General features: G+C 65.2%; 33 protein-coding genes and 1 pseudogene (1 of these 34 only partly in view). 6 read left to right on the top strand and 28 right to left on the bottom strand.

What is annotated here, in order from left to right; genetic code table 11:
- Both J6595_RS12825 and J6595_RS12830 read right to left on the bottom strand, forming a co-directional pair.
- Nucleotides 1-570 carry the 5' portion of a PRC-barrel domain-containing protein gene (locus J6595_RS12825; protein WP_245198267.1) on the bottom strand. 345 nt of this gene lie to the left of the window's left edge, so only the first 570 of its 915 coding nucleotides appear in the window; its start codon is at nucleotides 568-570; the stop codon falls past the left edge of the window.
- Nucleotides 571-970: 400 nt separating this feature from the next.
- A complete protein-coding gene (locus J6595_RS12830; protein WP_209594952.1) occupies nucleotides 971-1,786 on the bottom strand; it encodes an MBL fold metallo-hydrolase in 816 nt (271 codons plus the stop codon).
- Nucleotides 1,787-1,864: 78 nt separating this feature from the next.
- Here J6595_RS12830 and J6595_RS12835 point away from each other — a divergent pair, with 78 nt between their 5' ends.
- Together J6595_RS12835 and J6595_RS12840 are read left to right on the top strand one after the other, a co-directional pair.
- Nucleotides 1,865-2,260: a DUF2946 family protein gene (locus J6595_RS12835; protein ID WP_209594953.1), complete on the top strand. Its 396-nt coding sequence runs from the start codon at nucleotides 1,865-1,867 to the stop codon at nucleotides 2,258-2,260.
- 63 nt (nucleotides 2,261-2,323) lie between these two features.
- The gene (locus J6595_RS12840; RefSeq protein WP_209594954.1) at nucleotides 2,324-3,712 is read left to right on the top strand and encodes a PepSY-associated TM helix domain-containing protein; all 1,389 of its coding nucleotides are present in this window, start codon (nucleotides 2,324-2,326) and stop codon (nucleotides 3,710-3,712) included.
- A gap of 471 nt (nucleotides 3,713-4,183) precedes the next feature.
- Here the strand turns inward: J6595_RS12840 and J6595_RS12845 are convergent, their stop codons facing one another.
- The 9 genes from J6595_RS12845 to J6595_RS12885 form a co-directional block, all read right to left on the bottom strand.
- Nucleotides 4,184-4,792 (bottom strand): malonic semialdehyde reductase, encoded by a 609-nt coding sequence (locus J6595_RS12845; RefSeq protein ID WP_209594955.1) that lies wholly within the window; start codon nucleotides 4,790-4,792, stop codon nucleotides 4,184-4,186.
- 295 nt (nucleotides 4,793-5,087) lie between these two features.
- Nucleotides 5,088-6,095: a 3'-5' exonuclease gene (locus tag J6595_RS12850; RefSeq protein ID WP_209594956.1), complete on the bottom strand. Its 1,008-nt coding sequence runs from the start codon at nucleotides 6,093-6,095 to the stop codon at nucleotides 5,088-5,090.
- An 84-nt stretch (nucleotides 6,096-6,179) separates the two neighbouring features.
- Complete coding sequence (locus J6595_RS12855) at nucleotides 6,180-7,262, bottom strand: ABC transporter ATP-binding protein (protein WP_209594957.1); 1,083 nt, start codon at nucleotides 7,260-7,262, stop codon at nucleotides 6,180-6,182.
- Entirely contained in the window at nucleotides 7,262-8,053 is a 792-nt protein-coding gene (locus tag J6595_RS12860; protein ID WP_209594958.1) for an ABC transporter permease, read from the bottom strand. Before J6595_RS12860 ends, J6595_RS12855 begins: the two co-directional genes overlap by 1 nt.
- Nucleotides 8,050-8,916: an ABC transporter permease gene (locus tag J6595_RS12865; protein ID WP_209594959.1), complete on the bottom strand. Its 867-nt coding sequence runs from the start codon at nucleotides 8,914-8,916 to the stop codon at nucleotides 8,050-8,052. Before J6595_RS12865 ends, J6595_RS12860 begins: the two co-directional genes overlap by 4 nt.
- Nucleotides 8,917-9,002: 86 nt before the next feature.
- The gene (locus tag J6595_RS12870) at nucleotides 9,003-10,052 is read right to left on the bottom strand and encodes an ABC transporter substrate-binding protein (protein ID WP_209594960.1); all 1,050 of its coding nucleotides are present in this window, start codon (nucleotides 10,050-10,052) and stop codon (nucleotides 9,003-9,005) included.
- A gap of 32 nt (nucleotides 10,053-10,084) precedes the next feature.
- Entirely contained in the window at nucleotides 10,085-11,053 is a 969-nt protein-coding gene (locus J6595_RS12875) for a PfkB family carbohydrate kinase (RefSeq protein ID WP_209594961.1), read from the bottom strand.
- 2 nt (nucleotides 11,054-11,055) lie between these two features.
- Nucleotides 11,056-12,090, bottom strand: coding sequence for an ADP-ribosylglycohydrolase family protein (locus J6595_RS12880; protein ID WP_209594962.1), 1,035 nt, complete (start codon nucleotides 12,088-12,090; stop codon nucleotides 11,056-11,058).
- A 4-nt stretch (nucleotides 12,091-12,094) separates the two neighbouring features.
- Nucleotides 12,095-12,820, bottom strand: a complete 726-nt coding sequence (locus J6595_RS12885; RefSeq protein WP_209594963.1) for a GntR family transcriptional regulator — start codon at nucleotides 12,818-12,820, stop codon at nucleotides 12,095-12,097.
- Between the two features lie 343 nt (nucleotides 12,821-13,163).
- Between J6595_RS12885 and J6595_RS12890 the strand changes: the two genes are divergently transcribed.
- A complete protein-coding gene (locus tag J6595_RS12890; RefSeq protein WP_209594964.1) occupies nucleotides 13,164-16,751 on the top strand; it encodes an autotransporter outer membrane beta-barrel domain-containing protein in 3,588 nt (1,195 codons plus the stop codon).
- A gap of 28 nt (nucleotides 16,752-16,779) precedes the next feature.
- On the opposite strand, the pseudogene J6595_RS12895 reads toward J6595_RS12890, so the two are convergent.
- Nucleotides 16,780-18,050 (bottom strand): annotated as a pseudogene (locus J6595_RS12895) (class I SAM-dependent methyltransferase).
- Nucleotides 18,051-18,393: 343 nt separating this feature from the next.
- Here J6595_RS12895 and J6595_RS12900 point away from each other — a divergent pair.
- Nucleotides 18,394-18,963 (top strand): carboxymuconolactone decarboxylase family protein, encoded by a 570-nt coding sequence (locus J6595_RS12900; RefSeq protein ID WP_209594965.1) that lies wholly within the window; start codon nucleotides 18,394-18,396, stop codon nucleotides 18,961-18,963.
- Between the two features lie 304 nt (nucleotides 18,964-19,267).
- Complete coding sequence (locus J6595_RS12905) at nucleotides 19,268-19,648, top strand: response regulator (protein WP_209594966.1); 381 nt, start codon at nucleotides 19,268-19,270, stop codon at nucleotides 19,646-19,648.
- 71 nt (nucleotides 19,649-19,719) lie between these two features.
- Here J6595_RS12905 and galU read toward each other — a convergent pair whose 3' ends face one another.
- From galU to J6595_RS12960, 11 genes are all read right to left on the bottom strand, one after another.
- Nucleotides 19,720-20,607 carry a UTP--glucose-1-phosphate uridylyltransferase GalU gene (gene galU, locus J6595_RS12910; protein WP_209594967.1) on the bottom strand — a complete coding sequence of 296 codons (888 nt, stop codon included), beginning with the start codon at nucleotides 20,605-20,607 and terminating at the stop codon, nucleotides 19,720-19,722.
- Between the two features lie 581 nt (nucleotides 20,608-21,188).
- Complete coding sequence (locus J6595_RS12915; RefSeq protein WP_209594968.1) at nucleotides 21,189-21,950, bottom strand: hypothetical protein; 762 nt, start codon at nucleotides 21,948-21,950, stop codon at nucleotides 21,189-21,191.
- Nucleotides 21,951-22,065: 115 nt separating this feature from the next.
- Nucleotides 22,066-25,329 carry a peptidoglycan-binding domain-containing protein gene (locus tag J6595_RS12920; protein ID WP_209594969.1) on the bottom strand — a complete coding sequence of 1,088 codons (3,264 nt, stop codon included), beginning with the start codon at nucleotides 25,327-25,329 and terminating at the stop codon, nucleotides 22,066-22,068.
- 2 nt (nucleotides 25,330-25,331) lie between these two features.
- Nucleotides 25,332-26,702: a DUF3131 domain-containing protein gene (locus J6595_RS12925; RefSeq protein WP_209594970.1), complete on the bottom strand. Its 1,371-nt coding sequence runs from the start codon at nucleotides 26,700-26,702 to the stop codon at nucleotides 25,332-25,334.
- A 2-nt stretch (nucleotides 26,703-26,704) separates the two neighbouring features.
- Entirely contained in the window at nucleotides 26,705-28,522 is a 1,818-nt protein-coding gene (locus J6595_RS12930; RefSeq protein ID WP_209594971.1) for a glycosyltransferase family 2 protein, read from the bottom strand.
- 15 nt (nucleotides 28,523-28,537) lie between these two features.
- Nucleotides 28,538-29,734, bottom strand: coding sequence for an acyltransferase (locus J6595_RS12935; RefSeq protein ID WP_209594972.1), 1,197 nt, complete (start codon nucleotides 29,732-29,734; stop codon nucleotides 28,538-28,540).
- 365 nt (nucleotides 29,735-30,099) lie between these two features.
- A complete protein-coding gene (locus J6595_RS12940; protein WP_209594973.1) occupies nucleotides 30,100-33,132 on the bottom strand; it encodes an ATP-binding protein in 3,033 nt (1,010 codons plus the stop codon).
- A gap of 19 nt (nucleotides 33,133-33,151) precedes the next feature.
- Entirely contained in the window at nucleotides 33,152-33,646 is a 495-nt protein-coding gene (locus tag J6595_RS12945) for a putative pterin-binding protein (protein ID WP_209594974.1), read from the bottom strand.
- Between the two features lie 209 nt (nucleotides 33,647-33,855).
- Entirely contained in the window at nucleotides 33,856-34,284 is a 429-nt protein-coding gene (locus J6595_RS12950; RefSeq protein ID WP_209594975.1) for an ATP-binding protein, read from the bottom strand.
- Between the two features lie 2 nt (nucleotides 34,285-34,286).
- A complete protein-coding gene (locus J6595_RS12955) occupies nucleotides 34,287-34,631 on the bottom strand; it encodes an STAS domain-containing protein (RefSeq protein ID WP_209594976.1) in 345 nt (114 codons plus the stop codon).
- Complete coding sequence (locus tag J6595_RS12960; protein WP_209594977.1) at nucleotides 34,631-35,878, bottom strand: PP2C family protein-serine/threonine phosphatase; 1,248 nt, start codon at nucleotides 35,876-35,878, stop codon at nucleotides 34,631-34,633. Before J6595_RS12960 ends, J6595_RS12955 begins: the two co-directional genes overlap by 1 nt.
- Nucleotides 35,879-36,339: 461 nt before the next feature.
- On the opposite strand from J6595_RS12960, the gene J6595_RS12965 reads away from it, so the two are divergent.
- A complete protein-coding gene (locus J6595_RS12965) occupies nucleotides 36,340-37,152 on the top strand; it encodes an alpha/beta hydrolase (protein ID WP_209594978.1) in 813 nt (270 codons plus the stop codon).
- A gap of 152 nt (nucleotides 37,153-37,304) precedes the next feature.
- Here J6595_RS12965 and J6595_RS12970 read toward each other — a convergent pair whose 3' ends face one another.
- The 5 genes from J6595_RS12970 to J6595_RS12990 all read right to left on the bottom strand — a co-directional run.
- Nucleotides 37,305-38,039 carry a class II aldolase/adducin family protein gene (locus J6595_RS12970; protein WP_209594998.1) on the bottom strand — a complete coding sequence of 245 codons (735 nt, stop codon included), beginning with the start codon at nucleotides 38,037-38,039 and terminating at the stop codon, nucleotides 37,305-37,307.
- Between the two features lie 316 nt (nucleotides 38,040-38,355).
- Nucleotides 38,356-39,420 carry a 2Fe-2S iron-sulfur cluster-binding protein gene (locus J6595_RS12975; protein WP_209594979.1) on the bottom strand — a complete coding sequence of 355 codons (1,065 nt, stop codon included), beginning with the start codon at nucleotides 39,418-39,420 and terminating at the stop codon, nucleotides 38,356-38,358.
- Between the two features lie 25 nt (nucleotides 39,421-39,445).
- Nucleotides 39,446-40,516, bottom strand: coding sequence for an aromatic ring-hydroxylating dioxygenase subunit alpha (locus J6595_RS12980; protein ID WP_209594980.1), 1,071 nt, complete (start codon nucleotides 40,514-40,516; stop codon nucleotides 39,446-39,448).
- A 230-nt stretch (nucleotides 40,517-40,746) separates the two neighbouring features.
- Nucleotides 40,747-41,349, bottom strand: a complete 603-nt coding sequence (locus J6595_RS22750; protein WP_209594981.1) for a MarR family winged helix-turn-helix transcriptional regulator — start codon at nucleotides 41,347-41,349, stop codon at nucleotides 40,747-40,749.
- 105 nt (nucleotides 41,350-41,454) lie between these two features.
- Nucleotides 41,455-41,773, bottom strand: a 319-nt coding sequence (locus J6595_RS12990) for a hypothetical protein (RefSeq protein ID WP_209594982.1), incomplete at its 5' end; no start/stop codon positions are given.

Below are 41,773 nucleotides of genomic sequence, written 5' to 3' on the forward strand. Positions count from 1 at the left end.
GTTGGCTTCTTCTTCGGTCTTGAGGCCCTCGGTCTTGCCCGGGCCGAACTCGAGCGCGCTCATCGAAACGGCGACGTCCTTCTCGCCGATGCCAAGGAACCCGCCGACGCCGACCAGAACGGCCATCAGCTTGCCGTCTTCCGACACGAGGACGTCGGTGATCTCGCCGATGCTCTCGCCCTGGGTGTCGTAGACGTCCTTGCCTTCGAGGTCGCTGGCGCGCCAGGCGCCGGAGGGCGGCATGGTGACGAACGGCCCGCTATCGGCCGTCTGCGACGACGACGTGTCAGCCGGAGCTGTGCTGTCCGCACTGTCTGATTCCATGGAATCGGCCGAACCGGCATCGGACGATCCGCTCGACGCGCCGGAATCCATCGTGCCGGAATCCGTCGACGTGCCGCTGTCGCCCGAATTGGCAGCGTCCGGCGTGGACGAGCCGGTATCGGTCGAGTCGCTCGCCGCCGGCGGCGTCGAGCCGTCCGTCGGGGCGGTCGAACCCGAATCCTGGGCATATGCGCTGAGCGGCAGCGCGACGCTGGCGAAAAGGGCGATGATCGTTGCTTTACGCATGGTTGGGGTCTCCCGATTGATGTCGGGGACAGAATTGATGGGCGGCTGGGGCGTTCCCTCACGGATTGTCCAACCTGTATTCATCGGTGATCATCAAACGCCCGATTCAATCGCGGCAAGGCCAGTGGCGAAGCCCTTCGCATCTGCGAGAGAGCCCTCAAAACATTGCCGTTTTGTCATGTTGCATGGCAAAGCACCGGGCTCTGCCGGCCGGCCGGCTTCGCCTGTGTCCATCGGTAGAGATAATTAAGTCGTGGCTAACGATATCGACTGACGCAGGTCTGGAACCACCGCCTCGCCTGCAGGGCACAATCCTCTCCATGCGCCGCCAAGGCGCTGACGCCATGTGTCCCGCAGGGTCGCCCGAACGCTCCGATCTCCTATCGACGGGCTCTCTGGCTTACGCTTCCTCGTCGCTGCGCAGGAAGGCCACGTGCCGATCGACGGAGCGCCGGAGCACTGCACGCCCATCCGATGCGATGACGCGGTCCCAGAAGGCGCCGTAGACGGCATCGAAGCCGACACCCTCAAGCGCGGCCGCAATCCGGCCGACGGCCGCTTCGCCGAGCGGAACGAAATTCGGATAGCCGCGCATGAAGCCAAGCCCGTCGCAGCCCGGCGTCACATGAAGAATGTCGCCCGACAGGAGCGCGCCCCTTCCCTCATGGGCCATGGGCAGATGCATCACCGTGCCGCCGGCAAAATGGCCGCCGCAGCGGATCAGCGTGGCACCGGGCAGGAGATCGAAGCGGTCCCCCTCCCAGGTGCGCACGTGCTCGCCCAGGTTCATCACCCAGTCGCGATCGCGCGCATGGACATGGACCGGGACATCGAAGGCCGCCGACCATTCCGCCATGGTCGAGTAAAAATGCGGGTGAGAAATCACGATCGCGGCAAGCCCTCCAAGGCCCCGGACGATCTCGACGAGCGCCCGGTCGATCAGCGGTATCATGTCCCACAGGACGTTGCCTGCAGGCGTTCTGACGAGAAGCGCGCGCTGGCCGATGGCAAAGTGCGGCGTCATGCCGAGGCCGAGAAATTCGCCGTCATAGGCGGCGATCGCCCGGTGCGTCCGCCGCATCGTCTCGAAACTCACCCAGCCCTGGCCCGACGGCGGCACGAACTGGCGCTCGTCCTGACAGATCGGGCAGGCCGCGGGCGGCGTCGGCGAGGACGGAAATTGCGTGCCGCAGGCGGTGCAGAGATAGGAGGTCATGAGGAATGCCCGGCGATTTCTGTGATGCAACGGTTTCGAAGGTGACAGCTCTGCGGCATTCTGGCATCGATCCTCGCCATGCAGAAGCTGCGTGTGATCCTTGCGGACAGATCATCGGCGGCCGCGATCGCACTGATCGCGGCCTGTCTGATGATGTTCCAGACGATCGCCGGCAATGCCGCCGAGATCGCCCGGGCGGGCGGAGGTGGCGGCTTCGTCATCTGTTCGGCCAGCCTCGACGGAGCGCTCGAGGGCGGCAGCCCGGGCCAGCGCTCCCGACAGCTTTGCGCCGAATGCTGCGCCGTCTGCCATCTGTCCCACGCGGTCGCTCTCACTCCCTCCGGCCGTTTCGTTGCTCTGGCGGTTCGCCCCATGGCGAGCCAGCCGGTCTCGTGGCCGTCGTCCCGCGCCCCGCCGCGTCCGGCGCCCCGCGCGCGCAGCACCCTGTCGCGCGGACCGCCCATTCTTTCCTGACGCTTCCCGCCCCCGGCCGCAGCGCCGGCGGGGCATCCCCTCTCTCTCGTCAGGAAATCATACATGTGCGAAACCACCTTCGGGCGGACGAATGACGGCGTTGCCGCGCGTCCTGCCTTCGATCTTTATCGCGCCGTCTGGCGCTGGCACTTTTATGCCGGGCTGCTCGTCCTGCCCTTCATGATCTCGCTCGCCATCACCGGCGGGCTCTACCTTTTCAAGGATACGCTCGATCCGTTGCTCCAGCCGGATCTGAAACAGGTCGAAGTCGTCGCCGGGGCAAAGCCCGTGCCGGTCTCCCAGATGATCACGGCCGCCCTCGAGGCGGTGCCCGGAACGACGGTGAAAGTCACCGACCCCGAAACGCCGGACGCCTCGGCCGAGATCACGGTGGCGACGGCCGATCGCGGCAAGCGCGCCGTCTATGTCGATCCCTATAGCGGCAAAGTGCTCGGCGATCTTCCCGATCGCGGCACCATCATGTGGACGATCCGCACGCTCCACAGCCTCAAATATTTCGGCCCCTATGCCCGCGCCCTGATCGAGATCGCCGGCGGCTGGTCGATCCTGCTCGTGGGAACGGGTATCTATCTGTGGTGGCCACGGGGCCGCACCCGGGGCCAGGCCGGCGGCGTCGTCACCCTGCGCGGCACGCCGAAGAGCCGGATGTTCTGGCGCGACCTCCACGCCGTCACCGGCCTCTTCGTCGGCGGCTTCATCGTCTTTCTGGCGATGACCGGCATGCCCTGGTCGGGCGTGTGGGGCGGCAAGGTCAACGAATGGGCCAACGGCACGAATTTCGGCTATCCCTCCGGCGTGCGCGTCGACGTGCCGATGTCAGACGCCAGGCTCGCCGAGACCGGACCGACGACCTGGTCGCTGGAACAGGCGGAGCTTCCCCTGTCGAGGGCGCCGGACGGCGGCGAGCGAAAGCCGATCGGCGTCGATCGGGCCATCGCGATCGTCGAGGGGCTCGGCCTTCATCGCGGCTATGCGCTCGCTCTGCCGACGACACCGACCGGCGTCTATTCAGCCTCGGTCTATCCGGACGATCTTTCCGAGCAGCGCGTCGTCCATCTCGACCAGTATTCCGGCAAGCCGCTCGTCGACATGAGCTATGGCGACTACGGCCCCGCGGGAAAGGCGCTGGAATGGGGCATCAACACCCATATGGGTCAGGAATACGGCCTCGCGAACAAGCTGATCCTCGCCGCCGCCTGCCTCGCCATCGTGGTGCTGGCGGTCTCGGCCGCCGTAATGTGGTGGAAGCGCCGGCCGAAGGGCTCTCTCGGCGTGCCGCCGCTGCCGGAGGATCGACGGGTGTTTCGCGGGCTGATCGCCATCCTCGCCATCGGCGGCATCGTCTTTCCGCTGGTCGGCCTGTCGCTGATCATCATGCTGGCGCTCGATTTCGCCGGCACGCGGCTGACGCGGAAGATGCGCGCAGCCTGAAACATATCGGCGGACCCGGCCGGCACGAAAGTGTCCGCCGGGACGGGAACGACGGTGACGCCGCGATCGGTGATGGCGGCGTCATTGGCCTTGCAACATCGGCCCGAAGATCGGAATCGATCTTCGGAACGCACGATATGTCGATTCAAACAATCGGCGCGCCCATTCTGCGTCCTGTCAGTGTCCACGACAGTCCCGTCGGACGGCGCATATCGAGTGCCTGACGGTCTGAGATCAGGCGTTTGCTTTTATCGCGCTCGTCATGCTCGGGCCCCGTCCCGAGCATCCAGTGCACCGGTTAAGCTTCTGTTGTGTCGAACGTTTCTGGATTTTCGGGACGGGGCCCGAGAATGACGAAGCGTCGAATGATGCGCCTTCTCGATCAAGTCGTGGCCGGCCCTCGAGGATCGTGTCGTGCTCCGGGGCGTCCTGCAGGACGCAGGGCGCTCTAAGATCGGCCGAAGGCGCGGGTCACACGCGTCTGCATGCCGTCGCGAAATCGAGGCGGGGCGAGCGGTCGAACAGCGCCTCGGGGCGGCCATAGCCGATATTGACGATGAAGTTCGGCTGCCACCCGCTCTCGGCCAGAAACGCCTCGCGCACCGCATCGGGCGTGAAGCCGGACATGGCGCCGACATCGAGACCCATCGCCCGTGCCGCGAGCATCAGATAGGCGCCCTGCAGCGAGCCGTTGCGCAACGCGGTTTCGGCGGCAAATTCCGGGCTGCTGACGAACCAGGACTTGGCGTCGGCATGGGGGAAGAGTTCCGGCAGGTGATCGTGGAACTGGGGGTCGTGGGCGATGATCACCGTCAATGGGGCGGTCCGCGTCTTCTCGCGGTTGCCCGAGGAAAGACAGGGCAAGAGCCGCTCTTTCGCCTCGGGACTTTCGACGAAGACGAAACGGGCCGGCGAGCAATTAGCCGAGGTCGGCCCCATGCGTACGGCCGCATAGAGGCGTTCGACGGTGCCCTCGGGTAGCGGCCGGTCCTGCCATTCGAAATGGGTCCGGGCCTTGGTGAGAATCTGGTCGAGCGACGTCTCGGCCGATGTCTCCGGGAAGTTTCTGTCGACTGTCATTCAGAAAAGTCCTCCGCCGGCGCGAGCATGGCCTGGCCATCTGACCGCATTCATCATCATCTTGCTCTCCATGGGGGAACGACGGGCCATGGCGTCACGCGCCACCGGCCGGTTGCCGGGCGATCTTTATTCGAAGCTTCTCCCATTGCAATATGCAGAGCTGACTAAAAATTAGCCGTCTTACTATCCCAGATTGTGCAAATGCAGGTAAAAGCGGCAGCGGCGAGCGGACGGTATCCTCAATGCTCAACAGGCCAAGGCCCACGGTAACGCCGCCGACGGCCGCCCTGCCGTCTCAGGCCTTGTATCGCTCGGCGGCCGTCAGCCAGCGGGCGAGCGGCTCGACGTCGCGCCGATAGATCTCGTCGCGCAGGAACCGGTGTTCGCTCTCGCAATCGTCTTCGTCGATCTCGATCCACCAGCTCTTCGGGCGCCCGTCATTGCCGTCGTTCCAGCGGTAGCCCCGGGCTTTCAGGACGTCCTTCAGATCGAACGGGCTGTTGATCGCAAAGATCCGGCAGCGGCGGCGTCTGGCCGAGGCGACGAGCCGAGAAAAGGCGTTGCCGTTCGCCTCGCGCTCGAAGGCGAGCACCTCGAGAAGTGCGTGGCAGTCGTCCACCGCCCGGTGGCCGTTGTGGAAGAGACCGCACTGGCCGACGAGATAGGTGAGCTTGGAGCCTTCGAAGCCGAGGGCCGCCCAATCCACCTCGGCGACCGAGCAGGCCCAGTCCTTTTCGGCGAACCCCGCCGCGAAACGCTCGCAAAAGGGTCGATCGAATTTGGCATTGTGGGCGATGACAAGATCGGCCGGCGCGACGAAAGCGGCCACTTCGGCCGGATCGATGGACCGGCCCGCGACCATGTCGTCCGTGATGCCGGTGATGCGGGTGATCTCCGCACGGATCGGTGTCCGCGGTTCGCGCAGCTGGCTGAACACGTCGACGACGTCGCGGATCCCGTTCGCGTCATAGGTGAACATCACCATGCCGAGCTCGATGATCTCGTCGGTGGAATGATCGAGACCGGTGGTCTCGGTGTCGAGGATGACGCCGATGCTCTCGTCCGGGCGCTTCATGGCCGGCGTCCAGCCGGGAAGAACGGGGCGAGGCTCGAGGCGGCGCAGGACCTTGTAGGCGCCGGTGGCCTCCAGATGGCTCGCCATCGTCTCGGGATCGGGCAGGGCCGCCTGGAGAGGCGCGGGCGGCACGGCGCGCAGCCGCGCCCGGCCGCTCCGCCGCACGGGTTTCTCGGGGACCGCCTCCGCCGGAAACAGATCGAATTGTCGCGTATGGGCCGCTTTCATGGTGGACGACCCTAGCCCATGGCCGGCCGCGCCGCGAGCCACAGCAAGGCCTCAGACGGCGACGATCAGCCCGCTATCCACCGCTTAGTCGCGGCCGTCACCTGCCGAAAGCGGGATGAGGTCATCGGCGTTCCAATGGACGCAGACCGGCGAGCCGACGGCCATGTCGGCATCACCGCCACGCTGGACGATGGCCTTCATCTCGCGGCCGGAACAATCGATGAAATACGTGCTTGCACTGCCGGAGAACAGCCGCCGCGTGACGACGCCGCGCATGTGCTCGGGTGGCTCGCCCGCTGCACCTGTGACGGGCATGGATTGCGATATCCGCACGCGTTCGGGACGGATCGCGCATCGCAGCTCGCCCGGCACGTCACCGCTGCCTGCCGGCAGGTCGATCGCGGTGCCGCCATCGAGACGAAGGCTGCCGTCGCGCACGACGCCGGTGAGGATGTTGGCATCGCCGAGGAAAGTGGCGGCGAATTCGCTTGCCGGCCGGTCGTAGATGTCTTCCGGGGCGCCCTCCTGGACGATCCTGCCGTCTTTCAGGATACCGATGCGGTCGGAGATCGAGAGCGCTTCGTCCTGATCGTGGGTGACGAAGATGGTAGTGACGCCGACCTCGCGCTGGATACGCTTCAGCTCCACCTGCATGTCCGTGCGAAGCGCCTTGTCGAGCGCCGACAAAGGCTCGTCGAGGAGGAGGACGCGCGGCTTCGTCACGATGGCTCTGGCGAGGGCGACGCGCTGGCGCTGACCGCCGGAGAGCTGATGGGGACGGCGCTTGGCGAGAGGACCGAGCTGAACGAGTTCGAGCGCTTCGGCGACCGCGCGGCGGACGCTCTCGCCCTTTTCGCCGCGCACCTCGAGCCCGAAGGCGACGTTGCCCTCGACGCTCATGTTCGGAAACAGCGCGTAGTTCTGGAACACCATGCCGATGCGCCGCCTGTTCACCGGCACGTTTTCCACCGCCTCGCCGTCGATGCGGATCGAACCCGCGTCGGGGAATTCGAAGCCGGCGATCATCCGCAGGAGGGTCGTTTTGCCGGAGCCCGAGGGCCCGAGCAGCGCGTAGAAGCCGCCGTCCTCGAAGGCGATCGAGACGTCGTCGACGGCCTTGTGGGCACCGAAAGTGAGGCTGACGTTCTGAACTTCGACACGCGCCATTACTGATCGCCTCCAAAGCGGAAAAATCTCGACACGACGAGCATCAGGCTCATCGAAAACACGATGATGATCGTCGAGACGGCGTTGATTTCGGGGGTGAAGCCCTTGCGGATCGCCGCGTAGATCTCGACCGGCAGTGTCGTCTGGCCGGGCGTCGCCAGGAAGTATGAGACGACGAACTGGTCGAAGGAGACGGCAAAGGCGAAGAGGCCGCCGGCGACGATGCCGGGCGCGATGCAGGGCAGGGTGACCTTGCGGGTCGTCTGCCAGCCCGTCGCGCCGAGCGAGGCGGCGGCGTCTTCGAGATCCTTCGAGAAGGTCGCGAGCCGGGCCGAGACGACGATGATCACATAGGGCAGGGCGAGGGCGACGTGTCCGAGCAGGATCGCGTGCAGGCCACGGCCAATGCCGGTGCCGAAGAAGAAGATCAGCATCGCCGTTCCCGAGATCAGCCAGGGGATCGCGATCGGAGGGAACAACAGCGCCTGCAGGATACGCTTGCCGGCAAAATCGTAGCGGAACAGGGCAAGCGAGGCGGCGGTGCCGAGGGCCGTCGCGATGATCGTCGTCAGGACGGCGATTTCCAGGGAGTTGATGGTGGCGTCGATCAGCCCGTCATTCTGCGCCAACGCCACATACCACTCCGTCGTGCCCTCGAAAGGCAGCTGGTAGAAGGGCGAGACGTTGAAGGACATCGCCGCCATGATGACCAGCGGCAGATAGAGAAAGGCGAGGACGAGGCCGATATAGAAGCGGCCGAGCCCGGACAGGAAGGCGGGAGCGCGGATCATGCGGCTTTCCTCAGGACCGGAGCCGAAACGAGCAGGATGACGAGGACGACCGCGAGCAGGATGAAAGAAAGGGCGGCGCCCAGCGGCCAGTTGTAGACGGCGGTGAACTGGTCCTCGATCACCGTGCCGTAGAGCGTGCCGGTGCGCCCGCCGAGAATGCGCGGCTCCATGAAGGAGCCGACGACGGGAATGAAGATCAGCGCCGAGCCGGCGAGGACGCCGGGCAGGGCGAGGGGCGCGACGACCCGGCGCAGCGTTGTGAAGCGCGTGGCGCCGAGCGAACGGGCCGCCTCGATCAGCGCGTCGTCGATGGCCTGCAGGCTGAGATAGCAGGTCAAGACCATGTAGGGCAGGTACGAGTGAACCAGCCCGATGACGACCGCCGGAAAGGAATACATCAGATCGAAGGTGACGTGGAACGGCAGGATGGCGTTCAGCGCCGTATCGAGGATGCCGCCCTCGCGCAGCACCATCGACCAGGAAAAGACGCGCACCAGCGAGTTGCTCCAGAACGGCAGAATCACCAGAAGAAAGATCGCTTCGCGCGCCCGGCCCTTGAAGATCTTGGCCAGGACATAGGCGGCGGGAAAGCCAATCAGCACGCAGATCAGCGTCACCAGCAGTCCGAGCTTGAGCGAGCGCAGAAGTAGCGTTGCATAGAGCGGGTCGGAGAAGAAGGTCGCGTAGTTGGCAAGGGTCAGCGACGAGGACTGCTCGCTCGGCGACATCGAGGTCAGAAGCGAGAAATAGACCATGGCCGACAGCGGCAGGAAGATCGCCAGTGTCAGCCAGGCATAGGCCGGCAGGAGCAGCGGCAGTGCTTTCCTCAAGCCGTTCTGTTTCATCGCGCCGCTGGCGGCCATGGGTGTCGTCTCTTTCCGGTCGGTGTCGTTGGAAGGGATCGCCCCGGCCGCCATCGGGTCCGCCTGCGCCCGGGGCAAGCCGGCTATCAGTTCGCGCCGACCTTGAGGCTCTGCCAGAGCTTGAGGTATTCTTCGCGCTGCTCGTCGGTGATCGGCTCCTGGAACTGGACCCGCTCGGCGATCTCCGGTGCACCCATGACCTTGCGGTTGAAGCTGTCTGCGGGAAGCGCAGCAACCGCTTTGTTGCTGGCCGAGACCGGCGCGCCGACCGTCTCGTCCCACTCGGTGTAGAATTCCGGCGAGAGCATGTAGTTGATGAACTTCTCCGCGCCCTCGACATTCTTCGAGCCCTTGGGAATGGCGAAGGTGTCGAGCCAGCCGACGGCGCCTTCCTTCGGCACGGCGAGCGAGACCGGCAGCTTGAACTTGACCTTCGCGCGGCCCGCCGAGCCCGACCAGTAGGTGCCGAGATCGATCTGGTTGGAGGCGACCATCTGGTTCCAGTCGTTTTCCGAGGACCAGAAGGTGCGGATATTCGGCAGAAGATCGGCCAGGGACTTCTTGACCGCATCCATATCCTCGATGTCGTTGATGTTCTGGCCGGTAGCCAGCGCACCGAGCTGGACCGCCTCGACGGCGTCGTCGCGGATGGTGACGCGGCCCTTGTGCTCGGGCTTCCACATCTCCTTGATCGAGGTCGGGGGCGTATCGAAGGCCTTGTCGTTGATGGCGATGGTGGTGAGGCCCCAGGTCCAGGGCACGCCATAGGTCTTGCCGTCGACATTCAGCATCTTCGACTTCGCCTTGGCGTCGTCGATGTCGCCGTAGTTCTCGATCGTGGCGGTGTCGATCGGCTGGACCAGCTTCTCGTCGAGCGCCTGCTGCATGAAGGCGGCGTTGATCATCACGACGTCGTAGAGGCCCGGATTGGTCCTCAGCTTCGTCAGCATCTCCTGTTCGGAGTTGAAGAAGTCGTTGACGACCTTGTCGCCGGTCATCTTCTCGAAGGCCTTGGTGGCGAACGGCTCGTCGGCGCCGTAACCCTTCCAGTTGAGGACATGGAGATCCTTGGCCATGGCCGTCGTGGCGCAGAGAGAAAGCCCGAGGGCCGCGAGAATGGCTGTGGTGGTCTTCATCGCATGTTTCCTTTCGGCCGTTTGAGGCCGGTTCAATGACCCAGTTTCAGTCTGCCGGTTCTTTGCCGGTCTTGGTCCGCAAGGGACAGGAAGTGGATGATCTCTTGGTGTGAGGGCCCGGATGCCCCGCCGCGCCGCGTCACCGCTATGGCCGAGGCGGCGTTGGCATAGCGGACCGCATCGAGCGGCGTCAGATCGCGGGCCAGCGCCCCGACAAAGGCGCCGAGATGGGTGTCGCCGGCGCCGTTGGTGTCGATCGCCGCCACCCGAAAGCCCGGCACCGTGGCCGACTCCTGGCCGCTTTCGACGAGATGGGCGCCGTTCTCGCCGTCGCGAAGGACGATACCGCGGCAGGAAGGCATGCGGGTTTTGAGAAGTGCCGCGGCGCCGTCGACACCGGCGGGCCCGCCGGTGATCGTCGCCAGCTCGCGCATGTTGGCGCTCATCCAGCTGGCGCGGGCGAGCATGCGGGTCAGAGCCGCCTGCGGCACATCGGCGATGACCGGCGTCGGATCGAAGATCACCGAAACGCCGGGATCGACATTTTCGACCAGGGCGAGAACGGCCTCGCGGCTGCAGGGATAGGACAGGACATAGCCGCTGACGGCCAGCCAGTCGCCAGGCGAAAGCTGTTTCAGCAAGGCATCGAAGGTCGCGACATGGGCCTCGGCGCCGGGAAAGGAAATGAAGGAGCGTTCGGCGTCCGGGGTGATCAGGACGACGCAATTGCCGCTGTCGATATCGGCTTGCGGCGCCAGAAGGACGTCGATGTCTTCATCGGCGAGAAACGCTCTGAGAGCGTCGCCGTCCGGGCCCGTTCCGAGCGCGCCGCCGCAGGCGGTGGCAAGGCCGGTGCGACGGGCCGCGACCATCATGTTGACGGCGCCGCCGGGCAGGCGCGCGAAGCTCGACGCCATCAGCTCGGCCGCCCGTTCGGGCAGGCCGGACACGTGATAGACATAGTCCATCACCGCGCCGCCGATATGGACGAGCCGCGCCATGGTCAGGCCGCTCCCTTGAGCGCCGGCGTGCCGTTGCGCAAGGCCAGGAGGCCTTTGGCGAGCGACGCGGCCTGGGAGAGGTCGAAGCCCTTCAACTCGGCGATCTTCGCCACCGGCAGGCGCGAGCGGCCGCAGGCAGCCCCGGCCATCGCGCCGGCAATGGCGCCGATCGTGTCGGTGTCGCCACCCAGATTGGCGGCGATGACGGCGGCGCGCCAGGGGTTGCCGCCGGCGATCGCGACCACTGCGAAGGCGGCGGGAACCGATTCCTGCGAGGCGACGGAGGTGCCGACGAGATCGACCACGGCGGCGATGGCGTCCTGCTCGTTGACATTCGCCGCGAGCTCGCGGGCCCAGACGATGCGCGATGCGATGTCGGGTGCCGCGGCCCAGGCGCCGACGTGACGGGCAGCTCTCGCCGCCTCGATGCCGCGCTCGGCCGCGTCGTTCCAGCCGGCGCCGTCGATGGCGGCGCTGATCGCCGCGGCAACGGCCGAGGCCGAGGCGATGGCGACGCTCGTCGCATGGGTGGCGGCGCAGGTTTCCGCGACCTTCGACACGAGCCGGTCCAGCGGATCCACCCGCGTCATGATGCCGATCGGCGCGATGCGCATCGCCGCGCCGTTGGTCGTGCCTTCACGGCCGGCCTCTTCGGCGGGCGTACCGGCGCGGATCAGGTCGATCGCCCGCTTGGTGGAGGGTCCGAGGAGATCGTAGCTGCCGCGGGCCTTGACGTCGGCTTCCCAGGCGAGAAGCCGATCGACCCAGGCGCGGTGATCGAAGCGCTCGGGGCTCGCCAGAAGCTGTTCGGCGAGAAGCAGCGTCTGCTCGGTATCGTCGGTGATCATGCCGGCGGGCAGGCCCTTGGACACCGGATGGTCCTCGCCCGGCGCGACGAAGCCGGTGACATGACCGTAGGCATGGCGGATCTCGCTCGGGGACAGAAGCTGCGTCGGCATGCCGAGCGCGTCGCCCAGGGCGCCGCCGACGAGCGCTCCCAGGGCACGGTCGAATTGCGGATCGGTGACGTCGGACATGCGCTTAGAACTCTCGATGCAGGGCAAAATGGGTCGGGTTGAGGAGGCTGGTGATATGCTCCATCACGCGGCCCTCCCTCGTGCGGATGACGCGCCTTGTCCGCAGGAACATGGCACCGGGCTGGCAGCTCAGGATCTCGGCGTCGTCTGCGCCGAGCGCAACGACGTCGATCCACTCCTCGCCGTGATCGGGATGAAGGCCGGCTTCGCGCAGCGTGGCGTGCAGCGAGCCGTCGCGCAGCCCCTTGACCGGCAGGTTCTCGATTTCCGGCATCATCGGAATGCGCGAATGTTCGATCGAGATGGCATGGCCATCGTCGGCACTGGTTCTCGCCCGGTCGAGCGCAATGAATTCCGCGCTCTCAAGCCCGAGCTTTTCGGCGAGCGCCCGATCTTCGACGATCTCCAGCCGCAGCGTCCGGGTCAGGGCATTGGCGCCGGCCTTTTCCAGAGCCTTCGTCCAGCCGGCCTCGTCGGCGACGACATTGCCGTCGAAGGTGACGAAGGAGCCGATACCGACGCTGGTGGTGATGAGGCCGCGCCGTGTCAGCTCGCTGAGGCTCTTGCGGACGGTCGACCGGCTGACGGCGAAGCGGCGCACGAGCTCATTCTCACTCTGCAGCTGATCGCCATGGGCGAGCCGGCCGGACCGGATCTCGGTTTCGAGGATCTGCGCGATCTTTTCCGGCTTGCCGGCGGCGATCGCAGAAGAGGCGGAGCGTCGGACCAATGTCTGAACCTGTCCAGTATGCCTGTCTGAACCTGTATTCTTCAGGGCCCGGTCCGGTTTGTCAATCGGCCCTGCGCGACATGGTTACGCACCTCGTCGGGCAAGCCCGGTCCATCTGCCCTCGCATGAACGGAAAGAGGCAAGCGATCGGCCCGGCCACCTCGCAGGCCGCGACCGCCGCGGCGCCGGCCGGCCGCTCGGATTATTCGCAAAACGAACCAATCGGTTGACGAAAAGTTATTCGTGGGTTTTTCCCATCCAAACAAGATGATTGTCAGTCTGGATCGCGTTGCGTGGTCACTATTCGAGCACTGCGCTGGCAAATCATGGTTGGGGGACCGTGTTGAAACATATTTTGGCTTCGAAGAAACGGCGGCTCGCCACGGTCGCCGCTCTTTGTGTCTTCTCGGCCAGCAGCACGCTCGCACAGACGCTGGGTGATGTCCCCTGGGACAACCAGACGACGGCGGCGAAGATGCAGACCGTCATCGATCAGGCGCTGATCGAAAAGCGCATTCCCGGCGCGTCCGTCTCCGTGCGTGAGGGCGATCTGCGCTGGGTGTCGAATTCCGGGGTCGCGGATGTCGCGACCGGCGCCGCGCCGACGTCCGACACGTATTTCGCCTATCGCAGCGTCACCAAGTCCTTCGTCACCACGGTCGTCCTGCAGCTGGCGGAAGAGGGGCTGGTCGGGCTCGACGATACGGTCGGCAACTATGTCGGCGGCGTGCCGGGCGGCGACGAGATCACCATCCGCCAGCTTGCCGAGATGCGCTCTGGCCTCTTCAACTACACCGCCTCCCCGGAATTCGTCGGCGAACTTCTGGCGGACCCCGGCCGGGCCTGGACCGGGCCGGAATTGCTCGCCTTCGCCTTTGCCGAACCGCGGGAATTCGATCCCGGCACCTCCTACGAATATTCCAACACCAATACCGTTCTGCTCGGCGAGGTGATCTCCGCCGCGACGGGCAATGACTGGGCGGCGGAGGTCAAGCGCCGGATTTCGGACCAGCTCGGGCTGGGTTCGGTGGTCTATCAGGGCGCCGGCGAAATGCCGTCGCCGAACGCCGTCGGCTATGTCGACGATGGAGACGGGACGGGGCCTGAATCGCTGGCCGAGTTCAATGCCTCCGGCGCCGGGGCTTCCGGCGGACTTGTGGGTGTCCTCGCCGATCTGGAACGCTGGGGCGAGGCCGTCGGCAGCGGCGAGCTGATCAGCAGGCGCGACTATGTCGAGCGGCTGAAATCCTTCGGCTCCACCGCGCCCGATCCCCAAAGCCCGGAATATGACAGCTACGGGTTCGGCATGGGCGAGATCTCCGGCTATATCGGCCACACCGGCAACGGCCTCGGCTTCGAGGCGCTGGTCATGTACGACCGGGCCAACGACCGCACGATCACCATTCTTCTCAATGCCAGCAATCCCGGCGACGGGGACGCGCCGGCCGACCTGTTCCGCGAGCTTCTGGACGTTCTCGGCTGGACCGGACCGGACAACCAGATCCAGGTCGCCGCAGATGGCAAAAGCGAGATCGTCCGCGCCGGCACGGTGTGGACCGGGCTGGTCAGCGGGCCGTTCCTCACGCGCGCGGCGGTCTATGCCGACAATGGCGGCTCCGCCACGGCGGACGGCCGGGTGACGCTGGCGCCGATCCAGGACTATGTGCCCGCGATCCATGTCGGCGACGGCCAGGTGGCGCTCGATCTCGGCGGCGAGATCACGGCCTCGGCCGGCGGCGACGGGGCGTTTCTGAAAACGGCGACGGGGACCGCTTCACTGTCGCTGACGGATGTCAGCCTGCTTCTGTCCGGCGACGAAATCAGCGGCATCGGCATCGACGCAAGGGACAATGCCGTCGCCGCCCTGGACGGCGTCGTCATCGAGGGCACGGCGCTTGCGGGCCTTCACGCGGGAGGCGCCGCCGCCGCGACGATCCGGGGCACCGGCGTCGAGATCGACCTTTCGCGCGGCGACGGCGTGTGGGTGGAGGCGAACGGTACGGTCGATCTCGAGAACAGCCGGATCACGCTGAGCGGGGAAGGCATCGGCCTCAACGTCTCAGGCGAAGGCGGCCGGGCGCAGATGCTGGGCACCGGCCTCACGGTCGAAACCTCGGCGCCGGGCAGCTATGGCGTGCTGGCCCATGGGGACGGGGCCGAGGTCGCGCTCACCGGTGGCTCGGTCGTCACCGAAGGCACGGGTGCTCATGCCATCGCCATGGGGCAGGGCGCCCGGATCGCGCTGGACGGCGTCACCGTCGCCGCGTCCGGCGCATCCGCGGCGGCGGCCGCGGCGATCGTCACGGATGACGTGGCGGGTAGCGGCAGCGCCACGCTCTCGCTGACGAACAGCGCTTTGTCTGCCGCAAGCGGCTCGGCGGTCGTCGCACAGGGCACCGAGCTGACGCTTTCAGCCTCCGGATCACGGATCAGCGACGCGATCACCCGGTCCTCCGACGCAAGCATAGCCCTTGCCCTGACGGATGGCAGCGCGTGGACGCTCGCCGCCGCCGGGTCGGGGGTCGGTTCGCGGATCGACGAGGTGCAGAATTCGGGCAGCACGATCGCCTTCGCGCCGCCGGTGGGAGCGGGCTTCCAAAGCCTGATCGTCGGCGATTACGCCTCAGAAAATGGCCGTCTGGTGATGAATGCCGAACTCGGAACGGGCGGCGCGGCCGACCAGCTCGTCATCGATGGCGGGCTGGCGAGCGGGCGCTCCCGCCTCGTCGTCTCGGCGATCGGCGACGGCGGACTCACCACCGGCGACGGGATCAGGCTGATCGAGACGGTGAATGGCGGACAGACCGGCTCGGGCGCGTTCGTGCTCGAAAACCGTGTCGCGAGCGGCGCCCTGGAATACGGGCTGTATCGCGGCGGCGCCCTGGCAAGCGACGACTGGTTCCTGCGCTCGACGCGAGACGGCGGGACCGCGACAGGCGCTCTGCCCAATCTCAGACCGGAAGTCGCCGTCGATACCGCGCTTCCGATGATCGCCGCGCAATATGGCCTCGCCATTCTCGGCACACGCGAGGAGCGCGTCGCGGTCCGTGGGCCGGGAGAGAAGAGCGCCTTCTGGGGCCGCGCATTCGGCGAGACGGGAAGCCGCGGCTCCACGGGCGGCGACGCGGCGTCGCAGCTTCATCGCTTCGAGAGCGACGGGCCGCGCTACGACGTCGATCTCGGGGGCTTTCAGGTCGGCTATGACTACCGCCTGTCGCAGCCGGCCGAGGCGGTCCAGACCCTGATCGGTTTTTATGTCGGCGCGGGCCAGGCGAACGGCGACGTCGATGCCGTTTACGGTGGTTCGGCGGGAAATGTGTCGGTCAACGCCTATTCGCTCGGCGCCTACTGGAACCATTCGCGGCCGGGCGGGCTGACCATCGACGCGGTGCTGCAGGGCACCTTCTACGATCAGGCCGCGACGGTCTCGGCGCCGGGTGAGACGTTCACGACCCATGGATACGGCCTGATCGGCTCGCTGGAGGCCGGCTATCGCTTCGAGCTAGGCGCAGGCTGGGACATCGAGCCCCAGGCGCAGCTCGTCTATCAGCGGCTGTCGTTCGACGACGGCTCAGACAGCTATGGCCGCGTCACCTTTGATGCTTCGAACGACGTCTTCGGCCGCATCGGCGGCAAGCTCAGCCGTGGCTGGTCATTGGCGAACGGCCGGCAGATGACCGCCTTTGCGCGGGCCAATCTCTGGCATGGCTTCTCCGATGGCCCGGAAGTGACCTTCGCCGGACCGGGTGGCGGCAATGCCATGTCCTTCGATGCCGGGCTCAAGGGCACGCGGGCGCAGCTCGGCCTCGGCGCATCGATGACCGTGTCGCAAAGCGTGAGCCTGTTCGCGTCGGGGGATTACCAGACGGGTCTGGGCGACACTTCGGGCCAGGGCTTTGCCGGGCGCATCGGCGCAACCGTCAGCTGGTGAAGGCGCGGTAAGGCGCGACCGGCCCGGCTCAATCGTAGAGATCGCGCCGTGTCGGCGGCAGGCCGCTCGGGCCCTTGGAGCGTTTCGAGGCGAGCGTCTGGTAGATCAGGAGGCCGCCGCGCTCGAAGCCCAAGGAGACGCCGGCGAGATAAAGGAGCCAGAGGCGGGCGCGCTCCTCGCCGGCGATGGCCGAAGCTTCGTCCATGCGGGCAAGGAGCCTGTCGTGCCAGAGCCGGCAGGTGCGGGCATAATGCTCGCGCCAGTTCTCGACGTCGTGCACTTCGAAACGGTGCTTTTCCAGATACTGCGCCGAATGTCCGATATGGTCGAGCTCGGCGCCGGGAAAGATGTAGCGGATGATCGCCGCATATTCCTTGGTGCCTTTTCGGAACTTGGCGTCGGTCTCCTTGGCGGGCCGGGTGATGGCGTGGTGGAGATAAAGGCCATTCGGGCGCAGCAGCTTGCGCACGGCCTTGAATAGGCGTCGTGCTTCTCCCAGCCGACATGTTCGAACATGCCGATGGACGCCACCTTGTCGAACTGGCCGGTGAGCTCCTCGAAGGGTTTCAGCTCGACGGTGATCCTGTCCGACAGGCCCTTGGCGGCGATCCGCTCTCTGGCGAGATCGTATTGCGCCTGGCTGAGTGTCACGCCATGGCCGGTGACGCCATAGGTCTCGGCCGCGTGGATGAGCAGCGCGCCCCAGCCGCAGCCGATGTCGAGAAATCGCTCGCCTTCCTTCAGCCGCAGCTTGCGGCAGATCATGTCGAGCTTGTCCTTCTGGGCCTTGTCGATGTCGTCGTGCCAGCCGTCGAAATAGGCGCAGGAATAGAGCATCCGCTCGTCGAGGAAGAGCCGGTAAAAGTCGTTCGAGACGTCGTAGTGAAACTGGATCGCCGCCTTGGACGAGCCGCTGGCCGCCGCGCCGTCTCCGGCCGTCGGGCCTGCGGCCTTCGCCCGCCGCGACAGCCCGTAGAGCGAGGGCAGGGCGGCCGCCAGTTTGAGCTTGTCGATCTTCTTCATCGCCGCCTTGGAGCGGATGTCGGGGCGGGCGCTCGCAAGGTCGAAGATCGTGCCGTGCTCGATGTCGATCGCCTTCGTCATCCACAGACCCACCGCCGTCGCGATGTTCGGGCTGATCGCCAGTCTCGCGATCGCGGCGGGATCGTTGAGCGTCAGCACCGGCCCGTCCGTCGGGCCGAGCCATTCGCCCGTCCAAAGCCGCACCGCGATCTTCGGCTGGAAGGCGGCAACCACGTGGCGGACGATCTCCGCGAGCTTTTCCTCGGCGCCTGCCATGCTGGTGTCTCTCTGATTTCACGTGAAACGGTCTTGCCTGGCCGCTGGCTTATCGCGGGGCGGGAGATGGTGCAATCGCTGGCGGGATCACGCCGCTGATCGCTCGCAGCCGTGGCTCGAAGTGACAAGGACAGAGGCGGTGAGCCTGATCTCATCGCTTACGGAGGAGATCGCAGCGTCGGCGGCGGCGTTTGCCTTCAAGAGGCAGCAGACGGCAGCACCCGATCGGCGAGCGGTCATGAAATTTTGGTCAGGGTCTCACTTTCCGACAAGAGGAGCGCAGTTATTGCGGTGCACAATCGGTGCGGACGACACGTTTCAAACCGGATGAAGGACACCAGCCATGCGCGTAGCCCTGATCGAACCCGCCGCCCTCACGGCCGAGCAGAAACCGCTCTACGAGGATATGAAGAAAGGCATCTCCAGCAATTTCAACGCCTTCGAAGTGGTGCGCGAGGACGGCGCGCTGATGGGGCCGTGGAACCCGTGGCTGCACGAGCCGAAGATCGGCAAGGCGATCTGGGATCTCACCAAGGCGATGTCGATGGAAGCGACGCTGCCGGACAATGCCCGCCAGATCGCCATCCTCGTTACCGGCGCCCATTTCAACGCGGCCTACGAGATCTACGCCCATGTCGCCGTCGCCGAGAAGGAAGGCATGTCCGACGAACGGCTTTCGACGCTGGTCGCCGGGGTGAAGCCCACCGGCCTCGCCGGCGAGGAGGAGGTGGCCTACGACGTCGCCTGGGCGCTTCTCAACGGCGGCGGCATCCTGCCCCGGCCGACCTATGATCTCGCGGTGAAGACCTTCGGCCAGCACGGCGCCAACGAGCTGATCTATCTGGTCGGCCTCTATTGCCTCGTGTCGGTGACGCTGAACGGTTTCAACGTGCCGGTGCCGGAGAAGGAATGAGACACGGCCGTCGCGGCAGTGTCAGGGGCGCCGGTGCGCCAGGGGGCGAGAGGGCGCCCACCTCCGGCGGCCGGTTTCGATTGCGCCCATGATATTCACGCCGCGTTAGCCATCCTTCTCAAACATTCGGCAATGACGCTGCGTTACGTTGTCTTGCCGAGCGGCGGAGCCGACAGCCGCCTGTCGCACAATCGTATCAAGGGATGCCCGGCCGACGGTCCTGATCGTCGGCGGCGCCACACCGGTCGCGGCCGTCCGCGCCCTGCCGGGAAGAAAAGACGCCCACGCGGAAGAGGATGCGCCCATGAAGACCTGTCTGATCATCGACGAGGCCCCGGTCATCCGCAAGATCGCCTTCCGCCTCCTCAGCCGCGACGGGCTCGACGTCGATACGCTGGAAACCCCCTCGGAAGCATTCGAATGGATCGACAGCAACGGCGCGCCGGACATTCTCATCGTCGCAGCCAGCACGCAGGACAAGACCGTCGTCGACGAGATCAAGCGCCTGCGCGAGCGGGCGGGGCCTTCCATGCATATCGTCGCAATGATCGTCGAGGCCAATCTCGGCCTGATGACCCGGCTGCGGCGGGCCGGCGTCGAGGGCTATCTCTACAAGCCCTTCGACCGCACTCTGCTCGAGGAAAGCCTAAGGCCCTTCCTCGAACCCGTGGCCGTCAGCGCCTGAAGGAGCGAGACACGACTTCGCCCGCTTCAGAAGCCGGACTTTCGGCCCATCACGGCATGAAGTAAGCCGGCTTAATCGGCGGGCTTCACCGTCTCCATCAGGCGCTGCATATTGCCGATGACCTTCTCCCGAATGTCGGAGCGGTAGAGCGCGAAGGCGACATTGGCTTCGATGAAGCCTTCCTTGGAGCCGCAGTCGAAGGTGCGGCCGGTGAAGGGATAGGCGGCGAAGTCCTGTTTCTCGGCAAGCTTCAGCATGCCGTCGGTCAGCTGGATCTCGTTGCCGGCGCCCTTTTCTTGGGTCGCCAGAATGTCGAAGATCTCCGGCTGCAGGATGTAGCGCCCCGAGATCGAGAAGTTCGACGGCGCATCCTCGGGCTTGGGCTTTTCCACCATGCCGGTGATCTGAAAGCCGTTGCCGACCGCCTCGCCCTTGCCGACGATGCCGTATTTGTGGGTCTCGGCGGGATCGCACTCCTCGACCGAGATGACGTTGCCGCCGGTCTTTTCGTAAAGCGCCACCATCTCGGCGAGGCAGCCCTTTTCCGCCTGCATGATCATGTCCGGCAGAAGGATCGCGAAGGGCTCGTTGCCGACGAGATCGCGGGCACACCAGATCGCATGGCCGAGGCCGAGCGGCGCCTGCTGGCGGGTGAAGCTCGCCGTGCCGGGCTTGGGCTGGAGATCGTCGAGAAGCTTCAGCTCGGCGGTCTTGCCGCGCTCGGCCAGGGTGTCGGACAATTCGACCTGAATGTCGAAATAGTCCTCGATGACCCCCTTGTTGCGGCCGGTCACGAAGATCAGGTGATCGATGCCGGCCTCCTTCGCCTCGTCGACCACATACTGGATCACCGGCCGGTCGACGACCGTCAGCATTTCCTTGGGAACGGCCTTGGTGGCGGGCAGGAACCGTGTGCCGAGACCGGCGACGGGAAATACGGCTTTGCGGACTTTCTTCATGGCAGGCCCTCCGGGATGATCGCGGCAGCGGAAGGGAGCGGCGCCCTCCCCTGGTGTTTCAGTCCCGTCACTTAGCCGGCCAGCAAGCCGGAGATGTGACGACGCAAACGGTCTTCGTCGAGGCGTGCGGTCCTGGAATGCCGCCGCCGCTCCACCCTGCCTATGCATCGCCAGAGATACCCGCGCAAGCTGCGAAGCGGCTTTCTGACGCCGCAAGCGGCATCGCGCTGCCGCGACACGCCGCCTTCGCGGTAGCGACCCGTGGCGCCTTCAACGGGTGACCTGCGATGGGAGCGACCAGCGACCGCCCGCGCCAGAGGCTGAAAGTTCCATGCACCGCAGGCTCTTGCGATCGACCGGGTGATCCGGTTTGCGAAGCCGTGCAGGATCGTCTTCTTCGCGGCCGCTGACGAGGGTCTTGCGCCGCAAAACGCCATGGCGCAACGCGCCCGGACCGTTGCCCTGCGGCCATGTGAAGCGGTCGTCCCCGGCCCGTGAACCGAAAATGGCGGGTCACGACGGGCAGCAGGCAGTGCAAATGCGCGGGCCGGCATGGCGAAATCGTTGCGCGAGAGCGCCGGTCAGAAATTGCGCTTGTATTTGAACTTGCCGGAATGACCCTCCCATCCGTCGCTCTGGCCCGGCCGCTTGTTCCAGGGCCAGCGCGTCCCGGCATAGTTCGACAACTCGAAGGACAACCTGTCACTGAACTTGTAGAGCAGGGAATAGGTGAAGTCGGGGTCCCAGGGCTGCTGCTGCGTCCCATCGGGAAAGAAATTGAAATTGGCCCGCAGGCTGAGCTTGTCGTTCGGCTTGAAGCCGCAGTTCAGCCCGGCATATTTCTTGTGTTCGTCGGTGCCGCCGACATTCACGTTGAAGAAGCGCGGCGCATAATGGAGGAAGGCCGAGCAATCCAGCTTGCCGAGCTTTTCATCGTCGCTGGCAACGATCTGCGGCTTGTAGGGCAGATCGTAGGTCAGGCGCAGGCCGCCACCGAGGAACTCCTCGAGGCCAATGCTCTCATTGTCTTCGCGATAGCCGTAAAAGCCGATGGAATGCGACAGGGCGAGGCCGTTGCCGAAGTCGAATTTCAACGAATAGACATTCGGCTGATAGTCATAGCCGAAATTCCTGGCGGTCTCCTTTTCCAGAAACGACGCCCCACCATCCCCGGCGCTGCCGCCTTTCAGCTGAAGCTTGATCTTCTGGTCGTTCGAGAGCTTGCACTCGCCGCTGCCGCCGGCGCGCGGATGGCGCGGATTGCCGCAGATGGTTGCGGATGTCGTGTCCTCTTTCGTCAGGATCAGGCCGCCCTTCTTGTCCGTGCGAAGCCCCGGCGGCAAGGCGTTGCCGGCATCGGACCGGGTTGCCGACAGCGCCCGTTCGACCGAAACGCCGGCAAGGGCTGTATCCGAGCCGTCCGCGCTTGCCGCCCCGCCGGAGCGATCCGTCCCCGCCCTATCGGACGAAGCGCCACGGGTCGGAGCTGATTTTTTTTTTGCTCTCCTGTTCGGGAGCCGCGTCGTCGGATTTCGGTTTGACGGCAGCGGCTTTTGGCGCGGCCCGCCTCGTCTTGCGATTGGCGAGACGCTCGAGCAGCACGATGCTCGCCTTGCCCGTGACAGACAGACCCTCGTCCTTTTCCGCCATCGCGATGGCGGCTCTCGTTTTCGGGCCGAGCTGGCCGTCGACCTCGCCCGGATTGTAGCCGAGACGGCTGAGTTCGGTCTGGATCATCCCAACGACGCTCAGATTGTGAAGGCCGGGCGCATTGCCCTCGACGGTATCGTCGCCGGAGACGGCTATCTCCTTCGAGACCACGGGCGCTGTCTCCTGCTTCGGCTGCGGTTTGGCCTGCGGCGAGGATTTTTTCACCGCCTCGCGCGTTTTGGCCGCGGGCTCGACCGACTTCGGCTCTGCCTCAAGCTTCGGCTCAGGCTTTGGCTTGGGCTCGGCCTTCGCCTTGGGTTGAGGCTTCGGTTTCGGCTGGGACTTTGCCTTGGTCTTCTGCTCTTGCGCCGGTTTCGGCTCGTCCTTTGGTTCTTGCGTCTTCGGCTCGGGCTTCGCCTTCAGCGCCTGCCTGGTAAACGCCTTGGCCTTGGCCTTGGCTTTCGATTTCGGGTTCAGTTTCGGGGACGACATCTCGGCCTTGGCGGAATCGGGCTCGGGCTGCACCAGGGCTTTCACCGAACGGGGCAATGACTTCGCGGCCGGTTCCGACGTTTCGGCAGTTTCCTTTGGCGTCTGCGGCTCGAGCGGCTTCTGCGTCTTCGCAGAGGCGCCGACGAGCGCTTCGATCGTCGTCTTCTTCGGGCCGGACAGCTTGGGCTCGGGCGATTTCGGCGCGAAGGCCTGCGGCGCCGGCGACCCTGGCTGAGGCGTCTTTGCCGGCGGCAGCGTTCTTGCCTTCGGGGCGACGGTCCTGCGTCTGGCGGGCGCCTCCTCGACCGTTTCGATGCGCTTGGGGGTGGCACGCATGGCGACGCGCTCGTCACCACCGCCAGCGGGTCTGACAGGCGCTTTCCTTGCGGCCATCGCCGTGTCGGCAGCAATCAGGCTCTCGATCGAAGCGCTTTCGCCAGACGGCTTTTTCGCGGCCGGCATCTGTGCTTGCGGCGTGGTGCTGGCCCGCTTTGCGAGCGCAGGCTTGGCGATCGTCGCCCGCCTTGCGGGGGCGGCCTTGAGCACGTCGCGCGCCGGGGTGGGCGCAATCTCGATCTTCCTTTCGCTCACCGCGCGCTTGGCGGCTTCTTCGCCATAGGCGCTGAGGACGCGATCGAAAAGGCCGACCGCGTCGGGTGACATCTTCGCATCGGCGGGGCGCGGTTCCTCGGGGGTGCGGTTCAGCAGGGCACTCGCGGCTTCGGCCCCATAGGCGGCCGCCAAGAGGCGCTTGAGCGGATCAGCCGACTGAGCGAGCGCATCCTTGCCATCGGTCGGCGCGGCGAGGGCGATCCTGCCCGGCGAAACGCGAGCCGATTCGGCCGCATAGGCGGCAAGCAGGCGCTCGATCATGCCCGCATCCGCGACGGGCGGCTGCGGCACGGGCGCCGGCGCCACGGGCTGCGGCACAGGTGCCGGCGGCACCTCGGCCTGCCGGGATTGCAGATTGCTCGGGTCGATCATCAGAACGACGATCTGGGGCGCGGCATTCATGGCCGGAACGACCATGCCGGGCATGCCGGCCATCGTCTGGATCTGCGGGAAGACCGAGGTGACGCCAGGCTGGGCGAGAATCACCGGCTGAGACGGCTGAACGCTCTGTGCGCTTGGCGCGGCTTGCTTCACGACGACCTTGGGCGCGCTCTTTTCGGCGGGAAGATCGACGGCGACCCTGGTGCCGACCACCGTCTCGGCGACCGGCGCGATCTCGACCGTGCCCTCTGTCACCACACGCCCGCCAGAGCCGCGCGCGGCGGTCGTCTCGGTGCCGACGACGACCGTCTTGGCCGGGATCGCGACCTTGGCCGGCGCGGCCTTCTTGACCACGGGCCTGGCTGGCGCAGGCTTGGCCTTGGCAACGGCCTTTTTCGCCGGAGCAGGCTTCTTCTTCGTCTCGCCGGTCGTCTCGCCGGTCTTCTCGACGGCAGGTTTTTTCGCGGCGGGTTTCGGTGTCGCGGCCTTCTTGGCAGGCGCCTTGGCAACCGCCGGCTTCGCGTCGGCCTTCTTCACTGCCGGCTTGGCCTTGGCTTCGGTCTCGCAGGCGACCTTCGGCTTCGGCTTGGGCTCGGGTTTTGGCTGCGGCTTTCTTGCCTTGGCGGTGTCCGCGCGCACGACCTTTTTCTTGACCGCCGGCGTCTTCGAAGCGGTCTTTTTCGCCGTCGTCTTCTTCACGGGCTTTTTGGGCGGCACGCAATCGACCGCCGCAGACGCGCCGGCGAGCACCGCCGGTTCGGCCTTTGCGGCAGGCGTCGTCTTCTTTGCGGGCTCGGCCTTGGCAGGCTTTGTCTTTGCCTTGGCAACCTCCACCTTGGGCTTGGCCCCCGCCTTTGGCTTCGCAATCGTCTTGCCGGCGACGGGTTTTTCGACGCCGGCCGTCTTCGCCTTCACGGGCACCGTCTTCTTCGGCGCGGGCTTGGCGGCCTTGACGACCTTCTTTTCCGCCACGGCCTTCTTCGCCGCGTCCGACGTCTTTGGCGCCGAGGGCTTCTTCGCCTTGGTGGTCTTCTTCGTGGCAGACGCCTTCTTGGCCGCGTCCGCCTTTTTCGCGGCAGCCTTTTTCTCCGCCGCCTTCTTGCGAGCCGCAGCTTCCAGCTCGGCCTTGCTCGGACCTGCGGGCTTCCACTGGGCCGCGACCCGGACGGCATAGGCCTTGGCGATCTCCAGTGCCGGCAGATCGATGGTGGAGAGATCGACGTCGAACTCGTCCTCTGCCTTCACGGTGAGGGGATCGCCGTCCAGCGGCGTGATCGTGCAGGCCTTGGCCTCGGCGTCACAGGTCACGTCGACCCTGTCCTTGGCCATGGACTGGCTGAGGCCGAAAGAGGCGGAAGCATCGGGAAAGATGCGATAATAGCGGCCGCCGACGGCGCCGATCTGATAGCCGCCCCAGAAGGCGGCGGCCGAAACGTCGCTCACCTCCACCGAGGCGCCAGGGGTGAAGGGGACCGCGATATCATAGAGCTCGGCGCGCGTGTCGCCGGCCGCAGCCGGCGCGCAGCCTATGGACAGCGCGGTCAGGCTGTGCAGAGCTCTTCTGCTCCAGACCTTCACCCGTGGCATCATCAGGACCCCATCTGATGGCGCATCAGCGGGCCGAACTGCTTGTAGGCAAGGCTCGCAAGGATGATCGCATTGGTGTTGCAGCTGAGCGAGCCGTTCGGCGACCCGTCCGCCTCGAAGCGACCTTCCATCCAGCCCTTTTCGGGATCGGCGAGGTCGTCGAGCGAAGCGACGAGGGCCTTGGTGTAGTCGGTGCCGAACAGGGCATCCCAGCCGAAGGCCGCCTTGGTGCTGATGCTGCGCAGCTCGTCCATCCGGCTGCCGTCGAGGCGCATGACCGCCCACGGATCACCGCCGCCCCACACCGTCGAATAGGTGAAGTAGGGCTTGACCGAGATGTGGCCCTCGCTGACGGCGGTGAACTGGCCGGTGTCCCTGTAGCGCTGCTCCTGGGCCCGGTAGACATTCGAGGCGAGCCGCAGCGAGGTGGAATCGAAGCCGAAGTCCAGCCCGTCGAGGACATAGGGCTCGCTCGTCGCGAACGAGGCCGATCCGTTGCCGAGCTTGCGGTCGTCGACCGGAACGGCGACGTCGCCGACCATCTGGAAGGTGAGATTGCGCTCGGCCTTGGCCGCATCGACCGCGTCGAGGCCGAACAGCATCATCGCCTTGGCGCCATACTGCTCGTAGCCGACGCGCCCTTCCTGGCGGAAGACGGTCTTGTCGTCGCGCACCGCGGTGCCGAACATGTCGCCTTCCTGGACCAGCGCCGCCAGATCCCATTTGGTCAAAAGCTTCCGGACGTCCTTCGCGTGCTCGGGATAGTTGCGCATGATGTAGGACATCGGCACCAGGAAATGGGCGACGTCGAGCGCCGACCAGCCAAGGCCGCGCGGGTCCGGCTTGTTGGCATAGGTGCTCATCTTCAGGGTGCGAACGTCATAGGCCTTGTTCGGCAGCCGCCCCTCGAACAGCTCCATGGTGTCGAGGCTGACCAGGGCGCCGTTCAGGCGGCCGTGGAACTCGACATCCTCGATGATGCCCAGACGATAGGCCGAGATCAGACCGATCAGATAGGAGCCGGTGTCCCAGATCGTCGTCGAAGGATAGTTGTTGGCCGCATTGACCAGAAGCGTGTTCTTGTCGGTGTTGTTCTGGAAGTAGCGCCAGGCGATCTTCGCCTGGGTCATTTCCTTTTCCGTCAGCGGGCGCAGCGCCGCGAGCTTCATCGGCTCGATCGCCGCGATCTTCTCCGACACCGAATCCGCTTTCGCCATAACGGCCGGGGCCTGCGCCGACGGCGTACCGGCAGGTGCCGCCCTGAGGCTTTCCGACACGTCGTCGACCGCGAGGATCACGACGGAGGCTGAAAGGAGGCCGGCGATGAAGATCAGCTGGCTGCGCCCGCGAACGAGATTTTCTTTGAAGCTCATGACTATTCTCCGATATCGAAGTCGGGTTGCCAGAAGGCCGCGTAGATCATTCCCGACAGGGCAAAGATGTTGTTGATCCCCCAGAAGCCGTTGGCGATGATACCGCCCAGCGTGTAGCCCTCGTTCCCGAAGAGGAAGGCGGCGAGAGCGAAGACGAGGCCGGCGAGCGTCAGGACGCAGATCGCCACATGCGGCCAGACCAGCTTGAGGAAATTGCCGGACTGGCGGTCCTTCGGGGTCACGGGGAAGCTGATCTTCCGGCCCAGCATGACGACCCAGAGGGCCTTCAGATTGATCGCGAAGAAGGACAGGTAACTGGCCTTGCTCTTGTAGCCGGCGACGCCCCACATCCCGACCAGCGTCGCCAGTTCCATCGAGATGAGGAACGGCAGGATCTGCAGGAAGAACTCGTCGGTATAGGCGCTGAGCGGTGCGATCGCGAAGAACAGATAGATCATCGGGGCGACCAGGAAGATGCAGTTCCACGCGCCGCCGAGATAGGACCAGAAGGTCGAGGCGTACATCAGCCGCTGGGACCACGACATGCCCGAGCGAAACAGCGGACTGTCGTTGAACAGGATGTCGAGGCTGCCGCCGGCATATTTGAAGCGCTGGATCGTCCAGGTCAGAAGATCCTGGGGCGACAGCATCTTCGATTCCACATGGGGATGCAGCACCGACTTCCAGCCGCGCTCGGTGTCCGAGTGCAGGACGATCGAGGTGTAGATGTCCTCCGAGACGTGGAACTTGTAGGGCGTCAGCGCCTGCGACATGGTCGCTTCCTCGCGGATCGCGGCCATCAGCACCGGCGAGATCTCGCGCTCGTGGCTTTCCAGCGTCACCTCGCACTCGGCCTCGATCAGACGCTTCTCGACGGCGTCGCCGAAGGAGCGGAGCGCCGCTTCCATGACCGCCTCGCGGCGATGGATCGAGCCGGCGCCGCAGCAGAAGGCCGCATGGGACCGGTTCCGCCGGCGCAGGATGATGTCGTAGAAGATCTTCGGATCGTTGACGAAGGGGTCCTCTCCGATGCGGATCTCGCCGACGCATTTCTGGACCATCCGGCCGAAGCCCGCGCCGCAGCGGCCGAGCTTCTCGCCAAGCACGGCGTCGAGGGTCTTGCCCTCGGGCAGGTCGAAGAACCACTGGGGCGTCTGCACCCAGGCGACCTTGGGATCGCGGAAATAGCCGAGCGTGCGCTCCAGGATCGTCGGGAATGGACGCGTGTCGGCGTCGCAGATGACGATGAAGTCGCCCGAGGTCTGCTCCATCGCATTGCGCAGATTGCCGGCCTTGAACCCCTCATTGGTCGTGCGGGTGATGTAGCCGACGTTTTCCTCGGCGCAGACGGCCTTCATGGCCTCGCGCCGGCCGTCGTCCAGGACATAGATCCTGAGGTCGATCGGATGGGGGTAGCGGGCGTTCTTGGCGTCGATCAGCCCGAGGCGGACGAGCTCGGGATCCTCGTCATAGGTGGCGAACATCACGTCGACGGCGACCGGCCGCGCGGCATCGTCGGCGCCTTCCTGGCACTCGCCGATGGTGGCCGGAGGCTCGACGATCGGCGTATCCTTCACCGCCCACAGATTGTAGGCGAACAGGATGAGGCCGATATAGGCCAGCGTCTCGGCCATGACGACCGGGATCGAGAACCACAGGGCGTCGTAGTTCAGCGAATAGTTCCACCGCCACCACAGATAGGATGCGCCGAGGCACAGGCACAGGGTGATCAGGAACTGCCAGAGCAGCTCCCGCGGCACCGAATGCGTCAATGGTTCAGGCGGAACTCGGTCTTCGAAGCGTTCGAAATAAAAGCTCATGGCGACGGGTCCCGTTCAGGTAGCGGCTTTTGTCGCCGGAGCGGCATGGGCGGGCTTGCCGGCCCAGGGCAACGGGCCAAGCCCGATGGTCCAGGCCAGTGCCGGCAGTTTGGACAGGCCATAGGCAGCGCCATAGGCTCCCGCCGATACGAGGATGACCTTGAAGATGACGGTCGCGGCAGGCGTGAGCGTCAGGCCGAGCCCGTAGACGCCGATGTCGAAGAGATCGATCATCATCGGGTGCAGCAGGTAGATGCCGAAGGTGAACCTCGCGAACCTGCTCCATGCCGGCGACCAGGCCTCGTGCTGGCGGCCGAGAAAGACCATGAAGACGGCGAGCGGCATCAGGAAGTGGGCGTAAAAACCCCAGCCCGTACGGTGGCTCCAGGCGCCGGTCTCCATCGCAGCGAAATTGTGCGGCAGGGTGGCAAAGAGCAGGAAGGCGACGAAGAAGATCGCCGTCTTCGAAACCAGACGGGATTCGCCGCGCGGGATGCCGTATTTGAACAGCCCGAAGATGGCGAAGGCCGCGATGCCGTAACCGACATAGCCGAGGATCTTGACCGCCCGCACGAGATAGGTCCGGGCAGTGTCGTCGGCGACAGCCGACCAGATATAGCCCTGCATGTAGTCCATGCAGCCGAGCATCGGCACGACGGCGAGACCGTAGATCGGATAGCGCATGGCAACCCGCATCACCGGATAGAACATCATCAGGACGAACAGCGTCGGCAGGAAGTGCATGTGGTACTGCGACGAGCCGATGAGGAAGTTCTGCGCCCAGCGGCCGACGTCGAGCCACTGATCGACGACCGCGCCGGAATAGCCGAAGGCCGTCGCCTTGAAGATCTTGAAGAAGGCGTAGAACACCGTCCAGAAGGCGAAGGGGATGAGCAGGCGGCGCATCTGCTCGCCGATCGCCTCGCGGTAGGTCGGGCGGCGGCGGTCGAGCTTGAAGGCGAAGAGGAACAGCGAGAAGACGAAGAACATCTCCGAGCCGGACAGTTCGCCGACGGCCCGCATCAGAACCGGCACGAGACGCTGCTCGGGGTCGGCGTTGATGAAGGCCTTGCCGACGGAATCCGTCGTCGAATGGATCATCACGACGCCGAAGGCGGCAATGACGCGATTGGCGTCGAACCAGGTCATGCGCCCGCTGGCGGAGCCGCCTGTCTGCGCGTTCATCACCGGTGTCTGGACGTGGATGTTCATCGCCCGGCTCCGTCTGCGGACAGTGAGAGAAGGTCCGAGGCGCCGAGCCGGCGCGAACGGGGCGAGAGACGGCACGCATCGCCGGCCTTGCGGCCGGGCCGGCCGATCAGGCGCACGGCGCCGGCGGCACGCATAAGGGAGAAGGCATCGGGCGCGGCGTGATCGCGGAGCCGCGCAAGGGCTGGCAATCCTTGCACTCCCAGCGGAAGGACCGGAGCGTCGATGCGGATTTCACCGGCAGCGCCAGCAAATGGCGCGCAAGTTTCTGCTGCGCGGCTGGCCGGTATTGTTGGCTTGGAGTGCATCAGGATCGCCCCTGGATTCATTCACTCCAATTACGATAGACTTTAACCTATAAAATTAAGTCAACCGCCATCGTAACTAATAGATTTAACTTCAATCTCATTACTATATATTTCGGCAAATTTACTTATGTGGTCCGCCATCCTGGCGTAGCATTCGTCATATGAAAGGTCTTTCGGCAGCGCCGAAATCTCGGTCGCCACGGCGACCAGCGGCTCGGCGCCGACGGTCGCGCCGACGCCGCGCATCGAATGGGCGGCGCGGCGGAAGGCGGAGACGTCGCGTTGCTCCATCGCCTCGCGCATGGCCGAAAGGGTTCGCCTCAGATCATTCGCGCAGGCGGCCAGAAGATCGCCCATGGCCTCGACGCCGATCTCTTCCTCGAGCTGGCCGATCCGCGACAGAACGAGCGCCTCGCCCGTCGCAGGATCGGCCGCGGCCAGATCGTTGTCCGCCGCTTGGCTTCCGGCCGCGTCATCTTCGGCTTCGTCGCCTCGTTCGTCCTGCAAGGCGTCCGGGCGCTTCGCGCTGGCGACCCGGTCGAGAATGGCGATGAGCTTCGCCTTGTCGATCGGCTTGCCGATGAAGTCGTCCATGCCTGCCTCGAGGCAGGCCTCGATGTCGGACGCCATGGAATTGGCGCTGAGACCGAAGATCGGGATGCGGTCGGCCGCGTTCTCGGCGGCGCGAATGCGTCTCGTGGCTTCGAGCCCGTCCATATGCGGCAGCGAGACATCCATCAGAATGAGGTCGAAGCGCCGGCCCGCCGCGGCCTCGACCACCTGCACGCCGTCCGCCGCGATGACGACCTCGTGGCCGAGCTTCTCGACGAGGAGCCGCACGACCAGCTGATTGGTGCTGTCGTCCTCGGCAACCAGAATATCGAGCCTCGGCCTCGTCGCGGCGATCGGCTCGGCCGCCTCGACCGGCATCGCCTCGGCGATCTCGAAGGGGATCTCGAACCAGAACCTCGAGCCGAAATCGACCGCGCTTTCGAAGTCGATCGACCCACCCATCCGTTCGACCAGGGTCTTGGTGATCGCAAGGCCGAGGCCGGTCCCGCCGAATTTACGGGTGTAGGAGCGATCGAGCTGATCGAAGGGCGAGAACACCTGCTCGCGCTTTTCCGGCGGAATGCCGACGCCGGTGTCGCTGACGCAGATGTGAAGCTTCGCGCGTCCCCACCGGTCGAACTCCAGCATGTCCACCGCGACGGTGACGCCGCCCTTTGCGGTGAACTTCACGGCATTGCTGACGAGGTTGAGGATCACCTGGCGAAGGCGGGCGGAATCGCCCATCAGACAGGGCGGCACGTGGGGCGTCACGTTCCACTTGAAGGCGATGCCCTTGGCATGGGCGTTCTGCTGGTTCAGGCGCCCGATCGTCTCGATCAGCGGGGCGATCTCGAAAGGCGCGTGTTCGATCTCCAGCTTGCCGGCCTCGATCTTGGCCATGTCGAGGATGTCGTTGAGAATGACGAGCAATGCTTCGGCGCTGGAGCGGGCGACCGCGACGAGCCGCGCCTGCTCGGGGGCCAGCGGCGTGTCGTCCAGCGCCCCCAGCATGCCGAGGACGCCGTTCATCGGCGTGCGCACCTCGTGGCTCATCATCGCCAGAAACTCGCTCTTGGCGGCATTGGCCCGCTCGGCCTCGGTCTTGGCGAGTTCGAGAGACTGCGCGGCTTCGTATTCCTCGGTCACGTCCTGCAGCGTGCCAGCCACCGAGAGAGGCGTGCCGTCGTCGCCATAGCGATATTCCATCGAACCACGGACGTGGCGGACCGCACCGTCGCCCCGGATGATGCGATGATCGAGTTCGACCGATTGCCTGCCGCCGGGAACCGGGTCCGACCGGCACGCGGCAAGCTTCGCCAGAAGCCGGGCGGCATCGTCGGGATGGAGGATGCGGCTTAATTCGGGATCGGCGCTCGTCAACGTATGGTCGATCCCGAAGATGCGGAAAAGCTCGTCTGACCAGTGAACCTCGTCGGTCACGAGGTCGTGGCGGAAACTGCCGAGCCTCGCCATCCGTTGCGCTTCGGCGAGGTTCTTCTCGCTCTGTTCGAGCGCCTGGGTCTTCTCGACCTCGGAGGTCACGTCGCGAACCGTCGAGGTCATCGAGAGGGGCCGGCCGATCCGGTCGGCGAGGATCTCCGCCGCCGCCTTGATATGGGCGATCGACCCGTCCTGCCGGATGATCCTGTAAGAGGCGTCGCGCGATGCCGGTCCGCCGGTCTCTGCGGACTTTCGCAAAGCTTCCTTCTCGAGCGCGAGAACATGCTCGACATCGTCGGGATGCAGCAGTTTGGTGAAGGCATCGCCATTGGACGAGCCACCTGCCGGCAGCCCGTAGATCTGTGAGAACTCGTCCGACCAAACGACCCGATCGGCGACGAAATCCCACTGAAAGGTTCCGATCTGGGCGATGCGCTGGGCCTCGCTCAGCATGCCGGCGGTTTTCTGGAGGGAGTGGCCCTTCTCCTCGAGCCGACGGCGCTGGCGGCTGACGACGATCAGCATGACGAGCAGAGAGAGAAACAGCGTGGCGAACGCGACCCCCATGCGGATGGCGGCGCTCTCGACCTCCTCTCGCTGGTCGCTGGAATGAGCCACCACCCGGTGCAGCATCTGGCGGGTGAGATCGTCGATGGCCCCGCGATCGGTTTCGATCTCGGCGAGAAGATCGTCGATGTCGGCGGCGGTCAGAACGGCGACGCTCGAAAGATGCGCATCCAGCGCCGCCAGTTGCGAAGCCACCAGACGTCTGGAATCGTCGGCTTCCCCGCTCATGAACGCTTCGAGGGCCGGGGCGTCGAGCACATCAAGCCGGCTCATCAGAATGTCGAAGCGAAGCCGCAGCGCATCCTCCGAATCGATGTCGCCGGGCTTCCACTCCTGGACCTTGATGTGAAAGCGGTCGAACTCCTTGCTGAGCTGGTAGACCGCCCATTGCAGATTTTCGTGAGGCGTCGCCCGCAGATCGCGCAACATGCCCTGCAATTGCAGGGCCAGCGTGGCCGGGACCGCGACGGCCGTCAGCGCCGCGCCGAGGATGATCGCTTTTTGTATGACCAGCCACATGCGCGCGCCTTTCACCGTCGCGTCCATTTCGGCTTCAGCGGATCGTCAGCCGGTTGAGCTGCCAGATCGCCCGGGACTGGTAGGTCTCGGTCTGCAGCACCTCGTCGGAATCGAAGGGATACATGATCCACAACGGCCCCTTCTCGCGGACCGACATAGGCTCGCCATTCGCCTTGTAGGCGATGATCGGATCGGCACCGGTCTCGTCGACGACCGGCAGCGTGACGGCGTAGTCGTTGAGAGCGGTGGCGACGATCTCGTTGCCTTCGGCCTTCACCGCCGCAACAAGATCGCTCAGCTTGACGCCTTCGAAGCGGATCTTGCCCTCGGTCCAGGGGGTGGTCGTCTCGAAGGTCGTCACCGGCAACTTCTCCAGAGCCTCGCGATCGAAGCGGGTGACGGTCTCGCCGCCATTGGAGGTGACGGTGAGAAGGGCGCGGGCGGCATCGGCGGCCGGCGGCAGGGCCGCAGCACCGACGATGGCGAGACCCGCCAGGAGGAGCATTTTGCGAAAGAACGAACGAACCATGGTCTGTTCCCTGTCTTTGTGGGTTGGTGACGATGCGGCCCGCAGGCTGACGGCCCGCCGCCGTACGGGACTTGGCATGGGATGTTCCCGAGGCGGCGGAATGAGCCGCGACGGGAAACCATGCGCTGAAACGAACGCCTGCCGGCCGCTACGCAGGCCGGCAAAGCCGTTTGGAAACCATCAAAGGCAAAGGCGCGCCCCTGGACGGTTCAGGCCGGCTTGAACCGCAGCGTCAATCGGTTGCCGCGGGCGTCCGATTGAAACCCGATCTCGTCGGCGCACTGGTGAAGAAGGCCGACACCCCAGCCTCCTTCCGGGAGGGCGAAGACATCCACCTCATCGACATCCGGCAGGTTCTTCAGGTCGAACGTACCTGCCGGCGGCGCCTCGCCCCGGTCCCTGAGGACAAGGGTGACGGCGTGGTCCGGCGCCTCGAACAGCTCGATGTCGATCTCGCCGCCCGCCTTGCCGCCATAGGCGTGGCGAACGATGTTGGTCAGCGCTTCGCTCGCCGCGAGTTCGAAGCGGGCGAGCTGTTCTTCGGCCAGGAGTGCGGACGCCCGACCGCGCAGATCGACGGTCGCCGCGTCGGCCGCTTCGAGGGTCGCCGGAACAATCATGGCTGCCCGCGGCGTCATGATCAGGCGCTCTCGAGCGCGGCCGAAGCTGCGGCAAGGTTCGGATAGATCCGGAACACCCGATCCATGCGCGTGAGCTTGAACATCTGCTGGACGCCGGGCTGGACGCCGCAGATCGCGAGATCGCCACGGCTGCCGATCTGCTTCAGGATGGCGACCAGCGAACCGAGGCCGGTGGAGTCGATGAAGGCGACGGGCGACAGGTCGAGCACGACCCTCGTGGCGCCGGCGGAAATCAGATCGGCCATTTCCTGCCGGAAAGCCGGGCTGTTGGCGGCGGTCAAACGCGGGGCGTCGAGCGAGAAGATTGCCGGGTCTTCGCCCGAGCCTGGAATTTTCGTGAGCATCAGTAGCCTTCCCTTTCCATGAGGATCATTGAGACGTCGTCTTCGAACAGGTCGCTTGCGGTCCATTGGCGAAGCCTTGCGGCAAGGCCGTCCAAGAGCGCGTCCGAACGAGAAACCGGAGCCTTTGCGACGAAGGCCGCCAGGCGGTCGAGGCCGAAGGGTTCGCCGCTCGGGCTCTCGGCCTCGACGACGCCGTCCGAATAGACGAAGAGACGGTCGCGCGGCCTGAACGTGACCTCCTGACAATCGAAGCTCGCCCCTGGCAGCATCCCGACCGGCATTCCGCCTTCGCCCAGCCACTCGGTCCGGCCATCGGCGCGGATCAGCAGCGGGCTCGGATATCCGGCCTGGCAAAAATGCATCCGGTCCGACGCCTCCAGAAGGATGCCGCCGAAGAAGGTGAAGTAGCTGTCGTCGTCCGAAGCCTCGAGAAAGCGCTGGTCGAGCGCCGCGACCAGGCGCGCCGTGCAGATCGACACCGGGTCTTGCGGATCGTTCGCAAAGACGTTGTTGGCGAAATATTCCGGCGTCACCAGATGGGCGAGAGCAACGGCCGAGAGCGCGGCCCGCACGCCGTGACCGCAGACATCGGCGGCGTAAAATCCCAGCGCGTCGCCGCCGAGGGGAAAATATCCGAAGACGTCGCCAGAGACCTCGCTCGAGGGCAGGAAACGGGACGAAAAGCGGCAGCTGGAGATGTGCGCCCGCTCGCGCGGCATCAGCTGCCGCTGGGCTTTCGCCGCCGCCTCGATATCGGCGCGGATCGTCTCATAGGCGATCTGCAGCCCGCGGCGGCTGGCCTGCAGCTCAGCTTCATAGCGAATGATCCGCTCGGCCGCCTTGACCCTCAAAGCGAGGATCGACGCATCGACCGGCTTGCTCATGAAATCGTCGGCGCCGGCCTCCATGCCCGCCAGCCGGTCCTCGCGGCTATGGTGGCCGGTGATCATCAACACATAGACATAGCGCCCCAGCGCCAGCGCACGGACCCGGCGCGCCAGGGTCATGCCGTCCATTTCCGGCATGTCGACGTCGCAGATCATCATCGCCGCGTCGGATCCCTGCAGCAACTCCAGGGCGCGGCCGCCATTTTCGGCGACGAGCGGCTCGTATCCCATCCTGCGCAAGAGCGCCGACTGATAGTGTCGCTGGCTGGCATCGTCATCTGCGACGACGATCCGCATTGCCGCGGGCGCGGCAGCGCGATCGGCCTCGCCGAAGGAATTGCGTTCCACGATCGTCGTCATTCTTGCCAGACCTGAATTTGACAATACACATCCGCCGATAGTTTTGTATGAGACACAAACTTTTGCAGTTTATTGTTTGTATTGCTTGCAAACAAGACATTATTGCCCTGAATGCGTCATTACCTCTGCCATTGAACTGTTATCAACTCATAAACAGAGAAATTTCTCTTGTACCTGTCAGTCGATATTTTACCAAATACCAACGCTCCTGAGGCAATACGATATCGACGGGATGCGCTCGACACGCGTCTCGGCCCATGTTTTTGGTTGTATGAGGGGTGACCATGGATCGGTTGACGAAGAGACATGCGGGAGGCAGGGCTGGCGCGGCGTCAGGGCCATCAAACCGCCTGTGCCATTTGCTGGCACGGGGTTTCCTCCTTGCCATCGTGACATTCCTCGCCCTTTGCGCGGTGCCCGCCGCCGCAACCGAGACTGGCACGGTGTTCGAGGAGCGGCGCATGCCGAGCCGTATCCTCGGCAAGGACGTCTATTACACGGTCTATCTTCCGCCCAACTATGACGCGGGAAACCGTAAGTATCCCCTGGTATATCTGATGCATGGTGGCTGGGACGGGCGCAACGAAGACTGGTTCCGCTATGGCGGCGTCGATCAGATCCTCGACCGGATGATCAATTCCGGCGAACTGCCGCCCTTCATCGCCGTGACGCCGGAAGGGCGCCGGGACGAGGACAACCAGTTCTACACCTACTACATGAACGACGCCGATGGCGGCTATCGCTGGGAGGACATGTTCCGCCAGGAATTCATGCCGCATGTGGAGAAGACCTACCGCGTCATCGAGGGGAAATACGCGCGCAACATCATCGGTCTGTCGATGGGCGGCTATGCGGCGATCGCTTATGCGCTGAAGGATCCCGAGCTCTTTGCCAGCGCCGCCGTTCTCAGCGGCGCGTTCCGCACGGACGCCCAGACCATCGCCCTCGACCAGAGCGGCTACGACAAGCGCTACGGCAAGGCCTGGGGTCTCGGCCTCAGGGGCGTCGAACGGCTGAACGAGCACTACCGAGCCAACAGCGTCTTCGAGCTCGCCAAGGGTTTCGAGCCGACCGGCTGGGGCCAGACGCGGTTCTATATCGATTGCGGCGCCGACGACGTCTTCTTCGACGGCAATGCCGCCCTCCACATCGCGATGCGCGACCTGAAGATCGATCATCGCTTCCGTGTGCGGGAAGGCAAGCACGACTGGAACTACTGGCGGATGGCGGTGCCCGATGCCCTGAAATTTGCCGGCGACACCTTTCGCAAATAGACGCGAGGCGAAGTGCCTAATCGAACGACGAGGGGCGCGGTTCCGATGCGAGGCCGCGCCCCTCTCCGTTCACGATGGCGGGGAGGCCGGGCAGGGGAAGCGGGATCGGGGAGGCGGGGAATTCAATCCGCCCCGCCCGGGGGATGGCGCCATCAGCTCCGGTAATCGCTGCACTCGTTCTCGATGCTGCGCAGATGCGCCTGCCATTCCAGCTGAAGATCGCCGTCGGCTTCGTTCATCTGCGCATATTGCCCGACCACATGGTCGGCGATCTTCGGGTCCACCAGGCGTAAGGGGCGACCGGTGGAGAGCGCGGCGATCTGAATTTCGCAGGCGCGTTCCAGATAATACATGGCGTTGAACATCTCGGCCGCGCTGCGGCCGGTGGCGATGAGGCCGTGATTGCGCAGGATCATCACGGGATGGGAGCCGAAATCGGCGACGATGCGCGCGCGCTCTTCCAGATCCAGCGCGATGCCCTCGAAGTCGTGATAGGCGATGCGGTCGTGAAACTGCAGGGAGATCTGATTGAGCGGCAGGAGACCTTCTTCCATCGAGGACACCGCGACGCCCGCGCGGGTGTGGGTGTGCATGATCCAGGCCGCGTCATGCCGGTTCATGTGAACCGCCGAGTGAATGGTGAATCCCGCCGGATTCACCCGGTGCGGACTGCCATCGAGCTTGTTGCCGTTGACGTCGATCTTGACGAGAGAGGACGCGGTGATCTCTTCCCAGCGCCAGCCATAGGGATTGATCAGGAAGTGACCGTCCTCCTTCGGCACCCGCGCGGTGATGTGGGTGTAGATCAGATCGGTGAAGCGATGACGGGCCGCCAGCCGGTAGCATGCGGCGAGTTCCTCGCGGGTCTGGCGTTCGGCATCGGACATGACTGTCATCGGTTCTTTTCCGTTCCTGTCGAGGGGATCAGACCCGGTTTCACCATCGGTCTGACGCTCCGGCCTGTCATGATGGCATCGCATGTTTGCGCGTCCGGCTGAAGACCGCCGAGACCACCGGCAGGGCCGCCAGCACGACGCAGATTGCGATGAGGATCGGCCCTATGCACGGGCCGACGAAGGAGCCGGACAGCGCGACTTCCCAGTCGCATCAGCTCGCCCGTCGTCGGCCGCGTGGCATGGGAGAGATTGCGTTCGCCTGCTCGCGCGATCTTGCCCGCCTGACCGAAAACACAAGGCAGTTCGCTCAGAGATCGAGCGTGACGTCGCCCCTCGGCACCGAGCAGCACAACAGGACGTGGCCGTCTTCAGGCGGCTCGAGAGGCTCTTCGGCATAGGAAACCTCGCCGTCGAGCTTGCGACAGGCGCAGGTCCCACAAATTCCGTCCCGGCACTCGAAGTTCGGGCTGAGCCCCTGGGCTTCGGCAAAATCGAGCAAGGTGCCACATGATCCGTCAAAGGCGCGTTCCAGACCGGACCGGGCGAAGCGAACCATCGGGGCGGCGACATCTGCCGCTTTGTCCCGCGGCTCCTCCGCCGCGACCGCGATGGCCGATCGCGGCACCTCGCCGGCGGCTTCGCCGAAGCTTTCCTGGCGAATGTCGGCGTCGGGCACGCCAAGGCTCACCAAGGCGGATCGCATCGCTTTCATGAAGCCGTCGGGTCCGCAGAGATAGACCATCCAGGCGTCCTGCGGCAGCAGGCTCCGCAGCCGGGCGCGATCGAGAAGACCGATGGAATGGCAGCGGCCAGAGGCGATGTCCTCGTCACTGCCCTCTGCATAAGCGACATGGGTGGAAAGGTTCGGAGCCGCCCGCGTCAACTCCACCACTTCGCGCATGAAGGAATGCTCCTCGGCCGACTGGCAGGCATGCACGAAAACGGTCGGCCGTTCCGGCTGGCGGGCGAGTTCCGCCAGCATCGCAAGGCCCGGTGTGATCCCGATCCCGCCGGTGAGAAGCAGCACCGGCCGCTCGCCGGCTTCCAGCACGAAGCGGCCTCGCGGCAGTTCTGCGGCAAAGCGCGCGCCGACCGTCGCGGTTTCGTGGAGATGACGGGACCCGCCCTTGCCACCCGGCTCCCGCTTGACGCTGATCCGATAGCCGCGGCGGTCTGCCGGATCAGACGAGATGGTGTAGGTCGCGATGGGCCGCCCGGGCAGCGCGAGGCGGATCGGCAGATACTGCCCGGCGATGAAGGGGGCGGGCTCGCCTCCCACCACTTCGAAGCGGATCGAGACGACGTTGCGGCTTTCCTCCACGCGCTCGACGACTTTCAGATCGAGCGGAGCGCTTCTCGTTGCATCCACCATGGCGACGCTCCTTTTTCCGGCGCTTTCAGTCGTGGTAGACGAAGGAAGCGTTGGTTTCGGCCGAGGCATCGAGGGTCCGCTCGGTTTCGAGGAGATCGCTGATGCGCTTGCGGTAGACCATCGGCCCGCGGTCGATCGCGATGCGGATCGGCCGGCGCTTCATCGGGCGCTGCTCTTCGGCATGCACCGCCTCGAGGATCTCCTTGTCCTCGGCGAAGGCGATACGCAGCATCGCGTCGATCTTCTGCGATGCCTCCTCGGTTTCGATCGCCGTATTGCGCAGGTGCATCCAGCGGTCGATCGTGTAGCCTTCGTCGACCGGCGTCATGAAATGCAGTGCGAGAACGCGGTTGCCGCTGTCGCGGTCGTCCTCGGCGATCTGATCGGCGGCGTCGGCGGAGCCGAAGTCGATCACGGCAATGGAAGGGATGTGGAGGTGGTAGTAATGCCAGCGATCGACATTGCCCTCAAAACCGCCGAACGCCTTGAAGAAACCGATCGGCTCGGCGTCGCGGATCCAGCGCCAGGCGGTGATCGTCTTGCCTTCCGTTGAGACGTGTACGGGGACGTTCTCGGAAGCCGAGTTGCCGAGGGTGGTCGGATGCACGAAGCTGACATGGGCCGGATCCACCAGATTCTCGGCGACGTTCAGATAGTTCGACTTGAGGTGCAGCGCGTCGCCCTGATGGGCGTGCCACTTCGGATCGGTGAATTGCGGCAGGTCGAAGATCTCGGCGGGGTCGGCGCGATGCGCCTCTCCCATCCAGATCCAGACGATGCCGTGGCGCTCGTGGATCGGGTAGGTCTCGACATAGGCGGATGGCGGGATCTTGTCCTGCCCGGGCACGCGGGTGCACTTGCCGTCGGGGCCGAAGGTCAGGCCGTGATAGCCGCAGCGCACCGCGTCGCCGATGCGCTTGCCCTTTGAAAGCGGCAGCAGCCGGTGCGGGCAGCGATCTTCCAGCGCAGCGACGCTGCCGTCCTTGCGGCGGTAGAGCAGCACCGCATCTCCCAGAATCGTGAAGCGCCGAAGTTCCTCGTCGATCTCGCTCGACCAGGCGGCCACGTACCACGCGTTGCGAACCAGTGTCGTCATGCCGTCACTCCTGAATCTGCGTTGGCTCGCCGGCATGTCGGATTGCCGGATCTCTTTACTACGTGTACGTAGTTTTTGGACGCAGATCAAGGCCGTTTTGCAATCCGTCCAACAAAGCGCCCGACGCCTCAGATGGCCGATTTGCCCATGTAACGATGAAACACCATCGAGACCGCCCGCCGGGCAGGGCGGCCGAGTTTACCACGTACTGCCACCGATTCCCCCCTCGGTCAGTCCCCGGGTTCGGCGACCTTGCGCAACAGCGCGACGAAGAGCTGTTTCTCGATCTCCGTCAGCGGCTCCAGCAGCTTTTCACCGGCAGCAACGCTCACCGGGACATGCTCCTCGGCGCAGCGCCGCCCGGCTTCGGTGAGCGCGATCACGGAGGTCCGCTGGTCGTCCGGGCTCTTGAATTTCTCGACCAACCCCTCCCGCTCCAGCTTGCGCACGACCACGGTGGTGGTCGATGGGTCCATCGACGTCAGCCGGCTGAGCTGGCTCATGGCCACCGGCCCGAGCTTCAGAAGCGTCACAAGGGCGACAAACTGGGTCACCGACAGGTTCGGATAGCGGACGTTCTGAGTGAAGAGTTGCGCGCCGAGCTGGTGCACCCTGCGCACAAGTTGCGCCGGGTGGTGGCGCGGATCATAACCCTCGATCGCCGCGTCCGGAATGTCGCCGTTCCCTGCCGGCCTGCTCTTTGCCACTGGCCGCGTCCTCGCCATCAGGCCGGCTTCCCCCGTGACCGCCGGATCGCCCGTCGTGCCGCCACGGCCGCAGCCGCCGTGAGCGGCGCCAGCGTCGTTTCGGTCCATCGGGAAGGGGAGGGCCACCGGGCGGGGCTCCGCACGCCGACGCTCATCTGCCTGAAACGCGTCATGAGACGATGCCTCGCCTTGCGAAGCCCAGATCCGAACTGAGCATTAGGCCCGAAATCTTCAACGGCTCGGCGGGCATATCTCACCTTTGTGTCGGGCATCATGTCGTCCATGACAGGAAACGGCGCTGGACAGGCCGTGCGGAAATATCGCGGCAAAAACACACGAGCAATCGGAAAAGCGATCCAGGGCCTTCTGCCATGGCTCGCGAGGCGATTGAGCTGCCTCGCGGAGGGGCGCCGTTTCGACCTGAAACGTCTCCGTTTTCCGCCCCCCAAACGGCAAACGCCCCGCCGGATGATATCCTGGCGGGGCGTTTTGGTTTTGATTGAAGAAGAATGCTTGTTTTTGCGATTGGCAGACCTGGCAGCGACCGACT

It is taken from the genome of Jiella mangrovi, assembly GCF_017815135.1.
Lineage (GTDB): Bacteria > Pseudomonadota > Alphaproteobacteria > Rhizobiales > Rhizobiaceae > Jiella > Jiella mangrovi.

Excerpts from the sequence above, each read along its gene's own strand:
- J6595_RS12840 (WP_209594954.1), top strand. The coding sequence starts at position 2,324 with ATGTGCGAAACCACCTTCGGGCGGACGAATGACGGCGTTGCCGCGCGT.
- J6595_RS12860 (WP_209594958.1), bottom strand. The coding sequence starts at position 8,053 with ATGATCCGCGCTCCCGCCTTCCTGTCCGGGCTCGGCCGCTTCTATATC.
- J6595_RS12920 (WP_209594969.1), bottom strand. The coding sequence starts at position 25,329 with ATGCCACGGGTGAAGGTCTGGAGCAGAAGAGCTCTGCACAGCCTGACC.
- J6595_RS12935 (WP_209594972.1), bottom strand. The coding sequence starts at position 29,734 with ATGAACATCCACGTCCAGACACCGGTGATGAACGCGCAGACAGGCGGC.
- galU (WP_209594967.1), bottom strand. The coding sequence starts at position 20,607 with ATGAAGAAAGTCCGCAAAGCCGTATTTCCCGTCGCCGGTCTCGGCACA.
- J6595_RS12905 (WP_209594966.1), top strand. The coding sequence starts at position 19,268 with ATGAAGACCTGTCTGATCATCGACGAGGCCCCGGTCATCCGCAAGATC.
- J6595_RS12865 (WP_209594959.1), bottom strand. The coding sequence starts at position 8,916 with ATGGCCGCCAGCGGCGCGATGAAACAGAACGGCTTGAGGAAAGCACTG.
- J6595_RS12955 (WP_209594976.1), bottom strand. The coding sequence starts at position 34,631 with ATGCTCACGAAAATTCCAGGCTCGGGCGAAGACCCGGCAATCTTCTCG.
- J6595_RS12970 (WP_209594998.1), bottom strand. The coding sequence starts at position 38,039 with ATGTCCGATGCCGAACGCCAGACCCGCGAGGAACTCGCCGCATGCTAC.
- J6595_RS12960 (WP_209594977.1), bottom strand. The coding sequence starts at position 35,878 with ATGACGACGATCGTGGAACGCAATTCCTTCGGCGAGGCCGATCGCGCT.
- J6595_RS12830 (WP_209594952.1), bottom strand. The coding sequence starts at position 1,786 with ATGACCTCCTATCTCTGCACCGCCTGCGGCACGCAATTTCCGTCCTCG.
- J6595_RS12950 (WP_209594975.1), bottom strand. The coding sequence starts at position 34,284 with ATGACGCCGCGGGCAGCCATGATTGTTCCGGCGACCCTCGAAGCGGCC.
- J6595_RS12930 (WP_209594971.1), bottom strand. The coding sequence starts at position 28,522 with ATGAGCTTTTATTTCGAACGCTTCGAAGACCGAGTTCCGCCTGAACCA.
- J6595_RS12975 (WP_209594979.1), bottom strand. The coding sequence starts at position 39,420 with ATGGTGGATGCAACGAGAAGCGCTCCGCTCGATCTGAAAGTCGTCGAG.
- J6595_RS12845 (WP_209594955.1), bottom strand. The coding sequence starts at position 4,792 with ATGACAGTCGACAGAAACTTCCCGGAGACATCGGCCGAGACGTCGCTC.
- J6595_RS12945 (WP_209594974.1), bottom strand. The coding sequence starts at position 33,646 with ATGGTTCGTTCGTTCTTTCGCAAAATGCTCCTCCTGGCGGGTCTCGCC.
- J6595_RS12925 (WP_209594970.1), bottom strand. The coding sequence starts at position 26,702 with ATGAGCTTCAAAGAAAATCTCGTTCGCGGGCGCAGCCAGCTGATCTTC.
- J6595_RS12875 (WP_209594961.1), bottom strand. The coding sequence starts at position 11,053 with ATGGCGCGGCTCGTCCATATCGGCGGCGCGGTGATGGACTATGTCTAT.
- J6595_RS12900 (WP_209594965.1), top strand. The coding sequence starts at position 18,394 with ATGCGCGTAGCCCTGATCGAACCCGCCGCCCTCACGGCCGAGCAGAAA.
- J6595_RS12980 (WP_209594980.1), bottom strand. The coding sequence starts at position 40,516 with ATGACGACACTGGTTCGCAACGCGTGGTACGTGGCCGCCTGGTCGAGC.
- J6595_RS12835 (WP_209594953.1), top strand. The coding sequence starts at position 1,865 with ATGCAGAAGCTGCGTGTGATCCTTGCGGACAGATCATCGGCGGCCGCG.
- J6595_RS12965 (WP_209594978.1), top strand. The coding sequence starts at position 36,340 with ATGCCGAGCCGTATCCTCGGCAAGGACGTCTATTACACGGTCTATCTT.
- J6595_RS12870 (WP_209594960.1), bottom strand. The coding sequence starts at position 10,052 with ATGAAGACCACCACAGCCATTCTCGCGGCCCTCGGGCTTTCTCTCTGC.
- J6595_RS12850 (WP_209594956.1), bottom strand. The coding sequence starts at position 6,095 with ATGAAAGCGGCCCATACGCGACAATTCGATCTGTTTCCGGCGGAGGCG.
- J6595_RS12855 (WP_209594957.1), bottom strand. The coding sequence starts at position 7,262 with ATGGCGCGTGTCGAAGTTCAGAACGTCAGCCTCACTTTCGGTGCCCAC.
- J6595_RS12880 (WP_209594962.1), bottom strand. The coding sequence starts at position 12,090 with ATGTCCGACGTCACCGATCCGCAATTCGACCGTGCCCTGGGAGCGCTC.